This window comes from Amycolatopsis acididurans (genome assembly GCF_012328925.1).
In the GTDB taxonomy this organism is placed as follows: Bacteria; Actinomycetota; Actinomycetes; order Mycobacteriales; family Pseudonocardiaceae; genus Amycolatopsis_E; species Amycolatopsis_E acididurans.
In genome coordinates, this window is the sequence record NZ_JAAXLS010000051.1 from 1 (window position 1) to 46621 (window position 46621).

The window sequence follows — 46621 nt, forward strand, 5'->3', positions numbered from 1 at the left end:
GAAACGCTGGACGATGCGGTGGAAACCCGCGCTGAACGCGTTCGAGATCGCCTTCGACGGCCGTCTGGCCGCCGGACGCAAGTAGTTCCCCTTCAACCCGAGTTACACCGCTCGTTTGACAGACCCTTTGGCCTCGAACGACCCCGCGACCTGGTCAGTCTGATTCGGCGTTAGGACAGGACTCTGGCGGGATTACGGCGAATGATGGTGTCGATATCTGCGGATGTCAGGCCTCGCGATTCGAGGTAGGGAACCACGTCGGTCAACACATAGTCGTATCCGTTTCCGCCGTATTCATGCAATTGAGCTTTGGTGCACACGTCCTGGGACATGAGAATACGTTCGACATGACCGCGTGCGACAAGTTCGACAATGAGGTCGACATTCGTTCGAGTGTCCACCTGAGGTACGTCCAGCATCAGCGGAAGTCCTAGCGTGTCGAACTCGACGTAAACACCTCTCGCCAAGAGGCTCTCGACGACATCGAGGTCGACGCCAGTGACGTGTCCGATGACCACGCGGCTGGGATCGGCTCCCGCGCGCTCAAGATGATCGGGCCCCTTGTGCCACAGGTCGGGTCGTCCGATGTGGTTGTGCAGCGAGATGGCGGCACCAGTAGCGGTGCTGGCTCTGGCCGCGGCCGTCAGCACGCGCATTTCGTTCGTCTCGACGTTGTCGTCGAAGTGCTCGGCGCCTATCTCGCCGATGAGCCCGGCCCGCACCGAAGTGCCGTCGATTCCCTCCCGGAGATCTCGCACCATGATTTCTTCGAGTTCCCGGGTCCCGATCAAGTCCATATCGTCGGGATGATAGGCGCGACGATAGAAACCCGTGCCGAGAACGATGTTCACCCCGGTGGCGTCGGACAAGCGAAGCAGATCGCCGGGCCGCTGTCCCATACCCCGGCTCGTCACATCGACGATGGTGCCGCCGCCATGCGCCAAGAAATCGGTGACCTCCCGCACCGCGACGGAAAACTCGTCAAGTCGTAGCATGTCGCGATTGCCGCCGAACAGCCGCTTACGCAGTCGACTCGCGCGTCGCGCGGTGAACTCTTCTTCCCATTCCCTGCGCTGTACGTCGTTCTGAGGAAAAGCGAACCTGCTGGGCGCGCGCATCTCGGGCCGGTCATAAGGGGTGCTCAGGTCCAGGAAGAGATGCTCATGCGGTAGGGTCACTCCGAGCAAGGATGCGCTCACCGTCCCTTTGACGGTCATGACACTCCCGGGTGCGGTGTCTGGCATCTCTAGTCCCAAGTCGTTGCTTCGGCGTCGCCACGCACATCGTGGATTCGTGGCAGCGAGAGGTAGGACGGGTGCCGCGGGGACCGGTGGATGGTGATGAGCGTGCTGAGCTGGTCCGCGGAAAACGTGTCGACGTCCGCGCCGGCGACGGCGAGTCTGAGCCGGTGTCCCTTGCTGACGACGGCGGACAGGGCGTGCAGGGTAATCCTGATCAGCGTCGGCTCACCGGGAACCATGAGACGCCGGGTCGCTCTGGTGAACGTGGGCGTGGGTCCCGGGTATGTCGCGCTGTCCCGCTCCGAACCGGCGAGGCTCAACCGAGCGCAGGCGTCGCTGAGGAGAGTGACGGTTCCGTCCGGCGCGACCGACTCGAAGTAGGTGAAGATGGCCCCGTCGGATCCGTCGACGGACACGTGCAGGTGTGCCACGGGCGACCCGGTGAACTCGAGGTCCGATTCGAGAGGCTCGGAGTCGTAGACCAACAACCCCTCGTCTTCGAGGCGTCTGTCTCCGTAGTCCAAAGGAGCACTGAGCTGTGTGTGCCACCGGTTCTTGGTTCCCGTAGTGGCCGAGGGGTGCACCGAATAGCGATCAGCTCCCTCGACGACGGGTGGTTCGGGCGTGAGTCCGTTGCCCTCGGTCAGCTGGAGAACCCACGGCATGTGCCCCGCGGGCGGCCAGCATTCGGTGCTTCGCCAGACATCGGCGCCTACCGTGAAGTATTCCAGTACCCGCTCCGGCGAGGCGCCCGGCCGGTCGGCCATCAGTGGCCGCAAGAAGGTATCGATGGCGGCGTACTGGGCCGCCCTGGACGGTTCCGGCGGCGCCGTGTCGCGTGCGCCGAACGGGTTGGCGTTGGTACTCGCTCCATGGTTCCAGGCGCCGATGACCCCGACCATCGGAGTCCGATAGGTCATGAACCTGGTGATGACCCCATCGGCGGTGCCGCCGTCGTACCAGCTGGCCCAGTGCATACTGGGGACCTGCCGCGCGTCGATCGCCGGCCACAGCGTCGACGGGCTCACATCCTCGAGGGTCGTTCCGGTCTCGTCTGAGGTGAACGGGTCGTCGGCGTACCGCAGTGCTTCGAGCGTCTGACACACATCGCCGCTCACGCGATGCTCGGCGACGGCTTGCGCCAGCAGGGTTCCGTTGTCACCGTCGACCGGACAGACGGACTCTCCTGGCTGGAGGGTACCGGCCAGCTCCGGCACTGCCGGATCGTTGTTCCGATCGAGAGCACGGGTCAGCGTCATCCAGGTATCGCTGATCACCGTGTTGACGAGGCCGCCGGGGCGAAAGGCGTGGAGATATTCGGTGAAGTCTGTGAATCGGGGAACCGTCGCGCGCAGCGGCGCACCGCTCGTCAGGGTGGCGAGTTCGGCGGCGTTGCCGGAATACGACGTCCCCAGGGTGGCTACCGCTCCGTTGCTCCATGGCTGGTTCGCCACCCAGTCGATGACGACTCCGTAGTCGTCGATCTCCGCCCTGGCCCACTCCGTGGGGCGTTGGCCGAAGGAGGCTCCCGTTCCCCTGACGTCGACGACGAGGAAGGTATATCCGACCCCGGTGAAGTACGAGATCGCGTCTTTGAACGTCTCGGAGACCGCTTCGGCGCCGGTCGACCGTCGCCAGTAACGGGTGAACCAGACGATGGCCGGTCGCCGCTCGTGCTCGTTCCACGTCCACAGGTCGACCGCCAGCCGGGTTCCGTCAGCCATCGGAACGTAACGAGACGCCGGTCGCGGAATACTGGTGGTGGCGGCGGCCGGTACTTCGCTGTTGATGTACATGTCGGGTTCCCTTATCGCGTGGCGGCAAGCGGCGGAATCGTGAGGACGGCTTCCACGAGTTTTCGGGTATAGGGGACGCTGCTGTCGGCCAGCAGCGTGGCGGCCGGGCCCTCGTCGACGATTTCGCCGTCACGCATGACCGCGATCTGGTGGCTGAGATAGCGAACGGCGGCGAGGTTGTGCGAAATGAACAGGACCGTCAGGGCCAGCTGTTCTTGCAGCTCGCACAGGAGGTTGAGGATGGCGCTCTGCACGGAGACATCCAGCGCGGACGTGACTTCGTCGGCAACGATGACCTCGGGCCGGGCGGCGATCGCGCGCGCCAGGGCCACTCGCTGACGTTGACCGCCGGACAGCTCCGGCGGGTGGCGGTCGGCATGGCGTCGGTGGAGGTGCACCAGATCCAGTACGCGTTCGAGCTCCGAGCGGAAGTCGCTCCTCGGAACCTGCCCACTCGCGGCTATGCCCTCGATGATGGACTGCCCCGCGGTGCGATGGGGATTCAGCGCACCCGCGGAGTCCTGGAAAACCATCTGAACGGTACGAGCCGGTTGTGCCCGCCGGTGCCGCGTCGACGCGTCGGCGATGGTCCGCTGGCCGAGCGTGATCCTGCCGTGGTTGATGGCGACAAGACCGACGGCGGCCCGCGCGAGAGTGGACTTTCCGGACCCGGATTCGCCGACGAGGCCGAAGGTGCTGCCCGCCCGCACAGTCAGCGTCACGTTCCGCACGGCGGGCGGGGCGCCCGGAGGGCCATAGGAAATGGCGACATCTTCGAACTTCAGGTCAGGCATGGGCGCTGCTCCCCTCGTGTGAGCCGCCGTCGCGGCGCGGTCCGCTGAGGGTGGTGCCCGGCGATCGTCCATCCGGTATCGGGTGGAAGCAGGCGACCCGGCTCGGACCCGACTGCTCGAGTTGTGGCACGCGCTCGACGCAGTCCGCTTGCGCGCGCGGGCACCGGGGTGCGAAAACGCAACCGCCAGGCCTGTTGGCAGGCTCCGGTGGCCTGCCGGGGATGGTGTTCAGCCGCCGTTCGCGAGCGGCCTCGAGATCCGGAACGGACTCGACGAGGGCGCGGGTGTAGGGATGCTGAGCACGCCGGAGATCCCCGGCCTCGAGCTCTTCGACGATCCGGCCCCCGTACATCACCAACACACGGGTGCAGAGGTTCGCGATGACCCCGAGGTCGTGCGAAACGAGCAGCAGCGCGGCGTTGGTGTCCTCAGTGGACTTACGGAGCAACTCGAGCACCTGCAGCTGCACCGTCGCGTCGAGGGCCGTCGTCGGCTCGTCGGCGACGATCAGGGCCGGATCGTCCATCAGGGCCATCCCGATGGCGACGCGTTGCCGCATGCCACCCGAAAACTGGTGCGGACGTGACCGCAGCCGATCGCCGGCGCCCTGGATGCCCACGGCCTCCAGCACCCGCACGGCCAGCCGTTTCGCATCGCGGCGCGAGCGATGTCCGTGCACCACCGTCTCTTCCACCATCTGCGAGCCGATGCCGACCACGGGGTTCAGCGCTGACATCGGGTCCTGACCGACCAGGCCGATCCGGCCCGCGAGTCGCTTTCGAAGGACACGGCCCGCGCGGATCTTGTTGAGGTCGTCTCCGTCGAAGTAGTGCACGTCGGCGTGTGCGGTCGTCCCAGGAGCGTCGAGCTTGATCAGGGACACGATCGACAGGCTCTTGCCAGACCCGGATTCGCCGACGAGGCCGACCCGCTCGCCGGCCCGCAACGAGAGGCCGAAGTCGACGACCGGGGCGTTCCCGCCCCGGAGACCATCCGCCTCGACCGCCAGGCCCTCGACTCGCAGGAGGTACGGGCCAAGGCCGGCGCCGACATCTTTCCGGTTGTCGTTGACGCGTTCCGGCGGAGCCGTCCGGCCATGCACGGTCCGACGTCGCCGGCGATCACTGGTCAGCGTTTCACCGATGGTGTTGAAAGCGATGGCCACGATCACGATCGCGAGACTCGGCCCCAGCGCCAGCGCGGGATTGGTGTAGAGCTGGCCCAATCCGTTGTCCAACATGCTGCCCCAGTCGATCGACGGGTCCGTGACACCCAGGCCCAGGAACGAAAGGCTGGCGAAGGCCAGGAGGGTGGTGCCGGAAAACACGCTGGCGCTGGTCAGCACGGGGCCGGACACGCTTGGCAGCACATGGCGGGCATACAAGACCGGGCCCCGGACGCCCAGGCACCTGGCCGCGGCGACGTAGTCGCTGACGAGCGCCGTCCTGGACGCGTTCTCGGTCACCCTGGCGAAGTAGGGCGTGAGGGCGAAGCCGATCGCGAGTGTGCTGCCCTCCGCTCCGGAGCCGAAGATGACGGCCAGGAACAATGCCATCATGAGTGACGGGAAAGCGACCAGCACGGCGATCGTCCCGGATATCACGGTCGCGATCCGCCGGCCGGCCGCGGCGGCGAGGCCGCCGAGGACCAGCCCCGAGACGACGCCGATGCCGAGCGCGAGCACCGACAACGAGATGGAGAGCCGTCCAGCGACGAGGGTGCGCTCCAGAACGTCGCGTCCCAGAGCGTCGGTGCCCAGCCAATGATCGGCGGAGGGCGCCTGGTTCAGCGCTGAAGGCGCGGGTGTCCTGGCGCTGTGTCCCCAGATGAGCTCCGGTAGGAGAACGAGAAGCAGCAGGCAGAGCAAAATGAGCAGGACTCCCGCGGTCCGGGGCCGCGGGAGCCACCGCACCCGGCTTCGCGCGCGGGCCTGGGAATGGTGGCCGCCCGTGACGATGCCCTGTGCGGTGGCGTCGTTTCCGTCCACGACTGTCTCCATCATCGGTGGTTGCTCGTTCGGGGGTCGATCACGGCGAGCAGAAGATCGATCCCGAGGTTGAGGAGTAGGACCATCGAGCCGTAAATCAGTGCGATGCCCTGGACGACGGGATAGTCCTTGTCCTGGATCCCCTGCACGAACGCGGTGCCCAGCCCCGGCCAGGAGTACACGGTTTCGATGAGGACGGTGCCCGCGAGCATTCCGCCCAGCAGGAGCGCACCGACAGTGAGACCGGCGGGCATCACGTTCGGCAGGACGTGCCGGCCGTGGAGCCGCGGTCCGGAGAGCCGTTTGGCCAGCGCCGTGCGTATGTACTCTTGGGAAAGTACGGCCCTGCCTTCGGAACGGAGTACTCGCGCGAGCGTCAGCGCGGGTACCAAGCTCAGCGAAACGGCGGGGAGTATGTAGGACTCGAGGCCACCTTTCCCCGCGATCGGCAGCCATGGATTGCTGACGGCGAACACGTATACCAATCCGACGCCGAGCACGATCTCGGGAAGGCTGGCACCGATCGTCGTGGCGCCGGTGAAGGCCACATCGACGGCCCGCCCGCGCCGCCACCGGGAGGCGGCGGCGCCAAGACCACCGAGTGGGATCGCGACGATCACAACCACCACGAACGCGGCGAGGACCAGCGAGACGGTGTTCCACAGTCCCCCGTCGACGATCTGCGAGACCGGGATCTGCCGCATGATCGATTCCCCGAGGTCTCCCGAAAGCGTCGACTTCAGGTAATGCCAGTATTGGGCCGGCAATGGATCGTCCAGGTGCAACTGGTCACGCATTCGCTGGACATCCTCCTGCGTCGCGCTCATTCCCAAGGCGGCACGGACCGGGTCGCCGGGCACCAGTTGCACCATCAGGAACGTCAGGGTCACCAGCGCCCAGAGGGAGATGACGAAGCGCACGAGCAGAACACTGACGCGAGCGGCCAACCCCCCGGCCCGCCGCCTTGACCGGCGGGCCGGGGACGTCACCTCAGGTGCCATGGTCGTCATGGTTCAGCTCACGGCTCGCAGCGACGTCGGCACCAGGTAGTTGCCGACAATGTCGAACGTGACCTTGTTGCCGAATACCGGCACGTCCACATTGGCGAACGGGATCAAGGAGTACTCCTTGAACAGAGCGATTTCGGCGGTGTTCCAGCGAGCGCATTCGGCCGCGGTGTCGACTTGAGGCTTCCCCTGGACCGTCTGGTCATAGGTCGGGTTGCTGAACGAAGCGAAATTCGTGCCGTTTGGGGGCGTCTTACCGAAGAAGTACTGGCTGTTCTGGTTCGGTGTCCGCTCCCCGGTTCCCACCAGGGAGACATCGAAATCGGCGGTCTTGAACAGCCGATCGTTGAGCTGGGCACTCGGGACGGCGGAGACGGCAACGTCGATGCCGAGATCTCGCCACTGGGACGCGATGTACTCGGCCCCGTCGGTGTAAGCCTTCCCGGCATAGCTCGGAGTGAGAATGTCGATACTGAGTTGCTTGCCGTTCTTGGCCCTCTTGCCATCGCCGGCCGCGACCCACCCGGTGTTGTCGAGGAGACTCTTGGCGAGGTTGACATCCCGGGCGGCCAGATTGCCGCTCACGGTGTTCTCGGGGCAGACCTTGGGGGTCACCGCTAGCAGGCTGGTGGGCACTTCGCCGCGACCGCCCGTGATGATCTTCATCGCCGCATCGAAATCCACCGCGCGAGACAGCGCCTCACGTACCTTTTCGTCCTGTGTCACGCGGCCGTTCGCCTCGTTGTAGGCGATGAGACCCCGCAAGACCTGCTGGTTCTTGTGGAACAGGTTGGGCATCCTCAGGAGGCGGTCGCCGTCCGACCCGCTCATCACCGCGATGTTGACATCAGCGGCGACCAGAAGATTAGCCGACGTGGTCTCGTTGGCGACAATTCTCAGCTCGACGGTTTTCGGCTGCCCCTTTTCGGCGGTCGTCGCTCCGTTCGGGCCCCATTTGTAGTCGTCGCGGCGCGTGAAGCTGTAACTGGAGCCGGTTTTGAAGTCGCTCAGCACATAGGGACCGGTGCCGTCGGTAGCCGAGGCGAGGCGGCCTCGATTCTGCAGGCCCGCCGCGCAGACCATGGGGATGTCAGCCAGGTTGACAAGCAGAAAAGCGGGAGCTGTCGGCGTCTTGATCGTCACCGTGCTCGCGCTGGCTGAAACCGTGGTGCCGGCCGGGAACGAGCTGGCGTACGGCGATCCGTTGTGCGGGTCGATCATGAACCTGAGGTTCTGCGCGGCGACGTCGGCGGTGAACGCGCTCCCGTCGGAGCAGGTGACGCCGGGAGTGATCTCAAAAGTGGACTCGTTCTCCCCGACGTGCCAGGAGGACGCCAGGCCGGAAACCGGATTTCCCTTGCCGTCGCGGTAAACGAGGGAATCATAGGCCAGTCGGCCGACCTCACGGTTGAGATCGACGGAGGTGAGTTGTGGGTCCAGATTCCCCGGATCCGAGGGTATCGCATACACAATTCTTGCGTCCACCGCCGGCGTCTCTGATCCGACACCGCCGTTTCCGCACGCGGAGAGACTTGCGATCAATCCCAGACATGCAATGACCACGAGTTTCTTTTTCATGGTCCTCCTCCGTCTATTCGAAGTATTCCAAGGTGTCGACGATGTGCGTCGCGAGCGTCAGCAGTGGCCGCGAAGTCATGCGCGCTCTCGATCCCAGGTATCCGCGGTCACTCCCTCCCGTTTCAGCGTGGTCTTGGCGACCTTCTCGGTCGGTGTGTGGGGAAGCGCGTCGAGTGGACGCAAGTAGCGCGGCACCATGAACGCCGGTAGCACTTCGGTGCAGAAGGCCGCCAGCGCCGCGGGGCTGAGCGTCTCGCCCGCCGTGACCACATAGGACAGCATCACGTCGTCTTCGGTCATGGGGCTCGGTACTCCGTAAGCGGCGCACTCGCTGACGGCCGGGTGCTTCTCGATGGCCGATTCGATGTCGATGGCCGATATGTTCTCGCCCCGGCGTCGAATTACGTCGCTTGCGCGCCCCACGAAGTAGACCCAGCCCTGCTCGTCACGGCGCACCAGGTCACCCGTGCGGAGCCAGCGGCCTCGACGTGACGCGGCGGTCGCCTCAGCCATTCCCCGATAGCCTTCCGACAGGAGATGCGGCTCGCGCGAGGTCACTTCGAGTTCACCCACCTCGCCGGCTTCGACGATCGCTCCCCGCGAATCCACGACACGGATGTCGTACTCGGGGATCACCTGTCCGCACGATCCCAGCCGGCGTGGCTCGTGCAGTGGGTGCGCTATGGGCATTCCGGCGTCGGTCGATCCGTAGAGCTCCACGACGCGAAGGTCGAACCGCTGCTCGAACTCGGCAGCGAAGGGAGGCACCGGAACGCCCCATGCCAGGCGCACCGTGTTCTCGCGATCGTTCGCCTGGCTCGGCCTGTGGTGCAACATGGTCAGGGTCGCACCCATGAAGTCGAACACGGTCGCCCCGAAATACGCGATCTCGTCCCAGAATTCCGTCGTCGAGTATTTCCGGCCGATCGCGGCCGTGCCTCCGACGGCCAGCGCGGCCATGATCGTGTAGGTGATTGCGTCGGCGTGAAACAGCGGGAAGGGACAGTACAGAACGTCGCTCTGGCGCAGTTCCAGGTATTTGGCCAGCAGTTCACCCTGCCGGACAAGGTAATGGTTGGACAGGATGCAGCCTTTCGGCGGCCCGGTCGTGCCCGAGGTGAACAGAACCATCGCGCTGGTACCAGGCCGCGAGTCATGGTTGGTCGCGTGCGGCGCGGACACCGGATGGTCGAGGTCTGTGAGCGGGCACCAGGTGTCCGGGATGGCACCCCCCTCGACGTGGCGGGCAGCGGCAACCCTGATGTGCTGCCCCGTGAGCAGGAGGTCCAAGCGGTGGGCTTCGTCGTCGTCCGCGAAGACCGCGGCGGCATCGGCCACACGAACCTGATGGGCGAGCTGTTCGTCGGTCAACCGAGGATTGACCGGCACCGCCGTGGCGCCGAGAGCGTTGAGGGCGAACCAGGTGATGACATGGTCAAGGCTGTTGCGCATCACGATGATCCCGTGGTCGCCGGGGCGCAGGCCACGGATCAGGAGCCCCTCGGCTCGCGCGTTGCCCTTGGCCAGCACTTGGCTGTAGGACAGCGCGCCGTCCCGTGTTCGCAGGAATGTGTGGTCCGGCCACCGCTGCGCGGCCAGGCTGAGGGTCTCCCAGACGGTTTTCCCGGTCATGGCTGCTTCCGGCCTTTGTTGAACGACGCGATCAAGTCAGTGGTCTCCTGCGCCCGGAACGCGGCACGCAACAGGTTCGATTCGAGTTCGAGCGCCTTCTCCGAGCCCGGAGTCGCGGCACGGAGCAGCTGTTTGGCGTAGGCCACGGAGTGGCGGGGCGCCGCCGCGATGGAAGAGGCGACTTGAATCGCCTCGGCCACCACCGTTCCGGTGGCGACGACCCGCGTGACGAGGCCGACCGAGAGGGCGGTCTGGGCGTCCAGAACCCGCCCGAAAACAATGAGCTCCCGGGCCCAGCCCTCGCCCACGCAACGGCGTAACAGCAAGGAGGATGCGTTGCTCACCGTCATGCCCAGCTGGGACTCGGGGCAACGGAAGCGCGCGTTCGAGGATGACATACGCATATCACAGTTCAATGCGAGTTCGAGCCCACCACCAATGGCGACTCCGGCGACGGCGGCCACCGTCGGCTTGTCCGTTTCGAGTAGCACGCGGGTGAGCCGTTGAAAATTGTCGACCTGCTCGCTGAATTCTTCGGCGGTCAGACCACCGGCGGCCGTAAGGTCCTCGCCGGAGCAGAAGGCGCTTTCGCCTCCGGTGAGGACGATCGCATGTACGTCGTCGGCGCGACATGCCGTGCGGACGGCGTCCAGTAGCGACTCGACGGCAGCCGGGTTCAGAGCGTTCAGTTTTGACGGGACGTGCATCCGAATGACCGCGACATGGCCGTGACGGGAAAGGACAATGGGTCCGCTCATCGAGGAGCCGTCCTCCTGGTATTTTGGGAGATTTTCACATCGGACAGGAGATGTGCCGGAAGAATTCAGAGCGCAGGGTCGGGCGGCAGCACTTCTATGGGGGGCCCGACATTGAGATCGGATCGTCTGACGGGCCCGTTCGCGCCTTGGGCTCGGACGAGGTTGAGCGCGAGATCGGCTTGCAGGGCGCACAGATCGGGCAGCTGTATGGGGCCATCGAGCCGATACCAATACGCGACGCCAGTCGCCAGCGTGAGCAGCCCGGTGGTGGTGATCACTATATTGTCGACGTCGAATATCCCGGCTTCGACACCTTGCTGAACCACCGTGCGCCAGAGCTTTTCGTACTCGTCGCGTTTGAGGCTCATTTCTTTGCGAGCGACCTCGCCGAGGGAACGCAGTTCCGTGTCCGACACCAGAGTTGACCGGCGCCGCCCGCCATGCACCCACACATGCATCTCGACGAGAGCAACAAGCCTCTCGCGCGGATCGGAGTACGTTTCCATCGCTTCGCGCGCAGCCTCGGCCAGCGGGTCGATAATTGATTGCATAATGTCGACCAGGAGATCCTCCTTGCCCGACATGTAGTTGTAGAGCGTCGCGGTCCTCACGCCCGCGCCGCTCGCGAGCTCCCGAATCCCGACAGCGGCGAACCCCGCCGACGCGAACAATTCAACGGCGGCGAGTCTGAGGCGTTCCCGCGTCTGTTCGTTCAGTTTGCGAACCATGACTCGATTCCACTCCTGTCGGGATCGGCACCAGGATTGTCGCGTTCCACGACCTCGGAACGCCCCACGAGCGACGTCCGCATCGCATGCGCGGGCCAACCTTGAACCGCCGATCAGCGACCGCGCCATATCTCTCTGTCAAACACGATCGATCGATCGATCGTGTTTGAGAAGTAAACCTCAGGGCCGGAACGGGTGTCAAGTGGCGGAGTCTTACTGATGATGTCCAGCGATCCGCCCATGCCAGGCATCGCGACGGCAAGCCGTGCCACGACGCGCTACTGGTCCCCAGTCGCGTGGACACCCCGTACGCCCGCCTCGGAGAGGAGCGCTCACGGAAACGCCACCCCAAAATGCAGATCAACTACTTGGACCTTTTTCGCAGGTCAGCAGGCTAGTTTGACTTGTGCACCCAACAAGCCAGTGTACGAACCTGAACCTGCTGGTCATCGGCTTGCCGGTCTGCGTGAAGGCCCCTCACGCCAAGGTTCGGGGCGACGGATACCGCCAGCCCGGCCACCGAAACCGCAAAGGTGACTCTGGGTGACGGCGACTGGTAGGGCGGCGACGGTGCCAGCTCCGCCGTAGGCCGCCGTTCCGGTGTTCGCGGAATCCCGGGCCTGCCCCAGCGTCATATGTTGGCGCCAGCGGCGGGGCGAGGATGCCGGTGCTGACGCGGGCAGTGTGGGACGCCGATGCAGTGCGTGATGACGTGCGGGATGCCGCGGTGGAACATCTCGGCGACCACGAGGCGATGCTGGTGGTGGACGGGACCGGCGACATCAAGAACGGTGCGTGCACGGCCGGGGTGCAGCGCCAGTACACCGGCACCGCCGGACGGATCGAGAACAGCCAGGTCGGGGTGTTTCTGACCTACACCACCAAACTTGGAGTGCCCGCCGAGACCGCATTCGCGACCAAGCCCGAACTGACCGCCCTTATGATCGTGCGTGCGTTGGATGCCGGGGTGCCCGCGCAATGGGTCGCTGGCGATGAGGTTGATGGCGCCAACCGGAAGCTGCGCAGGGAGCTGGAAGCTCGGCAGGCCGGGCACGTGCTGGCAGTGGCCTGCGACCACCGGGTCACGACCGCCACCGGCACCCACCGAGCCGACGAACTCATCGGGCGGTTGCCGAAACGCGCCTGGCAGCGCCTGTCCGCCGGGAAAGGCGCGAAAGGACACGGTTAGCTAGGTGACCCGCTTGGAGCGGTTTCGGTGCCCCCATTTGAAACGGGGTCATGGCCTGCTCCAGACTTGCTCCACCTACTGAGCGGTAACTGAAACCGAATCCACAATGGACAGATTTTCGGCGCACCTAAAAACAACGCCCGACCTGCGGAAACCGCAGCGCCGGGCGATCAGAAAAACTGTGGAGCTAAGGGGACTCGAACCCCTGACCCCCTCACTGCCAGTAAGGTGGCCTAGACCTTTCTACCTGCGGAAACAGAGAAACCGCAGGAAAAGCGCTGCCGTTCAATGCAGTTCGGCGTCGTTCGACGTCGTTCAGCGCGCACCCGTGCCCCAGATTTGCCCCAGGGAAAATCGTGTGACGACCGATCATCGAACACTCACTCCTCGCCATGCACATTCGAGTGAAGTCCGTCGACGAGGAATGACAACGACACCGTGTCGAGACGGTCGGCTACCAGGTGATCGGTGAACAGGCCGGGGAATTCCATCAGGTGATCGGTGGCGATCGATCCCGTCACGGCGATACGGCCGGTCATCACTCCACCAGTTCCGCGAGCGCTAAGGCCCGGTTGGTGCGTTCCCAGGGCAGGTCGAGTTCGGGACGCCCGAAGTGCCCGTAGGCCGAGGTCTGCGCGTAGATAGGCCGCATCAGGTCGAGGTCCCGGATGATCGCGGCGGGGCGCGGGTCGAATACCTCGGTGATCGCGCTTTGGATGTTCGACGGGTCGACCGTCTCGGTACCGAAGGTCTCGACGAACAGGCCCACCGGTGTGGCTTTGCCGATGGCCTAGGCCACCTGCACCTCGATCCGGGTGGCCAGGCCCGCGGCGACCACGTTCTTCGCGACCCATCGCATCGCGTACGCCGCAGATCTGTCTACTTTGGACGGATCCTTGCCGGAGAACGCGCCGCCACCGTGTCGTGCCATCCCGCCGTAGGTGTCGACGATGATCTTGCGGCCGGTGAGGCCGGCGTCGCCCTGCGGGCCGCCGATGACGAATCGTCCGGTCGGATTGACGTATACCGACGGTTTGTGGAGTTCCACCGCGAGCCCGCCGGCCGCGAGTGCGTCGAGTTCCGGTTTGAGCACATGGTCCAGGAGATCGACGGCCAACATGTGATCGTGATCGATACCGTCGGCGTGCTGGGTGGACAGTACGACAGTGTCCAGCCGGATTGGCCGGTCGCCCAGGTATTCGACGGTGAACTGGGTCTTGCCGTCTGGCCTCAGATACGGGACCTCACCTACTTTCCGGACGTGCGCCATCCGCCGGGACAGCCGGTGCGCCAGTGCGATGGGCAGCGGCATCAGTTCGGGGGTGTCGGTGCAGGCATAGCCGAACATGAGCCCTTGGTCGCCGGCGCCCTGCCGGTCCAGGTCGTCGGCGTGGCTGTTGGTGCGTTGTTCGTGGGATTGTGCGACGCCTTGGGCGATGTCCGTGGACTGGGCGTCGAGCGCGACGTTGATCCCGCAGGTGGTTGCGTCGAATCCCTTGGCCGACGAGTCGTATCCGATGCCGAGAAATCGTGTCGCGCACGATCGAGGAAACGTCGACCGACGCGGTGGTGGTGACCTCCCCGGCGATGTGCACCTGCCCGGTCGTCACCAGCGTTTCCACGGCGACCTTGCTGCGAGGGTCCTGTCCGAGCAGGGCGTCGAGAATGGTGTCACTGACGGCGTCATAGATCTTGTCGGGGTGTCCCTCGGTCACCGACTCGGACGTGAAGAGCCGTTGCGGGGTCATGCTGGATCACCTCGTTCTCCTGTGTTCTTCGTGGCGCCTATTTCTTGGTGGCGGTGGCGTAGTTGACGCCGAGGACAAGGCTGGTCAACTTCTGGTCGGTGATCCACTGTTCGTTGGCGTGTCGAATCCGGGCCGAGGTGTCCTCGTCGAGTTCCATTTCGATGCGGCGGATTCCGGTGCCGCGCACGATGCTCCACCATGATTGCGGATCTGGAAGGTCCATGGGGGTGACCTCGTCGGTGACGGTCGGGTCGGGAACGCCGGCATCGAGCAGCATGGTGCGCAGGGTGTCCGGGTTTTCCGTGCGCTGCCAGGGGATGGACAGTTCGAGGTCCGGGCGTTCTGCGCGCACAGCGTCCAGGAAGACGTCGAACATGGGATAGAAGAACTTCGGTCCCAGGGTGGTGACGGCCAGGGTCCCGCCAGGCCGCACCAGGCGCCACAAGCCGGCGAGGGTGCCGACGATGTCCTTGGCGAAGAAGAGACCCAGCACCATGGTGACCGCGTCGAAGGACTCGGCTTCGTAAGGGAGAGCGTCCATGTCGCCGCGGGTCAGGGTGATGTTGTCCAAACCGAGTGCGCGGGCGTGATCGCACGCGATGCTGAGCATCTCCTCGGAGATGTCCACGCCTTCGACCTTGCCGTCGGGGCGGACGCGTTCGGCGGCGCGCAGCGTGGCCGGTCCTGGACCGCAGGCGACATCGAGCACACGATCGCCGGGTTGCAGCGCGAGGCGTTCGATGGTGTTGCCGGCGCAGAATCCCCAGAACTGCTCAAGGGCGGCATCGTAGTCGTGCGCGGCGGTGTTGTAGGTGAGTTCGGGGTCATAGCTGGCCAGGTCAGTGATCACGGGTGCGCTCCACGGTGTAGTAGACGAATCCACGGCCCTCGTTGCGGGCCACGGGGGTGGCGGTTGCTGTCCAGCCCCAGCTGGACAGAAGGGAAATCAACTCGTCAGGATCCCAATAGGTCTTGACCACGGTGAATTTCTGGCCGTCGTCGAGGCTTCTGGTGACCACTGGGACAGAAGATTCGACCCCCACGTCCTCTTCGATAGCTTGCTCCTCGGCGGTGACGTCGACGAAGATGACCTGTCCGCCAGGTTTGAGGGCCTGATCGAGCGTTTTCCAGAACCCTGGGAGTTTCTCGATAGGCACGTGCGCGAGCCAGTGCACGAAGAAGACGTAGTCCCATTTCCGGTCGGGCTGCCAGGCGAACAAGTCGGCCTGCACGAGCGTGACGTTGGGCAGCTTGCGGCGGGCCACAATGTCGAGCATTTCCCTGGATCCGTCGACCGCGGTCACGTCGTGGGCGAGGTCGCTGAGTGTTTCAGTCCAGTAGCCCGTTCCCGGCGCAAGCTCCACAATGGACCCCGAAAGGGGGCTGGCGTGCACGAGCTTCTCGATATGCGGGCGCACGGGATCCATGTAGTTGCGGATCCAGTCAACATATTCTTCCGATTTCGCCGAGTAGAACCGTTGTTGCTCGTCGAGTAGCTGGTCGACGTCGCGCATCGAAAGCGCCTCCAGGGTGATTCGTTCTATCGTCAGAGGATGTTGTTCAGGGCCTCGTGGATCGTTTCTGCGGCAAGGCGACCGGGGTGGTTGGCGAAGCGGGGTTGGGTGAGTGCGGTCCCCGTGATCACCTCCAGGAATTCCGGCGTGACACCGAACTCGCGCAGCCGGGTGCCGAGCCCCGCGCGGTGAAAGACGTCGCGGATGAAGGCCGCGATCCCATCGGCGCCGGCGACGCCAAGGGCCTGCGCTGCCAGTGCAACCCGATCGGGGGCGAGGTGCTCGGTGACTGGAAGCACGGCTAGCAGCATGAGGCCGACCGCGAGACCGTGTTCGATGCCGAGGAGGCCGGTGAGCGGATAGCTCAGCGCGTGTGGTGCGGTGGAACGACACCAGCTCAAGGCCAGACCAGAATGCAACGCCGCGATGCTCATGCCCGCCCGGTGCTCGGGATCTGGGGCGGAGACGGCAAGGGGCAGGTGCGCGGCGATGAGTCGCAGCGCATCGGTGGCGTGCTGGTCGGACTCCGGGCGGTGATTGGTACTCCAGATGCTCTCGACGGCGTGCGCCGTCGCATCAAGTCCGGTTGCAGCGGTGAGGCGCGCGCTCATGGACGCGGTCAGAGCGGAGTCAAGGATGGCGGTATCCGGATAGAGCGCACGGCCTTCCACGCTCACCTTCCAGCCGTTTTCGGTCCAGATCGAGGACCACTTGGTGACCTCGCTGCCGGTGCCGGCGGTCGTGGGGATGGCCCATAATTGGCTCGTTCGGCGAAGCGGCACCCGCCCGGCGACGAGGTCGTCGAGATCGGCGTCGAGGGTCTCGGGGGTGTCTGCCATCGCACATGCCACCTTGGTGGCGTCCATCACCGAGCCACCACCGATCGCGATGACGCAGCGTCGGTCCCGGCGGCGGAGATCGGCGGCTAGCGCCTGTACCGCGGCCCAGTGCGCCGATTCGACGGTTGCGTGGCCGGTGGCGGCGACCTGATCGCGCAGGCGTGGCCCGGTGATGGCCACGGCGGGGTGGGGAGCGCGGTTGATCGCGTGTTGGATCGCGCCGGGCTGCACCTGGACTCGGACTGGGTTCCAGGAAGCGGTGAGGTTGACGGTGTCCATGGCGTCAGTACCACCGGCGGTCTTCACGCACGACGCGGCTGATGGACGGGAAGTGCGATAGCTCGCGCTGGGTGTCGCCGCTGACATGCCCCGCGACCCGGACGACGCAGAGATCGGCGGGTTCGCCCTCGGCCCGCGAGAATGCGTGGGTAACGAAGGGCTGGACGTAGACCGAGTCGTCGGGCTCGATCACGGTCTGGCGTTCCCCGGACCCGTCGGACCAGCACAGCCGGGTGGCGTGGTGGCCATAGTTGTAGATCCAGCTGTGCAGGCTTGTGGTGAAGCCACCGGCGAGGTTCGTGTCGGGCGTGGTGATGTGGGCGGTGAAGCCCCGCATGGCCGGCATCTTCGCCGTGCGGATCATCGGTCGGATGAGGCAGCGATGATCGGTGGCCGCAGGATACGGGTACTCGTCGTCAGGGCTGGTGTGTTCGACGATGACCTCACTGTCGTCGAAGACGGCGACCTGGAGATCACGAACGCTGACCCCGAGCGCCATGGCCAGGTGTTCGACGTCGCGCGCGGAGAGAGGGCGATCTCCGCCTACCGCGCCGCGGGCGGTGAGCGTAGCTCCTGCACGCCGAAGCTCGGCGTCGAGCTGTTCGAGGGTGATCGCCGCGTCGTGAAGGTATTGGCGGATCAGGCTCTTCGTGCCCGCCGACGGGCCGGCGTGGTCGAGCAGATAGTGCTCGGCGCGGGCGCCGAGCGCGTAGAGCTCCCGCTGCGCGCGGCGAACGTTCCCGCCGAAGGTGACCGCGAGGATGAGGGCCCGTTCGGTGGCCGAGCGGCTGGTGAACGTGTGCGGCCGGAACGGCGTGTGGTAGCTGGAGTCGCCGGTGTGCATTTCAGCGGCGTAGCGTCGGCCGTCGATTTCCCAGTAGTGGTTCACCGGACCGACGTACATAGTGTATTGGTGCAGGAAGTGCCCGTGGTTGAACGCAACATCCGGGTTGGCGGGATCGCAGTCGGAGACCACCCGCAGTTCGCGGATCCATTCCGGACGGAACGGTGATAGCCGCGAGAACGCGGTGTCGCGGTACTCGTAGTACGGTTCCAGGTTCCCGTTCCGGTCGGATCGCCGGAAGATTCTGCTCGTGGCGCGCGATTCCTTCGCGCGCATGATCTTGATCCCGTCGTCGCAATCGTCGGGAAGCAGGCGCAGGTCTGTTTCGTCGATCGGATAGACCTCGCCCATCCTGCGGATGACCTCGTCGGTCGTCTCAGGTGTGGCGCTTCCAGAGATCACGTCGTCGATCGTCGCGGGATCGAGGCTCAGGTCTGCCGCGAGCGCGTGCGAGTCTCGTTTGAGGTCATTGGCCTCGGACAGGATGCGCGCACCGACCAACTGGAGATAGGTCGCGTCCTTCATCATTGCCTCCCTGAATCGGCCAGCAGCTTGCGGGTCCGGCGAACCAGTTCCTCGGGCTCTGTGGTGATCCGCGGTGCCACGCTGGTGCGGGGTGCCACAGGGATGTGGATTCCGGTCGGGCCCGTCTGGCGCAGGGCCCTGGCCACGGTGTCGGTCACCCGCGGAGCGAGCAGCGCTCGCGCATACCCGGCGGCGCGCATGGCGCGCCGGATCCGGGCTCCGGATCGGCCGGTGGCCACGGTGCGCTGGCCGCCGGTGCTTTCGTGCATCCCGTTGTCGAGCACCACGTGCACCAGGTTGCGCGGGGCTTGGGCTCCGACCAGCGGCAGGCAGTTGAGGCTCATCAGGAACGACCCGTCCCCGTCGATCACCACGACCTGCATCTCAGGGAGACAGTCGGCCAGAGCGAGCCCGAGCGGCAGGGCCGCGCCCATGGAGCCCACGAGGTAGAAGAAGTTGGGCCCATCCCCCACCTGTTGGAGGTCTCGGCTGAGATAGCCGCAGGTCGATACGAACACCGCGTCGGGGGCGGCGGATACCAGTCCGGCCAACACCTCAGTAGGAACGGCGCCACTCATATCGCCTCCTTGACCAGGAGCGCGACAGGCGTCCGGTTCGACTCAGCGGTCGAGGTGGACCAGCGCACCGCGCCTGAAACGTCGTCCAGAGTCCGATGCGCGACGCCGATGTCGTCGAGCAGGCGCTCGATCGCCTCGCCGATGACGACGTGCTCGACGGCGTCGGGGCCGTGTCCCCGCCAGCTCACGATGAGAACCAGCGGGATGCGGTAGATCAGCAGCAGCGAGGTCAAGGTGTTCAGGCAGTACCCCAGGCCAGAGTTTTGCATGAGCACCACGGGATTGCGGCCCGCCAGATAGGCCCCAGCCGCCGCGGCGACGGCGACTTCTTCCCGAGGCGCGGGCAGGTAGGCTGCACGTTGATCGTCGTCGAGGTTTTCCAGGCGGGCGAACGCGCCTTTGAGCAGCGAGCACGGCACCCCGCTGAAATAGTCCCACTGGTGGTCGATGAGCTCCTCGACGAGGGCCGCGCCGGCAGTCTGCTGAGTCACGACCGTCAGCTCCCGACCGCGCGGGCGCCCAGGGTGCTGGCGATCTCCCGCACCGACGCGATCTGATCATCCAGTTGCGGCGCGGGACCCGTCTTGGCCTTTTCGACCTGCCTGATCGTGGCGTCCATCGCCCGGTACGCAGCGCGGATGGCCTGGTTCGCGAAAATCCAATGCGTAATACCGACCGCGGCATAGTCCTCGGCACCGAGCGCCGGATAGCGGGTAGGCGCGATGAACACCGGCGTGCGCCGTGCCCATTTCCGCGCGAACTCGAGCAGTTCCTGCCCGTCATCAGGTTTCGTGGCCTGCACGAACACCGCCTCCGCACCGGCATCCACGTAGCGGTTCGCGCGGTCCAACGCCTCGCCCACGCCGAGCCCGGCCACCAGTGCTTCGGTACGGGCTATCAAACGACAGCCACCCACCAGCCCGCGACGCGCCGCGCGGATGCGTTCCTCGTGCTCCTCCGGGCTGGCCAGAGCCCGATCATCGATCTGGTACAGGCTCGAGCGTTTGACCAGCGGGTTGTCCTCGATACAGACCGCGCTCGCGCCCGATTGGGCGATCATCCGCGTCGCCAGCGACACCTTGAGCGCATCCCCGTACCCGGAGTCCATGTCGACAACCACCGGGAAATGCGTCGTGGTGGCCACGGTCCGCACCAGGGTGGCCATCTCCGAGGCGTCCAGCACCCCGGAATCCGGGCGGCCAAGCGAGGCGGATACGCAGAAACTGCTCAACCAGAGAAAGTCGATATCGACTTTCTCGGCCACCAACGTGGACAGCCCGTCGTACACCCCCAAGCCGACTTGCACAGCGCCCTCGGGCAGGAACCAATCGGTTCCCGCACGCAATGCGGATGAATTCGCCATTTGTGGGACCTCCGAGCAAAACTGTCGGCGCGGCGCAGTGGCCGAGCAGCGACAACGATGCTCGAGACCGCACTCGAAGATCATCGCGATGCGTCGGCGTCACAGGCAGCCAGAATCCGAGCTTCAGCCAGCAAGGACCCCAAGCACCTGTCCGCCGGCGCCTCGAACGCGTGATCGCCGCCATCGGACAGGGACACACAATTGGAGATGCAAATTGCTGTTCGCCAATTGCTGTCCCTAACGTAGCCGACTGGCAACATTCATGCTGTCGTCCGTTCAGGTGACGTTAACTTTTTGGGCCGCTTGGAGAAGCGCCGATTTTACTTGGCCAGCAGCAGATTCCCTATCTGATACGCGCACTTATCTATACAAATTGCGCACGGCACAGAGGTTCGACGGCAACAGGTCCGTCGACGGAACGTGACCAAGGCTCGCGATGTTTCGGCGACGGCGAGCGGCCCCGGCGAGCCGGTGGGCTCGCCGGGGCCGTGGATGCTGGCAGTGGTGTCAGCGGGTGATGAGGGGGCGGCCGAGGGGGAGTCCGCGTCCGCCGGTTTCGGTGAACATGAGGTCGGCGTAGAGGTAGACGGCGACTGCGACGAAGGCGAAGACGATGACGCCGCCGACGCGGATGAGGCTGGTGGAGCCGGTCAAGGTGCCAGCAAGCAGCGCGGCCAGCGCAACGTCGACCAAACCGAGCAGCAGAGTGAAGCTGGACGGCAGCCGCAGCGTGACCAGCGTGACCATGATGATGGTGATCAGCCAGCACCACAGCCACGCCACCTGGGCCTCGGTCGCGGACGCCGCGCTGGTACCGAACCAGCCGTGGGTCATCCCGAGTGCGAGGGCCGCGTAGCTGCCGTAGAAGCCGAGGAACACGGCGAAGAGGCTGGCGGAGGCGTTCTGGCCGAGGGCGGCGGCCCAGATGGTGGTGATCAGGAGCCCGATCGCGGTGCAGGTGCTGACGATGGCGAGCGTGGCGCCGACGGCGCCGCCGGGCAGGGCGCCGATGTTGATCAGGCCGAGGCCGATGGCGCCGGCGATCACCGTGGGCACGCCCACGACACCGGGGTTGCCCCGCAGCGGGTTGACGGCGGGCGCGGGGCTGTCGGTGGTGATGTTGTCCTCGTCCGGGCTGATGATGGCGGTGTCGGTGGCGCGGTCGGAGATGGTGGTCATGTCAGTTCTCCTGTGTGGTCGCGGATTGCTCAGTGCGTGGCACCCATCAGGTCGGAGTGGTGCCGGCGGGTGACGGCCGGGTGGGCGCGCAGCCGCATCTTGAGGATGTTCTCGCCGTAGGTGGCGAAGATCGGGTTGGCGGGGTCGGCGCTGGCTCCGCCGGGCGCGTCGGCGGCGAGGTCGGCGGGCAGGTCGATCGGGGACAGTGTGGCGTCCAGGCGTGGGTTGACGAAGTAGATGCTGGAGATGCGTTCCACTCCGACGGGTGGGCTCACGACGCGGTGCACGGTCGCTTTGAGGTAGCCATGGGTCGCAAGTTGCAGCATCTCGCCGAGATTGACCACCAGGGTGCCGGGGACTTTCGGGACGTCGACGAGGGTGCCCTCGCGTTCGACCTGGAGGCCCCCGACGGTGTCCTGGTGGACGAAGGTCAGCAAACCGAAGTCACGATGCAGCCCCACTCCCTGGTCGGTCGGGAATTCCTCGGACGGCGCCAGGTAACGGACGAGTTTCGCGGTCACCTCGGGCTGTGGGTCGAGCCAGTCGTCGAAACGGTGTCCCGGCTGGCCCAGTGCGAGCGCGAGCGCGCGCAGCACGGTCCGGCCGAGCAGCTCCATCTCATACATCCAGGCGGCAACAGTGTCCCGGAACCCCGGGATTGCGGCGGGCCACTGGTTGGGGCCACGCAGCCACAGCCAGGCTGGGTCACCCGGCCGGACCGGGACGGGGTCGGCTTCGGGGCCGAGGTCGATCTCGTCCCGGAGATCGGGGCGGCCGTTGGTGTGTTCCCCACCCGGTGGGGTGTAGCCGCGGAAATGTGGCGAGTTCTCCATCGAGATCTTCCGCCGCTCCGACTCGGGTAGCGCGAAGAACTCCCGCGACACGTCGTGCACGCCTTCGCTCAAGTCTTCGGGGACGCCGTGCCCGGAGAGGTAGAAGAATCCGACGTCGTGGCAGGTTTCGCGCAGCGTGGCGAGGAATCCGTCCGCGGCGGCAGAGGATTCATCGTCGCGGAATGGGGTGAGGTCGAGAATTGGCAGTGCGGTCATGGGTCACCTTCGGCAAGGGGCAACGTCACGGGGCCAGTTCCTCAGCGGGATCTCTAGGCCCACAGGGTGTTCGAGGCCAGGCGCGCGCCTTCGGCGAGCGAGGCGAGCTTGGCCCACACGACGCGGGGACTGACCCAACTCATGCCCACGAGAGTGCCGAATCCGCAGTCGCTGCCGGCGATGACGTTCTCCCGGCCCACGATGCCGGCGTAGTTGGTGATGCGCTGGGCGATGAGTTCGGGGTGTTCGATGTAGTTGGTCTTCGAGTCGATGACGCCGGGGATCAGGATCTTCCCGTCCGGGACCCCGGCGTCCGCGAGCACAGCCCATTCGTGTGCGTGACGCGGGTTGGACGCCTCCAGCAGCAGACCCTGCGGCTTGGCGCGCAGCACAGCGGCGGCGATGGTGCGCAGTTCGATGTCGCGGTGGTGGGTGGACAGGTAGTTGCCCCAGCAGATGTGCATGCGCACCCGGTCCGGCGCAAGTCCGTCGACGGCGTGGTTGATGACGTCGATGTGCATCTCGATCTTCTTGACGACGTCGGCCAGCGTCAGGTCCTTGTAGGCGAGGTGGGCCGCGCAGCCGATGTCCGGGCAGTCGATCTGCAGTACCAGGCCACTGTCCACAATGGCCTGATATTCGTACTTCATGGCGTCGGCCAAGGCGTACAGGTACTCCTCGTCGTCGCCGTAGTGGCGATTGATCATGTACATGGCGATCGCGCCGGGCGAGGCCGCGGTCATGAAGCCCTCGACCTCGTCGTGCCCCTGCAGGGATTTCTTGAACGCGGCGATGTCGGCGTGCACGGCCTCGGTGTCGCGCAAGGTCACCTTGTCTACACAGTAGGGGGCCTTGGCGTGCTGCATGCCGGGGTCGGCCGCGACATGGTGCGTGGTTTCCGGGAAATCGGCGAACTCGGCCAACCCGAGCGGCTGCGCCTCGCCCCCGAAGCCGTCGAAACGGTCGGTGACGTAGGTGACGTAGGACGGCTTGCTGACCTCCCCGTCGCTGACGACGTCCACACCGGCGTTCAGCTGGTTGTCCAGCACGTCGGCGCGCGCGGTCTCGATCGCGGCGGCGAGCTTGTCCTCGTCGACCGGGTGGCCCTCCATCTTGCGGTGCATGAGCCCGGTCAGCTCTTGGGGGCGAGGAAGGCTGCCGGTGTGGGTGGTAAGAATCCGGTCGGTGCTTGTGCGCATGACTGATCACCTCACGAACAAAGAAAATGAACAGGATTCGGAAGGAAATATGGGGATTCGGTTGTCGCTCTGCTGGCGCGGATAGCGTGCGCCGCGCACTTGAATAGACAAATGAGCCGAAGTGAATTCGGGGTGACACCCTGAATCAGATTTGTCTACACAAGATCTGAATGTGGGCAGGGGTCACCGAGCGGCACGGTCGCGGGTGTTGCGGGCTGGTCGCACGTGGGTTGTCAGGTGGTGTAACGGGCGCCGCGGGTGGCGACGTCGAGTTTTCCGGTGTAGCTGCGGGCCGCGTCGGCGCCCGCTTGGGGTGCGTTGGCTGGCCTGGCGAGGTGGGTGAGCACGAGCTGGCGCGTGGCGGCGCGGTCGGCGATCTGACCGGCGAGCTGGGCGGTGAGGTGGCCGTGGCCGGTGAGTTCGGCGTCGGTGGCGTGCAGGTAGGTGGCTTCGCAGATGAACAGGTCGGTGTTCTCCGCGGTGGCGGTGACGGTGTCGGTGGGGCCGGTGTCGGAGGAGAAGGCGACGGCGGTGTCGCCGTCGGTGAAGCGCAGTGCGGCGCTCGGTACGGCGTGCAGCGCGGGGCGGGCGGTCAGGTTCAGGTCTCCGAGCAGGTCGATGCCGGTGGGTGTGGCGAGGTCGAGGGTGTTGACCTGGAACGTTTGGTGGATGGGGCGCCGCATGGCTTCCAGGCTCGGCACCCCGAACTGGTCGTCGAGGGCGGTCAGCAGGGTCGTCATCTCGGCCGGCACCCACAGCGGGACCGGGGTGTCGCGGGGCGTGGGGAAACACAGGGCGTAGGCCAGGCCGGTGAGGTCGAGGCAGTGGTCGGCGTGGGAATGGGTGACCACGACGGCGTCAAGTTGATCGAGTGGGATGTGCTGCTGAAGGGCGTCCGTGACGCCAGGGCCACAGTCGATGAGGATGCTGCGGCCGTGATGGCGGAGCAGGTAACCGGACGTGCGTCCGGCCTCGCAGGTGAGCACGGTCAGGGTGAAAGACATGGCGGCTCCCGAGGGGGTTGAGTGAGGGCGGTGTGGATGGTGGTGGCGAGTTCGTCGGCCAGCTGGCCGGTGGCGGCGGCGATGCCGCTCCACCGCTGGGTCAGGTCGGTGGTGAAGGTGACGGGCCGGTCGTGGAGGTCGCGCAGCACGAATCCGCCGGTGCGGGCGAAGACCACCCCGGCGGCGAGGTCGACGAGCCGGTGGGTGTCGCTACCGGGGTCGGCGAACGCGTCGACCGCGCCGGAGGCGACGAGCGCGATGTCCACAGTGGAGCAGGACAGCACCCGGATTCGTCGCGCGGTCTTGGCGACCTCCCACCATGCGTGCCCGGCGGCCTTGTCGATATGGGGTCGCAACAGCGAGACGGCGGCCGCGTCAAGTCTGGTGGCGTCGCTGGGGCGCAAGGGTTTTCCGTCTGGGCCGCAGCTCTCGTCCACGGTCGCGTGCCAGGTGTCGCCGGTGTGCAGCCAGCAGGTCAGTGCCTGACGGAATTCCCCGTCGACGGCGAGGGCTGCGGACAGTGCGCACAGCGGGACGCCGGCGGCGGCATTGGCGCTGCCGTCGACCGGGTCCAGTACCACCGTGCAGGTCGAGCCGTGGTCGAGGAATCCTGCCTCCTCGGACAGAACGTTGACGCGGTGGCGGGCGAGGTCTTCCAGGATTCGGTGTTCGACGAGGGTGTCCACGTGCATGGTCGGGGTGCCGTCGGCGCCGATGCCGTCGTGGGCTTCCAGTTGGGCACGGGTGTGGGAGGCCAGCGCGTCGGCCAGCGCCGCCCGCGCACTTGCGGCAGCGTCGGTGAGGGCGGGGTGCAGGTTCGCGATCATGCCCGGCTCCAGGATCCGAAGGCAGGGGTGCCGGCGATCCAGGTTTGCGCGACCACTGGGCGCCCGGCCCGCTGGGTGACGGCGATCAGGTCCGCGCGGTTCCCGGCAGCAAGCGTGCCGCGGTCGTCCAGCCCGGCCGCGCGTGCAGGTCCCCGGGTGGCGAGGGCGACCGCGGTGGGCAGGTCGCACAGGCCGGCCGCGGGCAAGGCGTATATCGCGCCGAGGAGGCTGGGCGGGTGATAGTCGGAGGTCACCGCGCCCAGGTGCCCGGCCTTCAGGGCGTCGCGGGCGGAGAGGTTGCCAGACAGGTGACTGGTGCCCCGTAACGCGTTCGGCGCGCCCATCACGGTTAGCAGGCCGTGCTCGGTGGCGGCCGCGGCGGCCTGGGCGGTGACGGGGAATTCGGCGATCCGCACTCCGAGCCGGTGCGCCTGGTCCACCCGGGCCGGGGCGTCGTCGTCGTGTGAGGCCAGCGGAATCCCGTGCTGGTGGGCCAGGCGTGCGAGTTCGGTGCGGGTTGTCTCGGTGTAGGGCTGGCGGGCGCGCCGGCGCTCCAGCATCGCGTCGAGGTCGGTTTCGCCGGTGGTGGCGTAGTAGGCGCGCCAGTCTTCTTCCCGCTGGAACTGTCCGTGTCCCGGCGTGTGGTCCATATAGGACAGAAGCGATACACAGTCCAATGTGGAAAGATCGGCGGCGAGGTCGAGGCGTTCGCTCGTCGCCTCCACCCGCAGGTGCACGCGGTGGTCGGCGCGTAACTGATCACGCACCTTCTCCACAATGCGGGCCGAGGCCGCGGCCTGGGCCGGTGTGCGGCCTTTAGCGGCGTCGTCCTGGACCGCCACGCACACGAAATGCGTGGTGATTCCCCAGGAGACGACTTCGGTGTCCAGCATCACCAGCGTCTCGTCCAGCGCGAAACTCGTGGACGGGCGCGGATGCGCGCGGTGATGCCAGCAGTCCGAATGCAGATCGATCAACCCTGGCAGCAGATCGTGCTCACCCAGGTCGATGATCGTGGCTGCATCGGGTGGTTCGGTCCCCACCGCGGCGATGTGCTGGCCGTCGATGGTGACGTAGCCGGGGGCGAGCAGGTGTTCCCCGGTGAGGACGCGGTGGGCGCGCAGGGTGATCGTCATGCCACCGCCTCCGCGACGCGCCCGCCGTCGAGGCGGCAGATGGTGTCGATCAAGCCGGGTTGATCGGGCAGCTCGTGGAAGACCGTCAGCAGCGCGGTGCCGCTGGCCTTACGCTCGGCCAGGACCCGCAGCACGGTGGCGCGGCGGTGGTGGTCCAGCGAGGCAGTGATCTCGTCCAGCAGCAGTACCGGCCGGGGCCGGGCGAGCGATCGCGAGGTTGACCAGCTGGCGTTCGCCACCGGAAAACGTCGACGGCGCTAGCGCGTGCAGCGCCGGGTCGAGCCCCAGCTCGGTCAGCAACGCGGTGGCCTCCTCGATGGTGACACCCTGCTCCGCCACCAGGTCCCGCGCCGGCACCCGGGGCGGCACGGACAGGAACTGGGTGACCATGCCCAACTGGTCACGCCGGATCCGGATCAGATCCCGATCCGAAGTGCCTGTCAGGTCGACGGTGCCGCTCGGGGTATCCAGCTCGATGGAGCCGCCGTCGGTGGCGTAGGTGCCATAAACGCAGCGCAGTAGCGAGGATTTTCCCGAACCGCTGGCCCCGGTCAGCACGACACACCGCCCGGGTGCCACATCGAGGTCGACGCCGCGCAGCACCTGCCGGGTGGCGCCGCCGCGCAGATGGTTGGTGAAGCTCTTGGACAGGCCGCGAATCCGCAACATGGAGGTCACACCTCCAACTGGGAGGACACGAGGAGCTGGGTGTAGGGGTGGCGCGGGTCGGAGAGCACCCGGTCGGTCACCCCGGACTCCACGACCCGGCCCTGCCGCATCACCAGCAGCCGGTCGGCCAGCATCCGGATCACCGCGAGGTCGTGGCTGACGATGACCATCGCCACCCCGGTCTGCCGTTGCAGCCGCCGGATCAGGTCCAGGATGCGAGCCTGCACACTGACATCCAGTCCCGTGGTCGGTTCGTCCAGCAGCAGTACGGCGGGTTCGCTGACCAGGGCGCGGGCGATCTGTACCCGCTGTCGCATACCGCCGGAGAAGGTGGCGACCGCGGCGTCCATCCGCCCGACAGGTAGCTCCACCTCCCGGTAGACCTGGTCGACACGGGCGCGGATGGCGTCGAACCCGCGATGCCCAGTGGCCAGCAGCCGCTCGGCGATGTTGCCGCCCGCGCTGACGCCGAGCCGGAGTTCGTCGGCCACGGCCTGGCGCACGATGCCGATGAGTTGGTTACGTAGCCGCCGCCGTTGCCCGCCGACAATCTCCGCTGTGTCCACTCCGGACAGTCGTACCGAACCTTGCGTGGGGTGCAGGCTCAAACCACAGGAGCCGAGCACAGTGGACTTTCCCGAACCCGACTCTCCGACAATGCCCAGCACCTCCCCAGGCTGCACGTCGAACGACACGTCGGCGCAGCCAAGCGTGCTGGAGTAGCGCACCGTCAAGTCCCGAACCTCAAGCACCGGGGTCGTCATTGCGGGCCCTCCTCGTCCTGGCGGCGTCGGCAGTGGGCCGTGTCCGAGCACACCAGTGCCGGGCGCCCGTCCACGATTTCCTCGGTCAGATAGCTTTCGTTGCTGCCGCATTTCGCACACGGGGTGTCGAAGGATTCGACCTCGAATTCGCGGTCGGTGAAGGTGATTGGGGTGACGTCGGTGTAGGGAGGGATCGCGTAGACGGCGGCTTCCCGGCCCGCCCCGAACAGCGACAGGAACGGCGCCTGGTGCAGGCGTGGCACGTCGAACCGTGGGATCGGGGTGGTGGATATGATGTAGCCGCCTTCGACCTCGCACGGGTATGAATGCGAGAACCGGGACCGGGAGAACCGGGAATGGTCCTCATACAGCCCGAGCCAGATCACCGCATAGTCGCCCTCGGCATGCATGCGCCGCGCCGCGGTCGGCCGCTGCTCGAACTCCCGCAACGGATCCGAGATCGGCACCTGGAACACCAGCACCATCCCGTCATCGAGATCGTCCTCCGGAATCCGGTGCCGGGTCTGGATCAAGGTCGCCGCGCGGGCGTCGGTGGTGGTCTCCACGCCGGTGGAGTCGCCGATGAGAGCCCGCATGGTGCGCGCGTTGAGGCTCTCGTCGTCACCCTGATCGATCACCTTCACCACCTCCGAGGCGACGATCGTGGCCAGGGTGACCTGCAGCCCGCCCGAACCCCACCCGCGGGCCACGGGCATTTCCCGCGAGGCGAAGGGAGTGATGTGCCCAGGCACGCACACCGCCTTCAGCAAGGCGCGGCGGATTTCCCGTTTGGACGCCGCGTCCAGATACGCCCACAGATACCCGGAAATGTGGGCCGGTTCGGCGCCGTGCAACAAATCAGACAGTGCTGACATAGTCCCTCAGTCCTCCTCGGCCCGGGTCTCACCGACCGCGCGCACACGGTCCAAATCGGACGCGAAACTGACATGGTGGGCCAGTTTGAGATGCTCGACAAAGCCCGTGGCTTCCTGCCCGTCCAGCGCGGTGATCAACCACTCCGCGTCATCAGAGGGCAGCGTGGCCGTTCCCGGTGGATTGCCTTGAGCCCGGGTGACGCGGGCGTCCAGCATCGCGGCACTGATCGCGCGCCGCTCGACCCGCCCGGCCGTCGCGCCGTAACCGAGGGTGAACCCGGAATCGGTGTGCTCCCCGGAAGAATCGACCTGCACGTGATACAGCACGAGCTCACACGTGGTCACCGGAACCGACCCGATCCGCACCGGGTTCCCCGTGCGGGGATGGGGTACCGAGACCGGCAACTGCCCGGCACGCAGCTCCACCAGCGTGGGATCGGCCTGTTTCGGGCCTTCCCGCACCGCGGTGTAGGCCAGGGCCGTGAGCGCCCCGGTCTCCGCGCGAGACAGGAACTGGCCGAACGCTCCCCGCCCGGCCCCAGCCGCCGACGCGCGCCGCGTAATGTCCACAGGCTCCGCCGGTTCGGCGGCGTTGATCAAATCCTGCTCCTCCAGCCGCGCCGCGGCCCGCGGCAGCACCAACGGCTCCGCAGCCGGCTCCGCGCCATGTTCGGCTGCCGGTTCAGTCGCGTCGCTTGAGGTTTCGGCGGACAGCGACGAGCCGAGGTTGAGCAGGCGAGGCGCGTAGTCCAGCGACGCCCCCAGGAACTGGCCACCGTCCGGTTCGGACATTGCTGGCGTGATCCGGCGCTCCACCTCGATGCCGCGCCACCCCACGACAGCCGTGGCCTCCCGAGGTAGGCAGGACACCCAGGAGCGCAACAGCGACACCGCGCGGCTGACATCCCCGCGCGCCTGCTCCACCGCTTTCGCCGCGACCGCCGGCTCGACCACACCGGCCTCGGCCATCACCTGATCCACCAGCAACGGCACCAACGCACCCACCGCCTCGGCCCGATCGTCACCGTTGAACCCGGCCCGCTGCTGGTCCATCAACCGGGCCGAGGCGTCGATCGCGCCCTGGCTTTCCCGCACCGTCGTGTACATCAATCCACCTCCAGGACCGCGATCCGAGTGGTACGTGGCAGTCCCACCACCTGCGGGCCTGGGCCGAGGGCGACCAAATCAATCCCGCACGGCCAGCCCTCGCACGCTTGTTCCCGCTCGGCGAGTACGGCCGGGGACAACGGGAGGTCGATGTCGAGCTCGCCATCGACGCCGGGACCGGACAGCCGCACCCGCGTCACCGGCGCATCCGCGTCGATCACGATGACCACGGTGGCCCCCAGTTCCGGCTCTTCCTCGGTACCGTTCGGAACGCGGAGGAACTCGCCCGGCTCGGGGGCGCCGGTGACGATGACGGGCGGCGACTCCGCCTCCCAGACGGCGTCCAGCACGAGCCGAGCCGCTTCCACCGCGTCGCCGGCACCAGGAACCGGCTGCACGGAACCGGGGCGGGACAGCGCCGTCAACGTCGCGCGGAACGCGGCGTGGAGCGCGATTTCCATCCGGGCTGTCATGCCACCTCCATACGGGTCGTGCGAACCTGCGCCACCCGGGCACCGCGGTCGTGCTCTTCGGCCCGCAACGCGGCCTCGGCGAGCCGATCAGCCCCAGCCGGGTCGGCGGCGTCGGCGAGCGCGGCCGCCAGGGCGGCTTCGGCGTCCCAGCCCAGCACACACCCCCATCCCCGGGTGCCCGCCACGGTGACCGCGGCGGTGGTCACCACCACCTCGGTCAGGCATTGTTGGCCAATCGGGGTCTCCAGCACGGTCATCACCGTCCGCGGCTCCGGCGCCACCTCCACGGTGACCTCGCCACGTGCGGCAATCGGCTCGGCCAGCGCCAGCAACGCCGATCGGTCGGTGCGAGCCGCCGCGGCCAGCCCCTCCGCCCGGCGCTCCACGCTCACCTGCCGCCCATTCGGTGTCATCACGATGCGTCCGCCCTGCGCACGGGGAAGGGCGTGGGCAAGCTCTTCCACTCGCCGACCTCGACAATCACGTCGAATATGTCCGCCCGCAACCACGCGAACGTCAGCTCCAACGGCACCCCAGTGCGCTGACAGTCCAGCCGGCCCCGCACCAGCACCACCGGCGGGCGCCCCCGTAACCCCAGCCGTCGTGCCACCCAGCCGGGTGCGCTGATCTGCTCCACCCGTGTCCACGCACGCCCGGGCGCAAATCCGTAGTGCCCGGCCAGCGCGTCATAGACCGAGCCCCCGGCACCCACGACGTCGCGTAACCCGGGCACCCGAGCCGCAGGAAGCACACTGGTCTGGTAGCCAGCGTTCTCCCCGTCACAGCACCGCAGCCGATCAAGCTGTACGACACGATCGTGCCCGCTAAGACCAAGCTCGGCCCGCTCATCGTTGCGGGCTCGGCGGGTCGCCACGTCCTCGGTCACCGTGCGCGGCTCAACCCCAGCGGCGGCGACCGTACGCGTCCACGACGGAATCCAATCCGGACCGATCCGGTACTCCACCTTGCGCGCCACCACCGTGCCCCGGCCCTGATATCGCCGGACAACGCCCCGCCGCTCCAGCTCCTGCATCGCCGCCCGCGCCGTCAACCGGTTCACCTCGAACCGCGCCGCCAGCTCATGCTCCGACGGAGCCGGCGCTCCCGCCGGCAACTGGCTCAGCTCCGACTCCACCCGGTCACTCAGCGACAGCCACAGCGGCTCGGTTCGTTCGGTGGTCACACAACACTCCTTCGATCAACGGCTCAGCGGACACCTCGCCCCGGCGCGGGCCCTGGCACAGGCTCGCCCGCCACCTTGACTAGACAATTGAACTCGCATGAACAGCAGGTGAAACGCTCATGCCCGCTTGTGTAGACAGGTCCGACGCGAGCGCAGGAACGGCCACCAAGACAACGTACAGTCGCCACTGACCCGGCCGGAATTTCGCTGATCCACACGGACAAGAAGCTCGCGAGCATCCTTGCGCAGTTGCACTTGCTGAGACGCGCGAGGAGTACCCGCTGCGCGGCCTGTGCGACGTCCAGCTCAGTTGGGTCCCATTGTTCGGACTGCCCCTTTCAGACCGCGCTGAAACCGGGCAATCCAGACCAGTGTGTCGGTCAGCTCGAAATCCAGGCCGTGGCGCGAGCGGCATATTCTGGCGCCTGCCGTCCCCCCGTTACCCGGGGCGGCTGCCCAGATGCCCGCGCTTGACTCTCGCAGCTCGGGGCCTTTCCGGTTGTCTCATCGCAATGTCATCAAGATCAGTCGCAGGTCGTTGACATTGCATCTGGGTGGTCTTGCCGCGCATGGCGTCGATGGGTGGTTGAAGGCTTCGCCGGAACCGATTGGTCGTCCACTGTCGCCTCTGTTGGCAAGGAATTGACTCTCGCTCGGTGACAGGACGATCTGGGTGGCGTTCGCGCGTCACACGGTGATGACGACCTTTCCACGAGGACGTCCCTCCCGCAGACACCGGATGGCCTCCGGAGCCTGCCTCAAGGAGTAGGTCCTGTCCACGATGGGCGTGACCTTGCCGGCGTGATCAGGTCCGCGTGTAGCGGGGTCAGGCGGGTGTCAGTGTGCGTTGGAGGAGGTGCTCGGTGCGCTGCACGGCGCTGGCCCGTTCGTCTTCGTTGGTAGCGAGGGCCTGGATCGCGGGGTCGTCAGGGCTTCGCCGGGCGCGTAGCTCCCGCATCCGTTCGGCGAAGGACATCGGTGTCCCGTCGGGTCCAGTGGTCATGTCGCAGTACCACAGCGCGTCGCGCACCGGGCCGTGCTCGTCGTCGAACTCGCCTAGTTCGGCGGAGAGTCCCCGGACCTCAGCGACGGCGGCAGCTCCCGAGTGATGCGCGACCAGGGCGCAGACCCGGCGGGGCGCACCGTGCGCAAGGAGGTACCGTGCGCCGTCGAGTTGATGGAATCCGGTGTCGATGACCTCCTCGGCGTAGCCGATATCGTGCAGCCAGGCTGCGGCGACCAGGACTTGCCGGTCTTCCGGCGGGAGCGCACCGGCGACCTCGGCCGCACGGCGGGCGACTCCCTGGGTGTGCGCCCACCGCCGCGGACTCTCATCGGCCAGCAACTGCTTGGCCATGTACCAACCCCAGGTACGCAGCGGCATCTCGGCACTATATGTGCTCGGACAGCGCACCAGCTCGGTGTGCGGGACATCCGCCCCGATCGAGGGGCTGGACAGCCGCCGCTGAGCCACCCTCTCCACCAAAATCGGCACAAACGTCGTGATTCGGGCACTCGCGAACGAGGCGTGCGCTTGGGCGATCTCGTACCGCACCACATCGGGTGGCAACTCGTCATGCTCGCGAACGAGATTGTGTTCCAGCCGTCGCAGTTGGTCTTCTTGCCCCTGTTCCAGCGTCGAGGTCGCATCCATCGACAGTTCCTCTCCCACCAGCCGCCTCCCAGGGGTGGGGACTGCCTGCGGCCAGCGTGCCCGCCACCGCCAGAGACGGAAAGTGCCGGAGGTCCTTTCCACCGCCATTACACCGGCGTCGCGCGAACCGGTCAACCTGCCTGGCACACGACCCGGAACCCGTATGCCCAGGTAAGTGTCGGTGTGCCCGAGCAGCGCAGCAGTCCACCAGGTGCGTTCGCGCTGTCGAACGAGCCGTAGCGGGTGCCACCCGTCACGTGCGGCCGGATCGCCTAGGTGCGATTGTTCGCGGTGAGCCATCGGGTGAGTTTGGGTTTGGTGGCCCGGCTCCAGGTGTGGTCGAACTGGGTTCTGTTCGCGCGGGCGGCGGCGCGTTCGCGTTCGATGAGCCGGCCGCAGGTGATCCCCACAGCCGGGTCGTCGGGGTGCTGCGCGGCGAGCCCGGCCCACTGCTGGGCGGCGATGACGGCGTCGTGGTGGTCACCGAGGACGTCCTGGACCTCGGCGATCGCGTGGGCCAGCCGGGCCGCGTCGCGGCCGATCGCGGGAGCAACGGCCTCCGCGGCGTAGCGTGCGCGTTTGGCCTGGATGCGGGCCGCGTGCCAGGACTCGTCCGGGTCCAGGGGTTTCAGCTGGGCGGCGGCCTCGAGGTTGCGCCAGGCTTTGGCCACGCGGCGCGGCAGCGTTCGGGTGGCGGGATGCCGCGCCCGTGCGGTGAGCAGGGGATGCCGGGCCGCATCCACGAGCGCCTCGAGGGCCTCGGCGTAACGGCGGGTGTCCATCGCCTCGGCCAGCGCGTGCACCGCCCGCCGCTCTCGCTCGGCCAGGTCGGTGTCCAGCACGGCGATCGCGTGCTCGTCCAGGGGGCCAGCGGGTCGGCGCCGGCGGTGCGGTGCAGCCGGGCGTGCAGCACCTCGGCGTCGCGGGGTTCGCCGAGCACCCCACCCAGCCAGCGGACGTGCTCGATGATCGGGGTGGCGAAATCGGGGTCGACCAGGCGCGCGAAGACCCGCAGGTCGCTGCGCAGCCGGCGGCAGCGCACCCGCATCTGGTGCACGGCGTCCGGCTCGGCTCGCCACACCCGCACGTCGTAGTCGATCATCCGCGCGACCGTGTGGCGCAAGGCGTGTGTGACGACCTCACCGCCGGTCGGGCGGTGCGGGAGTGTGCCGGGCGCGGTGATGTCGGGGGGCTCCAGCGCCTGTGGGCCGAGCGCGCGAATCGCCTTGGGCACGAATCCGCCGCCGGTGGCCCCGGCTTCCGTGAGCAGCGTCGCGGCCCGCCGCATGACCTTCGCAGCGACATCCCCCGTCGCCTTACGCTCGACCTCCAGCTCGCGGAAGCCGTCGTCAAGGCTCTCGCGACCCTTGCGCGCCGCGACGGTGTCATCGACCAGCTCGACCAGCATCTCACCGGCCCGGTCGTAGACCTCCCACACGTCTCGGGTCGTGCGCAAAGACACCACCGACACCAACCGGGCGGTGCGCAGCCACCCGGTGACCAGCCGGGCCAGCTCCCGCGGCGGCTGACCCGCCGCGCCGACCGCGGCCAGCTCCTCCCGGACATTCGTCGTCCCGGTCGGCAGCTTCAGATGCCACGGCGGGCCGTCCTCGCCGGTGCGGCGGCGCAGCGTCACGCCCGAACGCGCCAATCGCAGGTCGGCCGAGTCGTAGTAGGTCGCCGACAACCGGCGAGCGTCCGCGCGGACGACCTCGCCGCCGTCGGGCGCGAGCGCGGCCAGCTCCGGCAGCACGAACTCGTCATTCACCGAGAACTTGAGTTCCTCTTCGCGCATACCCGCACACCCTACGAGCGGCAGCGCCGGCCGTCAGCGGTCCCGCGCGTCAGGGTCCAACGGCCCTGCCGGACTCCAGCGACCGGTGACAAGCATGAAGCCGTGAAACGACTAGGAAACAGCGGCCGGTGACATCGCCGCCGCCGACCGGTCACGGCGCTGAGGTTGGAGGCCCGAGGATGACCGCTCCGTCGACCAAAACGGAGATTGTCGAGGAACTCGGCGAGTCGACGCTGCTGCTGCCATTTCTGGTCAACCGTGGGCTGGCGGCCAACGAGCGTGCCAAATACCTGCTGAGTCTGGTGCAGACAGCCCGAACGCGAGCCGACCAGCCGGCCGAACCGTTCGCGGTGCTGCGCGCGGAAAGGCTCGCCGCCGGGGTGCGCGACCCGGGCTACGACCAGGTGGTCGCGACGGCCCGGCGCGCGGACGACGGCCGGTACCTGATCGCCGGCGCCGCCCGGATTCATCAGGAACTGTTCGCCGCGATCGGTGAGATGCTGGCGGCGCTGGCGGCGGCCAAGGTCCGCGTGCCGGACACCTCGCGCCTTGCCGCGCTGTCGGCCGCAGCGCCCGACCTCACCAGCGACCTGCTGACCGGTGAGTACGTGGATGCCATCACCTCGACCAGCCGCCAGGCCGGCGACTCGCCGCACCTGCTGGTGATGGACGCCCATCGCGCGCTGAACCAGCTGCAGGCCCGGATCGCCACCGAGTCCGTCGCCGGTGCGGCCTGCTACCAGCTCGCCGACGGCGACCATGAGCTGGTGGCCGCGTTCATGGCCGGTGTCCACGAGACCGAGGCGTTGAAGTTCGACCATCCCGGTCTGGCGACGACGGCGACCCGGGCCGCCGATCGGCTGGTGATCCAGAACGATCTGGGCACCACCAACGCGCACGTGGTGCTGCTGGCCGTCGAGGGACTGGTGGCCACGCTGACCTACACCGACGTGCACGCGCGGCGGCTGCGGTTCTTCGAGTCCATGCTGGCCGGCTACCGCGTCGACTGGTCCGGCGTCCAGCGGCGGCGAGGCGGACCGTCCCTTGGCGAGCATCACGTCGCGGTCGGGCGGTTCGTCGCGACGGACACCGCGACGCTCGCGGCCTACCTGCGGCGGGTCGGATCGCGGCTGGTGTTCGTGCTGGACTGGAACCGGGCGCGCAAGCGGTTGACGACGCTGGTGGGCGGGGATGCCGCGGTCACCGTGCTGCGCTCGGCCGCGGAGGAGAACGTCGGGCACATGGCGTGGCTTTCCCTTGGCGGCGAGCGGCTGATCTACGACGCGGTCGAGGCCGCGGTCACGGTACGGGCCCGCTACGGGGAACCACTGGTCGACGTACTCGGTCGCGATGCGACCGTGGCGATCACCCAGTTCGCGCTGCGGGCGGCGGCGCGTGGGCGGCTGGCCGGCAAGTCGCCGCGGCTGATCCACGACGAGGTGCGTGTCGAGGTCCTGCGGCACGTGCAGGCGTCGCACCACAGGCTCCTGGACACCAGCGCCGAGCACGCCAGCTTGATCGTCGAGTGCGCGCAGGCACTGCACGGGGCCCTGCTCCGGCTCGGCACGCCGGGCGGCCCGGAGTACCTGCGGCGGGCGGCGGGCCGGGCCGGGCGCTGGGAACACCGGGCCGACGAGTGCGTGATCGCCCAGCGCCGAGACGCCGAGCGAGTCGACGGTGGCGCGACCATGGCCACGCTGACGACCAGCGCCGACGACGCCATCGACGCCCTCGAAGAGGCGCTTTTCCAGCTGACCCTGGTGCCCGCGGACGCGATCGGCGCGGTGCGGCCCCGGCTCGAACCGGTCGCGGCGGTGGCGGTGCGGGCGGCTCGGGAGCACCTCAAGGTGGTCGAGCTTGCCCGGCACGTGGTCGACGGGGCCCAGCCGGAGGACGTGGAGGACTTCCTGCTGGCCATCGATCGCGTCGGTGCCCTGGAACACGATGCCGACGCGGCCGACCGGAGGACCCGCGCCGCGCTGGTCACCGAAGCCCCCGAATTCCGCAGCCTGTACGTGGCGGACGGGGTGTCGCGGTCGGCGGAGGAGGCCACGGACGCGTTGCTGCGCTCGGCTCTGGGGCTGCGCGACCACATTCTGGGTTTGGTGGCCGGCCGATGAGCCTGTTTCTCCTGGACGGCAACGGTTCCGCCGAGCCCGATGCCGAGGTCGTCGGGGCGAAGGCCGCCGGCTTGATGCGCATGGCGAATGCCGCACTGCCCATACCGCCCGCATTCGTGCTGGGCACCGCGCTGTGTGCGGACTACCACGCACACGGTGGACGGCTGGACGCGAAGGTTCCCGAGCTGATCGCGCGCGGCATTCGTCACGTCGAACAGTGCACTGCCCAGCGTTTCGGCGGCACTCGCAGACCGCTGCTGGTGTCGGTGCGCTCGGGCGCGCCGGTGTCCATGCCCGGGATGCTCGACACCGTCCTGGACGTCGGGCTGTGCGAGAGCACGCTGCCGGGGTTGCTGCTGGCGACCGGTGATCCGGTCTTCGTCTGGGACTCCTACCGTCGGTTGATCCAGTGTTACGCCGAGGTCGTCGACGGCAGCTCGCCGGCCCCGTTCACCGCGCTGGTCGACGATGCGATCCAGCGTCACGGAGTGCCCGCGGCGAACGAACTCGATGTCGCCGCCCTGCGCGAGCTGACCGGCCGGATGCTGGATGCCTACCGGTCCGTGGTGGGTCGGCCGTTTCCCCAGGACCCGACGGTGCAGCTGACCGGCGCGATCGAGGGTGTGTTCCGGTCATGGAACACCGAACGGGCCGTGGCGTATCGCCGGCTGGAACGGCTGACCGGCCTGCCCGGCACCGCCGTCACCGTGCAGGCCATGGTGTTCGGCAACTGCGGGCTGGGCTCCGGCTCCGGCGTCGCCTTCACCCGTGACCCGGCCACCGGCGAGCACAACCTTTATCTGGACTTCCTCCTCGACGCGCAGGGAGAGGACGTGGTCGCCGGCCGCAACGGCATCGGCGACGGCTCCGGAGACGGAGTCGCCACCGACCTGACACCCGAACTCGCGCGACGGCTGCGCGAGGTCAGCAACACCCTGGAAAGCGTGTTCACCGACGCCCAGGATTTCGAGTTCACCGTTGAAGAGGGCACGATCTGGATGTTGCAGACCCGCGACGCCAAGCGCACACCGTGGGCTGCGCTGCGCATAGCATGCGATCTGGTCGACGAGGGCATCATCGACCGCGACACGGCCCTGGACCGGCTGCGTGGCTACGACCTGGACCAGATCAGCAGGCACCGGCTTGCGTCGGCGTCGGCGCAGCGGCCGCTCGGGCGCGCGGTGCCGGCCGGCATGGGCGTCGCCAGCGGTCCGATCGCACTGGACGTGACCACCGCGACCGCGCGTGCGGAGCACGGTGAGCCGCCGATCCTCGTCCGGCCCGAGGCATCCACCGACGACGTGGCCGCCCTCGCCGTCTGCGGTGGCCTGCTCACCGCAGGCGGCGCCCGCACCTCGCACGCAGCCGTGGTCGCCCGCCAGCTCGGCGTCGTCTGCCTGGTCAACTGCACCTCCCTCACCATCGACACCGAGGCCCACGTGGTGCGGATCGGCGCCCACGAACTCCAGGAGGGCGACCCGATCACGCTCGACGGTGGCGACGGCAGCGTTTACGCCGGCGGGCTCGAACTCGTCGAGGAACGCCCCACCGAACTCATCGACCGGGTCCACGCCTGGCAGCAAGACCAAGCAGCGCAACGTGCACAGCTCAGCGATCCGAGTCGACGCCGCATCGAGGACTGATCTCACGGAGCACGGAGACGACCACCGCGGGGACGGCGGCCGCGACCGGGGGTGACAGGCCGACACCGAGCTCGAAGTTCGCCGCTTCGACGGCGACGACGAGCAGCCGCCGCGGAACACGGCGAAGGACATGGCCCAGCCGCAGCGCTTCCGCAATCCCGAACGAGTGTGAGCCGGCCACTGCCGTGGCGCCGGGTAGGGTGTCCATTGTGGATCTCCGGATGCGTCCCGGGACAGGCGGATCGCACATCACCGCGTCGAGGACCACGGCGAGATCCGCGTCGCTCCACGCCTCGAGCAGCGCGACCGGTTCCCCGTCCGAGAACACCACGCGCACACCTGGCCGCCGACGGTCGGCGATCGCGCCCGCCACGACCGGGCCGACCGGCGGCTCGGGACGCTGACGCCCCGCCGTCAGGGTGTGTGTCCGTCGTGCTGCTGGCCGATGACGTCGGCGGCATGGTTCGCGGACACCGCGAGGTCATGCGCCGCCGCGGCCGCTTGCGGGAGAACAGTGCGCAGTAGCGCCACGTCCTCACTGGTCACCGCGGCGACGCGGGCATGCAGGCGGTCGAGCTCGTCGGTGAAACGCCTGGCCTCCGCCGAGATGTGACGCAACCGCTCCACATCGCCGGTGCCGGTGGCCGTGGCCTCGGAAGGCTCCGCCGCCGGTCTGGAACCGGCGTCGTTGGCCGCCAAGTCGTTCATCAGCGCCTCCCGCACGAAACCTGATCGAGCCCGATCACCCGCAGTCGCTTTCAACCAATCCAACCCCCGCCGAGCTCTGCCATGGTCGAAGTGCCCTGATCCGTGGGACTGTTGTCGCGGGCCTGGCGCTGACCGGGACACACGGTGTACTGACGCCTGCGCTTCGTCCCTTGTGGACTACGTCGTATGTGCGGTTCGAGGTAATTGCCGAAGCCGGGCTAAATGCCCATACCGTCACCGCGGATCCCGCGAGTTGAGGTCCTTGTGCACTAGCCCGCTCTCTGCCACGCGCAGAGTGTGGAACCACGGCCATCGGCGAGCAGGAAATGCGTGCGGGGCCGGCATCGACCGGATGCCGCCCGATCCCTGTTTACCTGATGGTCGGACGCGGAAGGACGTACTGCGCGGTGGATGACCACTGGACCTGGAGATACGAGGGCTACGATCCCGCCCGGGAGAAGCTGCGGGAATCCCTGTGCGCGGTCGGCAACGGCTATTTGGCCACCCGCGGTGCCGCGCCGGAGTCCACCGCCGGCCGCACACACTATCCCGGCACCTACGCCGCCGGCGTTTACAACCGGTTGAGCAGCGAGGTTTCGGGCAACCAGGTCGTGAATGAGTGCCTGGTCAATTTGCCGAACTGGCTGGCGCTGACGTTCCGGGTCGATGGTGGACCGTGGTTTGAACCGGAGAGCGTCGACCTGCTCGAGTACCACCAGTATCTGGACATGAAGCGGGCGCTGCTGGTGCGCAGGTTCCGTTTCCGGGATGCCGACGGCCGGACGACAGCGGTGACGCAGCGCCGCTTCGCGCATATGCGCGAACCGCACGTGTGCGCGCTCGAGGTGTCCGTGCTGGCCGAAGACTGGACCGGGCGGCTGCAGTTGCGGTCCGGGATCGATGGTGGAGTCGAGAATGGGCTGGTCCAGCGCTACCGGGACCTGCCGGGCCGGCACCTCGACGTGGTCGGCACGCGCGCGTTGCCGGACCACGCGGTGCTGCTGGAGGCGCGCACCACGCAGTCCGGCGTCCCGGTGGCCATGGTGGCCAGAAACCACCTGTACCAGGGCGAACACTCGATCGACGGTGAATACCACCTTGTGGACGAGCAGTCCTGGATCGGGCACGACATCGCCATCGACCTGCACGTCGGTGACGCGGTGACGTTGGAGAAGACGGTCACCGTGTTCACCGGCCGGGACCGCGCCATCTCCGAGCCCTCGGTCGAAGCCGGCCGCTGGCTGTCGCGGCTCGGGCGCTTCGATGCGCTGCTCGAAAGCCACGCGCTGGCCTGGGCCCACCTCTGGGAGCGGTTCCACATCGAGCTCCAGGGCAGCCCCGAGCAGCTGCGCGTCGTCCGCCTGCACCTGCTGCACCTGCTGCAAACGGTGTCGCCGAATACCAGCGAACTCGATGCCGGCGTACCCGCCCGCGGTCTGCACGGCGAGGCTTACCGCGGGCATGTGCTCTGGGACGAGCTGTTCCTCTTTCCGTTGTTGAACCTGCGCCTGCCGGCGCTGAGCCGTTCCCTGCTGCGTTACCGGTACCGCAGGCTCCCGGAGGCAGTGCAGGCCGCGCGGGAGGCCGGGCACACCGGCGCCATGTACCCGTGGCAATCCGGCAGCGACGGTCGTGAGGAGAGCCAGCAGCTGCACCTCAATCCCAGCTCGGGACACTGGCTTCCCGATCCGACACGGCTCCAGCGCCACATCGGGCTGGCCGTCGCCCACAACACGTGGCAGTACTACCAGGCCACCGGCGACCGGGAATTCCTCGCGAACTACGGGACCGAGATGCTGGTCCAGGTCGCCCGGTTCTTCGCCGGTCTCGCCAGCTACGATCGTGCCCGCGACCGGTATGTGATCCGCCGGGTGATGGGGCCCGACGAATTCCATTCCCGCTACCCGGACGCCGCAGGCGACGGGATCGACAACAACGCCTACACCAACGTGCTGACCGTGTGGACCCTGCTACGGGCGGCGGATGCCCTGGGCGCCATACCCAGCCGGGCCCGCACGGAGCTGACGGAGCGTTTGCAGCTGCGGCCCGGGGAACTGCACCGGTGGGAGGACATCAGCCGGAAGATGTTCGTGCCTTTCCACGCCGACGGGGTCATCAGCCAATTCGAGGGCTACTGCGAGCTGGCCGAGCTGGACTGGGCCGGGTACCGCCGGCATCACCGCAACATCCAGCGGCTGGACCGCATCCTCGAAGCCGAGGGCGACGACGTCAACCGCTATCAGGCCGCCAAGCAGGCCGATGTCCTGATGCTGTTCTACCTGTTCTCCGCCGAGGAACTCGGCGCGCTGTTGCAGCGCCTGGGCTATCGGCTGAAACGCGACACGATCCCGCGCACCATCGACTACTACCTCGCCCGCACCTCCCACGGCTCCACGCTGAGCGCCGTGGTACACGCCTGGGTCCTGGCGCGGGCCAACCGGCATCGCGCTCTGGAGTTCTTCCGCCGCGCGCTGGAATCCGATGTGACCGACATCCAGGGCGGCACCACGGCGGAAGGTATTCACCTGGCCGCCATGGCCGGCAGCGTCGATCTGCTGCAACGTTGCTTCTCCGGGCTCGAGACCCGAGGCGAGCGGCTGCTGCTCAACCCGCACTGGCCGCGACCGCTCGGCCCGCTCGAACTGAGCCTCAACTACCGTGAACTCCCGCTGCTGCTGCGGATCAGCGAAGACCAGGTCGACGTCGCGGCCGGTGCCGGCATGCAACGTGCCGTCGAGATCGTCTGCCGGGATCGGACCGCCACGCTCGAACCCGGGTCCACCGTGCGATTTCCACTCTGAAATCCCGGCCTTGGTGATACGAATCGCCTGGCGGACGTTTCGAACGGGTCGGCACAGCGCAGGTCGCCGTGGGAGGCTTCGCGCCGCGGATGAGTGAGGCGGCTCAGCGGCGCGCCACCGTCGACAGCACCGACGCCGCCCATCGCTCGATGACGTCCCAATCGCGCAGGTCCCGGCGAACACGGTCGCCCCTGGCGCGCCTCGGAGGATCAACACCGCCGAACACCGTGACCGCGACCTGGCTGAGCCAGGCCCGTTTGGCCAAGGCGCGGTCGAGCTGCGCGCGGGAACGCCGCCACGCGTCCTCGTCATCGGTACGCGGCCCCATCCCGAACACCGCGACCGGCACATTCTCCAGCTCACGTCGATGCCGCCGGAGGAACCGGTGCGCGTCACGGTGCCAGCGGCCCGAATACAGCGCGCCACCCAGAATGATCAGGTCCCAGTCCCGCAGCGGTTCTCGTGCATGCGCCGCCGGACGCAATTGGACCGTCACGTCGTCTCGGCGCAACGCCGTGGCGATCGCGTTCGCGACCTGTTGCGTGGAGCCATGTTTGCTGGCAAAGACGACCAAGACGTTCATCACCGCGTCACCTCGCGGGACCCAGCCTCGCGAGGACACCGCCGCCGCGACAGAGCCCAATGGCACGGCCACGGCTACCCAAAGTCCGCCGGCCGCACCTCACCCAGCGGACGCGCGGCGGGGCCGCGATTCCCGGGGATTCCGGGTATGCAGGTAGATCACGAGAGCGAGCAGCGGTGCATGGAGCGCCGGCAACGTATGTGCGAACCACCTCGGCAGGTACATGTCGGTGACGGCGCCATGCTCGGCGCCGACGCGTTCGGCCAGTTCGGTGAGCGGGCACCGAAAGCCATTCCCGGCGAACACGAGGACTTCCCCGGCGACGACGCCACCGGCGACACCGACACTTCTGCCGGTGCGTCTGCGTAGCCCGGCGTAGAGGACGTAGAGCACACACGACTCGGTGACCAGCCAGCAGGCCGTGTGGACAGCCTTGATACCGGCAACGAGCGCGCTGCTGCCCACTGCCCGGCCGCCTCGCCTCATGAGCCGGGCATGGGCTGGTCGAGGTCGATCCGGACGGTCAGCAGCGCGGTGCCGAACCGCCGGACCGCGCCGGCATGGCGGTCGTTCCCGAACCGGGCCAGCCGGGTCTGCGGATCGTCGTCGGGCAGCACCGCGGCGTGTCCGGGCACCCAGCCACCGCCCAGGCGCACCCGCACCCTGGGATGGTCGAGCAGGTTGCGCACGTACCCGGCATGCGTGCCCTGCTCGGCCACCACCCACAATGTCGACTCCTCGCGGTACGCGCCGACCACCGTGCGACGCCGCTTGCCGGTCCGGCGACCAGTGGTCTCGATCAGCACGTGGCCAGGCAGCACACCCAGAAGCACGCCGAGCGTCATCGGAGGATTGAGCAGGATTCGCTGCATCAGCAGGACGCGGGCTCGCCGGCGTGCCGTCGCGTCAACAGCGACTGCCGGGGGCCGCTCACCACGCGCACGAACGACCAGCACGCCAAGAACGAACGCCAGCACCGCCACGACCGGCGTGCTCACACTCCACCACGTCAACCCCGCGAACGGCACCGTCCCGGCCAGCAGCAACGCCCAAGACCAGAGTCCAGCCCGCGCGGACACCCAGGGCAACACCGCCAGCGACAGCCCGCCCAGCACGCCCACCACCGCCACCGGCACCGGGCGCGCGCTGATCGCCATGAGCAGCTCGACCAGCCCCACCGCCGTCACCAGTCCACGCAGCCAGTTCCGGGCGCCCGCATCCCATACGGCGCGGGTGTCCCCACTGGCCAGCACGATGCCGGCCGCGACCAGCAAGATCGCCCCGGGCAGGTACCAGAGTCGACCCACCGTGGTGAAGCACACCCCGCCGACCGCGACCAGTCCGAGGATGGCGACCGCCCGACGGTCGGCGGACAGCGGTGTCCGCCCGCGCAGCCACCCGGCGATCGCCAACGGCAGCAGGCTCAACAGCACGGTCAATACGCCCAGCCCGACCGGGTTGTCCTTGTTCCCGGTCCAATCCGGAATGCGGCTCCCAGTGATCGCCGCGACCAGGCCGGCGACGACACCGAGCAGTCCCCCGGCCAGACATAGCCCGGCCGCGGCGTGCTGCCACCCCAGCCGGTACCCGGTCCGGTCAGCGGGCGGCGCGTGCGGTGGCAGGCTCATCAGATCACCTCGCTGACCGGTCGGCGGGGGCTCAGCCGGGCCGGACGTACCGGGTAGCCGATCCGGAAGGTGGCCAGCCCACGCCAGCCGGGGCGGGCCAGCAGGTCGTCGAACCGCGCAGCGAAGGTAGCCGCGGCGCCGGTGGAACGCTCGCGGTCGATGCGCTCGGTGATCTGGTTCATGTGTTGCAGGGCCAGCCCGCGGGCCGTGGCGGCGAGGTGGATGCGTTGCAGCAGCCGGCCACCCCGCAGCCGTTGGACCGGATCGTCGGCATCGGTCACGGTGATCACGCCGTAGGCGGCCGCCGTGGCGGTGTGCACGGTCCGGGTCTGCTCCAGCCAGAACGCGTCCCCCGCGCCCCGGGAGGTGGCGGGCAACAGCTTGGCAGTCGCCAGGGTCAGCGGGGCCAGGCCCTGCCCGTCGAGGGTGAGCCCGTCGCGGTACCGATCGATGTCGTCACGGCTGGAGCGGAACCACGCGAACGCGTCCTCGGACTGCCGCCGGTCGCCCACGATCGCCTCGGTCGCCGCCACGATCAGCCCGCCCAGGGCGGCCTTCTCGGCGGGCGCGGGGAACCAGCGGGTGGTCACCTCCGGTCGGCCGGCAGCGAGGGCTGTCAGGCCCGCGATGATGCCGGGCCCGACCGGCTGGTCGGTGTACGGTCCGCGGTTGCTGTGCCGGTCACCGATTGCCTCATACAGCGACGCGTCCGGAACAGGTTCGCCCGGCGACGCGAGCGTGACGCGGGCCATGTGCCCGGGCACGCCGGGATCGGGCAGCAAGGTGACGGTGGCGCCATGTCCTCGCGCGGTGATCGCCAGCACGAGGTTTTCCAGCGCGCAGCCCAGGCCGACCTGTTTCTCCCGACCGAGCGGATCCAGTGTGCCGGTGGTGCGGGCCGGGTCAGCATAGAGGTCCACAGTGGACTGTGTGACACGGAAGACCCAGGGCTGGCTGTTGTGCGGGTTGGCCGCGAGAATCGCAGCCGCGACCGCCCCCAGCAGACTCGGATCGCCTCGCCACTGCGACCAGGGCTCGTACGGTTGCCCGGCTCCCGGGTCCAGAACACCGTTGTCGAAGGTGCGATAGCCGAGCACACCGGCACCGGCCACCAAGACCGTCGCGGCGCCAAGCCCGGTGCGACGCAACAACACCCGCCGGGAAAGCGGGTGCCGATCCGAGGCGTGGCCGGCCGGCGGGCCGGGAATGCCGGTCATCGCGCGCCTCCTCGTCGGCAGCGGTGGCCGCGCCCAACCAGCCGGCCGTGGTGCAGATCATCCGGCGGTCACGACCGCACCCGCAGGGCCGAACGTCCCGAATACCCGCGCCCATGGACCCCACATTGCAGCCACCACACGCTCTGCGCGGACGCACCTGGCTACTACGCGAGACCGAAACCTCGCACCCACCCGGGGACCCTCGACTCTCGTACCCAGGACGCTCACCAGCAACGCTCGAACCGTCACCACAACGCGGAAGAGTCACGTGATGCCCACCGTTCGTCAACGCAGGATCGCCGGCGGCATCCTCGGCCCGGTCGATTACACCGCACGCACCCGTTACCGCCAGACGCCCAGCCGGGGTGCGTGCGCAAATAGTGTTCCACCGGTGGGAGAACGGCCACGAGGATGTCGCCGGGATAAGAAGTCGCGGAGGCCGGGGCGAGTCGCCCCGGCCTCCCCTTTGGCGCTGCCGACGGGTCTGTCAAACGAGCGGTGTAACTCGGGTTGAAGGGGAACTACTTGCGTCCGGCGGCCAGACGGCCGTCGAAGGCGATCTCGAACGCGTTCAGCGCGGGTTTCCACCGCATCGTCCAGCGTTTCC

Annotated in this window: 41 protein-coding genes and 5 pseudogenes; 4 read left to right on the forward strand and 42 right to left on the reverse strand. The window is 67.6% G+C overall.

Going from position 1 to position 46621, the window contains the following annotated elements:
- Positions 1–170: 170 nt before the first annotated feature.
- The 9 genes from HFP15_RS35645 to HFP15_RS35685 all read right to left on the reverse strand — a co-directional run bounded on the left by HFP15_RS35645 (position 171) and on the right by HFP15_RS35685 (position 11521).
- Positions 171–1217 (reverse strand): phosphotriesterase family protein, encoded by a 1047-nt coding sequence (locus tag HFP15_RS35645; protein ID WP_168521810.1) that lies wholly within the window; start codon positions 1215–1217, stop codon positions 171–173.
- A 29-nt stretch (positions 1218–1246) separates the two neighbouring features.
- Positions 1247–2965: a CocE/NonD family hydrolase gene (locus tag HFP15_RS35650; RefSeq protein WP_168521812.1), complete on the reverse strand. Its 1719-nt coding sequence runs from the start codon at positions 2963–2965 to the stop codon at positions 1247–1249.
- Between the two features lie 83 nt (positions 2966–3048).
- Positions 3049–3831, reverse strand: a complete 783-nt coding sequence (locus HFP15_RS35655) for an ABC transporter ATP-binding protein (protein WP_168521814.1) — start codon at positions 3829–3831, stop codon at positions 3049–3051.
- Positions 3824–5818: a dipeptide/oligopeptide/nickel ABC transporter permease/ATP-binding protein gene (locus HFP15_RS35660; protein WP_168521816.1), complete on the reverse strand. Its 1995-nt coding sequence runs from the start codon at positions 5816–5818 to the stop codon at positions 3824–3826. The genes HFP15_RS35655 and HFP15_RS35660 overlap by 8 nt, the downstream gene beginning before the upstream one ends.
- A gap of 11 nt (positions 5819–5829) precedes the next feature.
- Positions 5830–6738, reverse strand: a complete 909-nt coding sequence (locus HFP15_RS35665; RefSeq protein ID WP_168521819.1) for an ABC transporter permease — start codon at positions 6736–6738, stop codon at positions 5830–5832.
- 93 nt (positions 6739–6831) lie between these two features.
- Positions 6832–8403: an ABC transporter substrate-binding protein gene (locus HFP15_RS35670; RefSeq protein WP_168521820.1), complete on the reverse strand. Its 1572-nt coding sequence runs from the start codon at positions 8401–8403 to the stop codon at positions 6832–6834.
- 75 nt (positions 8404–8478) lie between these two features.
- A complete protein-coding gene (locus HFP15_RS35675) occupies positions 8479–10035 on the reverse strand; it encodes an AMP-binding protein (protein ID WP_168521822.1) in 1557 nt (518 codons plus the stop codon).
- A complete protein-coding gene (locus tag HFP15_RS35680; protein WP_168521824.1) occupies positions 10032–10793 on the reverse strand; it encodes an enoyl-CoA hydratase/isomerase family protein in 762 nt (253 codons plus the stop codon). Before HFP15_RS35680 ends, HFP15_RS35675 begins: the two co-directional genes overlap by 4 nt.
- A 65-nt stretch (positions 10794–10858) precedes the next feature.
- Positions 10859–11521, reverse strand: a complete 663-nt coding sequence (locus HFP15_RS35685) for a TetR/AcrR family transcriptional regulator (RefSeq protein ID WP_168521826.1) — start codon at positions 11519–11521, stop codon at positions 10859–10861.
- 667 nt (positions 11522–12188) lie between these two features.
- Here HFP15_RS35685 and HFP15_RS35690 point away from each other — a divergent pair.
- Positions 12189–12704: pseudogene (locus tag HFP15_RS35690) on the forward strand (transposase); the annotation flags it as partial.
- Positions 12705–13117: 413 nt separating this feature from the next.
- Here the strand turns inward: HFP15_RS35690 and HFP15_RS35695 are convergent.
- From HFP15_RS35695 to HFP15_RS43670, 27 genes and pseudogenes are all read right to left on the reverse strand, one after another.
- Positions 13118–13249 (reverse strand): annotated as a pseudogene (locus tag HFP15_RS35695) (carbohydrate kinase family protein); the annotation flags it as partial.
- Positions 13249–14458 (reverse strand): annotated as a pseudogene (metK, locus tag HFP15_RS35700) (methionine adenosyltransferase). The pseudogenes metK and HFP15_RS35695, both read right to left, overlap by 1 nt.
- Before the next feature lie 37 nt (positions 14459–14495).
- Positions 14496–15308, reverse strand: coding sequence for a class I SAM-dependent methyltransferase (locus HFP15_RS35705; protein WP_168521830.1), 813 nt, complete (start codon positions 15306–15308; stop codon positions 14496–14498).
- Positions 15298–15972, reverse strand: a complete 675-nt coding sequence (locus HFP15_RS35710) for a class I SAM-dependent methyltransferase (RefSeq protein ID WP_168521832.1) — start codon at positions 15970–15972, stop codon at positions 15298–15300. The genes HFP15_RS35705 and HFP15_RS35710 overlap by 11 nt, the downstream gene beginning before the upstream one ends.
- Before the next feature lie 32 nt (positions 15973–16004).
- On the reverse strand, positions 16005–17090 hold the full coding sequence (locus HFP15_RS35715) for an iron-containing alcohol dehydrogenase (protein ID WP_168521834.1): 1086 nt from the start codon (positions 17088–17090) through the stop codon (positions 16005–16007).
- Positions 17091–17094: 4 nt separating this feature from the next.
- Positions 17095–18459, reverse strand: a complete 1365-nt coding sequence (locus HFP15_RS35720) for a cupin domain-containing protein (RefSeq protein ID WP_168521836.1) — start codon at positions 18457–18459, stop codon at positions 17095–17097.
- Positions 18459–19037, reverse strand: coding sequence for a thiamine pyrophosphate-dependent enzyme (locus HFP15_RS35725; RefSeq protein WP_168521838.1), 579 nt, complete (start codon positions 19035–19037; stop codon positions 18459–18461). Before HFP15_RS35725 ends, HFP15_RS35720 begins: the two co-directional genes overlap by 1 nt.
- Positions 19034–19528: a thiamine pyrophosphate-binding protein gene (locus tag HFP15_RS35730; protein WP_168521839.1), complete on the reverse strand. Its 495-nt coding sequence runs from the start codon at positions 19526–19528 to the stop codon at positions 19034–19036. The genes HFP15_RS35725 and HFP15_RS35730 overlap by 4 nt, the downstream gene beginning before the upstream one ends.
- Positions 19529–19533: 5 nt before the next feature.
- Entirely contained in the window at positions 19534–20400 is an 867-nt protein-coding gene (locus HFP15_RS35735) for an isocitrate lyase/phosphoenolpyruvate mutase family protein (protein ID WP_168521841.1), read from the reverse strand.
- Positions 20401–20907: 507 nt separating this feature from the next.
- A complete protein-coding gene (locus tag HFP15_RS35740) occupies positions 20908–21579 on the reverse strand; it encodes a GPR1/FUN34/YaaH family transporter (protein ID WP_168521843.1) in 672 nt (223 codons plus the stop codon).
- Between the two features lie 29 nt (positions 21580–21608).
- Positions 21609–22628, reverse strand: a complete 1020-nt coding sequence (locus HFP15_RS35745; protein WP_168521845.1) for an isopenicillin N synthase family dioxygenase — start codon at positions 22626–22628, stop codon at positions 21609–21611.
- Positions 22629–22681: 53 nt separating this feature from the next.
- The gene (locus HFP15_RS35750; protein ID WP_168521847.1) at positions 22682–23827 is read right to left on the reverse strand and encodes a cobalamin-independent methionine synthase II family protein; all 1146 of its coding nucleotides are present in this window, start codon (positions 23825–23827) and stop codon (positions 22682–22684) included.
- Between the two features lie 233 nt (positions 23828–24060).
- Complete coding sequence (locus tag HFP15_RS35755) at positions 24061–24831, reverse strand: MBL fold metallo-hydrolase (protein WP_168521849.1); 771 nt, start codon at positions 24829–24831, stop codon at positions 24061–24063.
- A complete protein-coding gene (locus HFP15_RS35760; protein ID WP_168521851.1) occupies positions 24816–25658 on the reverse strand; it encodes an inositol monophosphatase family protein in 843 nt (280 codons plus the stop codon). The genes HFP15_RS35755 and HFP15_RS35760 overlap by 16 nt, the downstream gene beginning before the upstream one ends.
- Entirely contained in the window at positions 25655–26794 is a 1140-nt protein-coding gene (locus tag HFP15_RS35765) for an alpha-D-ribose 1-methylphosphonate 5-triphosphate diphosphatase (protein WP_168521853.1), read from the reverse strand. The genes HFP15_RS35760 and HFP15_RS35765 overlap by 4 nt, the downstream gene beginning before the upstream one ends.
- A complete protein-coding gene (locus HFP15_RS35770; protein ID WP_168521855.1) occupies positions 26791–26928 on the reverse strand; it encodes a hypothetical protein in 138 nt (45 codons plus the stop codon). The genes HFP15_RS35765 and HFP15_RS35770 overlap by 4 nt, the downstream gene beginning before the upstream one ends.
- Positions 26903–27463 (reverse strand): ATP-binding cassette domain-containing protein, encoded by a 561-nt coding sequence (locus tag HFP15_RS35775; protein WP_168521856.1) that lies wholly within the window; start codon positions 27461–27463, stop codon positions 26903–26905. The genes HFP15_RS35770 and HFP15_RS35775 overlap by 26 nt, the downstream gene beginning before the upstream one ends.
- A gap of 5 nt (positions 27464–27468) precedes the next feature.
- Positions 27469–28227, reverse strand: coding sequence for an ATP-binding cassette domain-containing protein (locus tag HFP15_RS35780; RefSeq protein WP_168521857.1), 759 nt, complete (start codon positions 28225–28227; stop codon positions 27469–27471).
- Positions 28224–29102 carry an alpha-D-ribose 1-methylphosphonate 5-phosphate C-P-lyase PhnJ gene (locus HFP15_RS35785; RefSeq protein WP_168521858.1) on the reverse strand — a complete coding sequence of 293 codons (879 nt, stop codon included), beginning with the start codon at positions 29100–29102 and terminating at the stop codon, positions 28224–28226. The genes HFP15_RS35780 and HFP15_RS35785 overlap by 4 nt, the downstream gene beginning before the upstream one ends.
- Before the next feature lie 6 nt (positions 29103–29108).
- Entirely contained in the window at positions 29109–30209 is a 1101-nt protein-coding gene (locus HFP15_RS35790) for a carbon-phosphorus lyase complex subunit PhnI (RefSeq protein ID WP_168521860.1), read from the reverse strand.
- The gene (locus tag HFP15_RS35795) at positions 30209–30682 is read right to left on the reverse strand and encodes a phosphonate C-P lyase system protein PhnH (protein ID WP_168521861.1); all 474 of its coding nucleotides are present in this window, start codon (positions 30680–30682) and stop codon (positions 30209–30211) included. The genes HFP15_RS35790 and HFP15_RS35795 overlap by 1 nt, the downstream gene beginning before the upstream one ends.
- Complete coding sequence (locus HFP15_RS35800; protein ID WP_168521863.1) at positions 30679–31098, reverse strand: phosphonate C-P lyase system protein PhnG; 420 nt, start codon at positions 31096–31098, stop codon at positions 30679–30681. Before HFP15_RS35800 ends, HFP15_RS35795 begins: the two co-directional genes overlap by 4 nt.
- The gene (locus tag HFP15_RS35805; RefSeq protein WP_168521865.1) at positions 31095–31865 is read right to left on the reverse strand and encodes a GntR family transcriptional regulator; all 771 of its coding nucleotides are present in this window, start codon (positions 31863–31865) and stop codon (positions 31095–31097) included. Before HFP15_RS35805 ends, HFP15_RS35800 begins: the two co-directional genes overlap by 4 nt.
- A gap of 687 nt (positions 31866–32552) precedes the next feature.
- Positions 32553–32654, reverse strand: a pseudogene (locus tag HFP15_RS43660) (zinc-binding dehydrogenase); the annotation flags it as partial.
- A 37-nt stretch (positions 32655–32691) separates the two neighbouring features.
- A complete protein-coding gene (locus HFP15_RS35815; RefSeq protein ID WP_168521867.1) occupies positions 32692–33519 on the reverse strand; it encodes a three-helix bundle dimerization domain-containing protein in 828 nt (275 codons plus the stop codon).
- Between the two features lie 272 nt (positions 33520–33791).
- A complete protein-coding gene (locus HFP15_RS43665; RefSeq protein ID WP_312871908.1) occupies positions 33792–34361 on the reverse strand; it encodes a CHAD domain-containing protein in 570 nt (189 codons plus the stop codon).
- Between the two features lie 41 nt (positions 34362–34402).
- Positions 34403–35314: pseudogene (locus HFP15_RS43670) on the reverse strand (CYTH and CHAD domain-containing protein); the annotation flags it as partial.
- A gap of 179 nt (positions 35315–35493) precedes the next feature.
- Here HFP15_RS43670 and HFP15_RS35830 point away from each other — a divergent pair.
- Together HFP15_RS35830 and HFP15_RS35835 are read left to right on the forward strand one after the other, a co-directional pair.
- Positions 35494–37434, forward strand: coding sequence for a hypothetical protein (locus HFP15_RS35830; protein WP_168521871.1), 1941 nt, complete (start codon positions 35494–35496; stop codon positions 37432–37434).
- Positions 37431–39077 (forward strand): PEP/pyruvate-binding domain-containing protein, encoded by a 1647-nt coding sequence (locus HFP15_RS35835; RefSeq protein ID WP_168521873.1) that lies wholly within the window; start codon positions 37431–37433, stop codon positions 39075–39077. Before HFP15_RS35830 ends, HFP15_RS35835 begins: the two co-directional genes overlap by 4 nt.
- Here HFP15_RS35835 and HFP15_RS35840 read toward each other — a convergent pair.
- A complete protein-coding gene (locus HFP15_RS35840; RefSeq protein WP_168521875.1) occupies positions 39043–39450 on the reverse strand; it encodes a hydrogenase maturation protease in 408 nt (135 codons plus the stop codon). The genes HFP15_RS35835 and HFP15_RS35840 overlap by 35 nt on opposite strands.
- A 41-nt stretch (positions 39451–39491) precedes the next feature.
- Positions 39492–39785: a hypothetical protein gene (locus HFP15_RS35845; RefSeq protein WP_168521877.1), complete on the reverse strand. Its 294-nt coding sequence runs from the start codon at positions 39783–39785 to the stop codon at positions 39492–39494.
- 407 nt (positions 39786–40192) lie between these two features.
- Between HFP15_RS35845 and HFP15_RS35850 the strand changes: the two genes are divergently transcribed.
- On the forward strand, positions 40193–42586 hold the full coding sequence (locus HFP15_RS35850) for a glycoside hydrolase family 65 protein (RefSeq protein ID WP_312871909.1): 2394 nt from the start codon (positions 40193–40195) through the stop codon (positions 42584–42586).
- Between the two features lie 103 nt (positions 42587–42689).
- On the opposite strand, the gene HFP15_RS35855 is transcribed toward HFP15_RS35850, so the two are convergent.
- The 4 genes from HFP15_RS35855 to HFP15_RS42350 form a co-directional block, all read right to left on the reverse strand.
- Positions 42690–43169, reverse strand: a complete 480-nt coding sequence (locus HFP15_RS35855; RefSeq protein ID WP_168521880.1) for a flavodoxin domain-containing protein — start codon at positions 43167–43169, stop codon at positions 42690–42692.
- 99 nt (positions 43170–43268) lie between these two features.
- On the reverse strand, positions 43269–43634 hold the full coding sequence (locus HFP15_RS35860) for a hypothetical protein (protein WP_210718309.1): 366 nt from the start codon (positions 43632–43634) through the stop codon (positions 43269–43271).
- A 17-nt stretch (positions 43635–43651) separates the two neighbouring features.
- Positions 43652–44797: a nitroreductase/quinone reductase family protein gene (locus tag HFP15_RS42345; RefSeq protein ID WP_210718310.1), complete on the reverse strand. Its 1146-nt coding sequence runs from the start codon at positions 44795–44797 to the stop codon at positions 43652–43654.
- Complete coding sequence (locus HFP15_RS42350) at positions 44797–46014, reverse strand: Acg family FMN-binding oxidoreductase (RefSeq protein ID WP_210718311.1); 1218 nt, start codon at positions 46012–46014, stop codon at positions 44797–44799. The genes HFP15_RS42345 and HFP15_RS42350 overlap by 1 nt, the downstream gene beginning before the upstream one ends.
- Positions 46015–46621: the final 607 nt, after the last annotated feature.

Bases quoted from the DNA above. Each gene is read 5' to 3' on its own strand.
- HFP15_RS35645 (WP_168521810.1), bottom strand. From the start codon at position 1,217: ATGACCGTCAAAGGGACGGTGAGCGCATCCTTGCTCGGAGTGACCCTA.
- HFP15_RS35650 (WP_168521812.1), bottom strand. From the start codon at position 2,965: ATGGCTGACGGAACCCGGCTGGCGGTCGACCTGTGGACGTGGAACGAG.
- HFP15_RS35655 (WP_168521814.1), bottom strand. From the start codon at position 3,831: ATGCCTGACCTGAAGTTCGAAGATGTCGCCATTTCCTATGGCCCTCCG.
- HFP15_RS35670 (WP_168521820.1), bottom strand. From the start codon at position 8,403: ATGAAAAAGAAACTCGTGGTCATTGCATGTCTGGGATTGATCGCAAGT.
- HFP15_RS35675 (WP_168521822.1), bottom strand. From the start codon at position 10,035: ATGACCGGGAAAACCGTCTGGGAGACCCTCAGCCTGGCCGCGCAGCGG.
- HFP15_RS35680 (WP_168521824.1), bottom strand. From the start codon at position 10,793: ATGAGCGGACCCATTGTCCTTTCCCGTCACGGCCATGTCGCGGTCATT.
- HFP15_RS35685 (WP_168521826.1), bottom strand. From the start codon at position 11,521: ATGGTTCGCAAACTGAACGAACAGACGCGGGAACGCCTCAGACTCGCC.
- HFP15_RS35710 (WP_168521832.1), bottom strand. From the start codon at position 15,972: ATGCGCGACGTCGACCAGCTACTCGACGAGCAACAACGGTTCTACTCG.
- HFP15_RS35715 (WP_168521834.1), bottom strand. From the start codon at position 17,090: ATGGACACCGTCAACCTCACCGCTTCCTGGAACCCAGTCCGAGTCCAG.
- HFP15_RS35720 (WP_168521836.1), bottom strand. From the start codon at position 18,459: ATGAAGGACGCGACCTATCTCCAGTTGGTCGGTGCGCGCATCCTGTCC.
- HFP15_RS35725 (WP_168521838.1), bottom strand. From the start codon at position 19,037: ATGAGTGGCGCCGTTCCTACTGAGGTGTTGGCCGGACTGGTATCCGCC.
- HFP15_RS35735 (WP_168521841.1), bottom strand. From the start codon at position 20,400: ATGGCGAATTCATCCGCATTGCGTGCGGGAACCGATTGGTTCCTGCCC.
- HFP15_RS35740 (WP_168521843.1), bottom strand. From the start codon at position 21,579: ATGACCACCATCTCCGACCGCGCCACCGACACCGCCATCATCAGCCCG.
- HFP15_RS35745 (WP_168521845.1), bottom strand. From the start codon at position 22,628: ATGACCGCACTGCCAATTCTCGACCTCACCCCATTCCGCGACGATGAA.
- HFP15_RS35750 (WP_168521847.1), bottom strand. From the start codon at position 23,827: ATGCGCACAAGCACCGACCGGATTCTTACCACCCACACCGGCAGCCTT.
- HFP15_RS35755 (WP_168521849.1), bottom strand. From the start codon at position 24,831: ATGTCTTTCACCCTGACCGTGCTCACCTGCGAGGCCGGACGCACGTCC.
- HFP15_RS35760 (WP_168521851.1), bottom strand. From the start codon at position 25,658: ATGATCGCGAACCTGCACCCCGCCCTCACCGACGCTGCCGCAAGTGCG.
- HFP15_RS35765 (WP_168521853.1), bottom strand. From the start codon at position 26,794: ATGACGATCACCCTGCGCGCCCACCGCGTCCTCACCGGGGAACACCTG.
- HFP15_RS35775 (WP_168521856.1), bottom strand. From the start codon at position 27,463: ATGTTGCGGATTCGCGGCCTGTCCAAGAGCTTCACCAACCATCTGCGC.
- HFP15_RS35780 (WP_168521857.1), bottom strand. From the start codon at position 28,227: ATGACGACCCCGGTGCTTGAGGTTCGGGACTTGACGGTGCGCTACTCC.
- HFP15_RS35785 (WP_168521858.1), bottom strand. From the start codon at position 29,102: ATGTCAGCACTGTCTGATTTGTTGCACGGCGCCGAACCGGCCCACATT.
- HFP15_RS35790 (WP_168521860.1), bottom strand. From the start codon at position 30,209: ATGTACACGACGGTGCGGGAAAGCCAGGGCGCGATCGACGCCTCGGCC.
- HFP15_RS35795 (WP_168521861.1), bottom strand. From the start codon at position 30,682: ATGACAGCCCGGATGGAAATCGCGCTCCACGCCGCGTTCCGCGCGACG.
- HFP15_RS35815 (WP_168521867.1), bottom strand. From the start codon at position 33,519: ATGGATGCGACCTCGACGCTGGAACAGGGGCAAGAAGACCAACTGCGA.
- HFP15_RS35830 (WP_168521871.1), top strand. From the start codon at position 35,494: ATGACCGCTCCGTCGACCAAAACGGAGATTGTCGAGGAACTCGGCGAG.
- HFP15_RS35835 (WP_168521873.1), top strand. From the start codon at position 37,431: ATGAGCCTGTTTCTCCTGGACGGCAACGGTTCCGCCGAGCCCGATGCC.
- HFP15_RS35845 (WP_168521877.1), bottom strand. From the start codon at position 39,785: ATGAACGACTTGGCGGCCAACGACGCCGGTTCCAGACCGGCGGCGGAG.
- HFP15_RS35855 (WP_168521880.1), bottom strand. From the start codon at position 43,169: ATGAACGTCTTGGTCGTCTTTGCCAGCAAACATGGCTCCACGCAACAG.
- HFP15_RS42345 (WP_210718310.1), bottom strand. From the start codon at position 44,797: ATGAGCCTGCCACCGCACGCGCCGCCCGCTGACCGGACCGGGTACCGG.
- HFP15_RS42350 (WP_210718311.1), bottom strand. From the start codon at position 46,014: ATGACCGGCATTCCCGGCCCGCCGGCCGGCCACGCCTCGGATCGGCAC.